This window comes from Streptomyces sp. HmicA12, from assembly GCF_000373565.1.
Taxonomy (GTDB): Bacteria; Actinomycetota; Actinomycetes; order Streptomycetales; family Streptomycetaceae; genus Streptomyces.
Genome location: NZ_KB891800.1, coordinates 57,672 through 114,518, shown reverse-complemented (window position 1 = coordinate 114,518; position 56,847 = coordinate 57,672). Strand labels below are relative to the sequence as shown.

The window sequence follows — 56,847 nt, the reverse complement described above, 5'->3', positions numbered from 1 at the left end:
GGGTGGTCCAGTCGAGCAGTGCCCACAGCTCGGAGAGGTTGTTCTCCACGGGGGTGCCGGTGAGAGCGACGCGGGCGCGGGCGGGCAGGGCACGCAGTTCGCGGGCGGTGACGGCGTAGGGGTTCTTGATGTGCTGGGCCTCGTCGGCGGCCACCAGCGACCAGGCTGTCTCTGCAAGCACTTCGCGGTCGCGGCGCAGCACCCCGTAGGTGACCAGGACGATCTCGTCGTCGGCCAGGTCCCCCAGGTGTCGGTCGCCGCCGTGGTAACGGCGTACGGGGGTGAGCGGTGCGAATCTGGCTGCCTCGCGCTGCCAGTTGCCGAGCAGGGAGGCCGGGCAGACGACAAGGGAGGGGCCCGCGGTGGTGGGGTCGTTCTGGCGGTGCAGGTGCAGAGCGAGCAAGGTGATGGTCTTGCCCAGGCCCATGTCGTCGGCGAGACAGCCGCCCAGGCCGAGTGCGCACATCTCGGCCAGCCAGGCCAGGCCCCGCTTCTGGTACTCGCGCAACGTGGCCTTGAGGGCGGCGGGCTGGGGCACGAGGGTGCGGGACTCGGGGTCGCGGATACGAGCGACCAAGTCGCCGAGCGCACCGACCGCCGCACAGGGGACCCGGTCACCGTCCGGCTCGGCCTCGCCGGTCAGCGCGGCGCTCAACGCCTCCATGGGGGTGAGCGGTTCCATCCGGCGGCGCTTGGCGCGGGCCACCAGCTTCGGGTCGGCGGCCACCCACTGGTCGCGAAGCCGGACGAGGGGACGGCGTGACTCTGCGAGAGCGTCCATCTCGGCCTCGGTGAGCGGCTCGCCGCCAAGGGAGACCTGCCAGCGGAAGTCGAGGAGGGCCTCGGTGTCCAGCAGGCCGCCCGCGGCGGAACCGGGGGCGGTGCGCTGCCCGATCTCCGCGGTCGCGGTGAGCGCCTTGACGAGGTCGCGCGGCCAGTGCACGTCGACACCGGCCGCGCGCAGCGCGTTCGTGGCGTCCCCGAGGAGATCGAAGGCTTCGTCGTCGGTCAACCGGAGCTGATCGGGAGCGGCATCGTCGAGCAGCCTCCGCAGCGGGGGCCAGGCGCGGGCGCCGCGGCGCAGGGCGAGAAGGGTCTCGGACTCGGCGCGTGGGCCGAGCAGACGCTCCACTTCGGTCGGCTCGCTCCAGAGGCGTGTGGCCTCGATGACGAGCGCCGGATCCGCCGCGGTGTGCAGTTGCAGGACGGCCCGGAACTGCCGTCGGCGACCTTCGGGTACGTCGACGCGCAGGGAGACACTGACCTCGGCGGTGAGCGCCGCCTGGGTTTCCTCGGCCCATTCACGCAAGGTGGGCACGGCGCGGGCCTCGCGCCAGGCGTACGGCAGCGCTCCCATGGCGAGCGGCGCGGCCGGCGTACGGACCAGCTCATCGGCGACCGCGTCGCAGAACTGGCGTACCAGCGCAGCCGGTTCGGCGATCCGTACCGGAGCAGGGCCAGGCTCGGGCAGGCAGTGGGCGTGTGGCGGGAAGGCGGCGGCCAGGGCGTCCAGCGTCTGGCGCTGGGCGGCGGTGCAAGGACCCACCTGCCAGGTGTCGTAACCGGCAGGGGTGAGGGCCGGGTGGAGGCGGCCGTCGGCGAGCAGCCGCAGCGCGAAGCGAGTGGCGGCCTGCCAGGCGGCGCCGGAGGGATGCGTCGGCTCCGCATCGGCCAGGGCGGAAACAGCGACGGCGACAGGCAGCGCGTAACCCTCGACCCTGCGCCGCCTGACCGAGCGGCCGTGCGGCAGGACCAGCTCCACCGCCTCGGTCTCAAGGCCGGTGGGCACCGTACTGTCTCCGGCTGCCGCCCCGGTCGGCCTCCACAGCAGGAGCCGCCCAAGGCGGGCGGGCTCACCGGGCAGGAACACCGCCGCCCAGCCGGCGCCGAGCAGCTCCCTCAAGAAGGCGGATGTTTCCTGCCGGGACAGCGGCGGTGCGCTCCTCGCGCCCGTACTCGACCTCGGCTCTCGTACGACGACTCGTGCCACTCTCTTCCGCCCTGTCGCTCGCCGGACCCTCCCCAGGGCCGCTCACTACCGAACCCCACCAGGCAACGTCACACGCTGGCAACCGCGAGCCTCGGTTTGACTGCCGGCGACGGTGCCACGACGGATACGGCGCTGCTGAACACACCGGTCCTCAGCCGTACGGTGCAGCGCTACGGTGAGGTCGTGAGCACCTGGGACCCAGCCGCGCCGGAGGCGTTGATCGAAGAGGCCACCGTCGACGCCTACGGCGAGGACGAGCAGCTCACCGGCTTCTTCACGATGATCGAGGAAGGCCTTGCTGTGCCCTTCACCACGACGGTTCTCGGCGTCGAGGTGAGCGTGGTCGGTGTCGATCTGGTCGAGGACGGACGCGTGGTCGCACGCTGCGCCCGGGGGTCGGTCCGACAGGACATCGGAATTCTGGACCTGCCGCTGCCGGAACCCGTCCCCGAGGGCTGGCAATGGATCGAGGCATACCGCCACTGCCCGCTGAACCGGCGCGTCGCGCAACTGCCCGGCTGAGCCCCTGCTCGAACGGACAGTCGCCCCGACTGCCGCTGACCGGACCGACTGCGGGAACAGACAGCACGCACCGCGCATACCGCAGTATGCTTGCGGCTATGGCTGACACCACACGCATCACGGTGACACTCCCCACCGAGCAGGTGGCGGAGCTGAGGAAGATCACGGACAACATCTCCGGCTACGTCGCCGAAGCGGTCGCCAGGCAGATCCGGCACCAGCTCCTGGGGGCCGACCTGCGCAGCCACACGGACGAGCACGGGGCCTTCAGTGAGGAAGAGCTGGCCGAGGCGCGGGCGCGTATCTTCGGTACGACGTCGGCCGCCGGCGGCGCGAGCGCCGCGTGAGCGGGCACATCGAGACCGTCGTCCTGGACAGCGAGGGGCTGTCGGCCTGGGTGGTGCAGGACCGGAAGGTTCTGGCGATGTTCCAGGTGTTCCACGACATGGGAGCGGACCTTGTCGTCAGCGCCAACACCATCGTGGAGGTGAGCCACGCCAGGGTGAACCTGCCCCGACTGCAATGGGCGCTCTCCCGGGTCAAGGTGGAGCCGATCACGGATGCGGCGGCCAAGGAGGCGGCCCAACTGCTCAAGGGCGCCGGTCTGCACGGACACAAGCACGCGATCGACGCCACCGTCGCGGAAGCGGCCTTGCGTCAGCCTGGCCCGGTCGCCATCCTCACGTCGGATGTCGATGACATGACCCGGCTGTGCGGCAGCAAGGTCCGGATGATCGGGCTATGACCGCGGCATCGTCCCGGGACCATGGACAGCTTCGCGTGGATCCGCCGAGACCAGAGTCGCCGCTGGCCAACCCGTGATGGGTGAATAAGGCAGCGCCGGACGCGGGGCATGACTGCGTTCGGTGTCAAAGCTCCTCAGGGCGCAACGCCTTGGCGACGCTCTCTGGGAGCCGTCCACGGACGGCCCAGGACCCAACTGGGGCGAGAACTGAAACTGGGACGGACAACGTCGAAGGGCCCCACCTCGCGGTGGGGCCCTTCGACGTTAGTGCCCGGTGAGGCACTTGGCGGAGGATACGAGATTCGAACTCGTGAGGGGTTGCCCCCAACACGCTTTCCAAGCGTGCGCCCTAGGCCTCTAGGCGAATCCTCCGCGGCAAACAATACAAGACGTTGAGGAGTGCTCGCGAACTCGTTCCCACCCGGCCGGAGCATGTACTCTTGGCGCAGCCCCTCACGTGGCGCTATCTGACTGAACTCCCCCAGGGCCGGAAGGCAGCAAGGGTAGGTCGGCTCTGGCGGGTGCGTGGGGGGCGTTTGCGTTCCCGGGGCCCGGCCCCGGACTGGTAGCGGGTCTGGTTGTCAGTGCGCGCCTATACGCTCGTAGACGTGTCGTCTCTCGCGCTGTACCGCCGTTATCGCCCGGAGTCGTTCGCCGAGGTCATCGGGCAGGAGCATGTCACCGACCCGTTGCAGCAGGCGCTGCGGAACAACCGGGTCAATCACGCGTACCTGTTCTCGGGTCCGCGCGGCTGCGGCAAGACGACGAGCGCCCGCATCCTGGCCCGCTGTCTGAACTGTGAGCAGGGTCCCACTCCGACGCCGTGCGGTGAGTGCCAGTCCTGTCAGGACCTCGCGCGCAACGGACCGGGGTCGATCGACGTCATCGAGATCGACGCCGCCTCGCACGGTGGTGTGGACGACGCCCGTGACCTGCGCGAGAAGGCATTCTTCGGGCCCGCCTCCAGCCGCTACAAGATCTACATCATCGACGAGGCCCACATGGTCACGTCGGCGGGTTTCAACGCGCTGCTGAAGGTCGTCGAGGAGCCGCCGGAGCACCTCAAGTTCATCTTCGCGACCACCGAGCCCGAGAAGGTCATCGGGACGATCCGGTCGCGGACCCACCACTACCCGTTCCGGCTCGTGCCGCCGGGGACCCTGCGGGACTACCTCGGTGAGGTGTGCGGCAAGGAGGACATCCCCGTCGCGGACGGCGTGCTTCCGCTCGTCGTGCGGGCCGGCGCCGGTTCCGTGCGTGACTCGATGTCCGTGATGGACCAGCTCCTCGCCGGCGCCGCCGAGGACGGTGTGACGTACGCCATGGCGACGGGCCTGCTCGGATACACGGAGAGCTCGCTGCTCGACTCCGTGGTCGAGGCCTTCGCGACCGGTGACGGCGCCGCCGCCTTCGAGGTCGTGGACCGCGTCATCGAGGGGGGCAACGACCCGCGCCGCTTCGTGGCGGACCTGCTGGAGCGGCTGCGCGACCTCGTCATCCTCGCCGCCGTCCCCGACGCCGGGGAGAAGGGGCTCATCGACGCCCCGGCCGATGTCGTGGAGCGGATGATGGCGCAGGCGAGCACGTTCGGCGCGGCCGAGCTCAGCCGCGCCGCCGACCTGGTCAACGAGGGCCTGACGGAGATGCGCGGCGCCAACGCACCGCGGCTCCAGCTCGAGCTGATCTGCGCGCGCGTGCTGCTGCCCGCCGCGTACGGCGACGAGCGCTCCGTCATGGCCCGCCTCGAGCGCATCGAGCGCGGCGGCGTCTTCACCCCGGGCGGCCAGGGACCCGGTCCCGCCATGGCCTACGTTCCCGGGCCCGACGCCCACGCGGCGCCTCCCGCACCTTTCGCCCCCTCCGCTCCTCCTGTGGCGCCCGGCAGCGGCCCGGCGGCGGCCCGCGCGGCCGTACGGGGCGGCGGCGCCCCGGCTCCTCAGGCAGAGGCGCAGGCCCAGGCCCCCGCTCCGGCACCTGCCCCGGCGGCACCTGCGCCCACACCCGCACCCGCTCCGCAGGCCCAGCCCCAGCCCCAGGCCCAGCCTCCGGCGCCGGCCGCACCGCCCGCGCCGGCCGCACCCCCCGCTGCTCCCGCGCAGGCCCCGGGCTCCTGGCCCACCGCGGCCCCGGCGGGCGGTGGCCGCAAGCCCGGCGGGTGGCCCACGGCCGCGGCCGCCGGTTCCGGGCAGCCGCCCGCGCCGCAGCAGTCCGCCCCCGCGCCCACAGCCGCCGCACCGGCGGCCCCGGCTCCGGCCGCGCCCATGGCGGCGGCACCGGTCGGCGGCCCGGACCCGCGCACCCTCTGGCCGAACATCCTGGAGGCGGTCAAGAACAAGCGCCGCTTCACCTGGATCCTGCTCAGCCAGAACGCCCAGGTGACAGGCTTCGACGGCACCACGCTCCAGCTCGGTTTCGTGAACGCGGGCGCCCGCGACAACTTCGCGAGCAGCGGCAGCGAGGACGTCCTGAAGGCGGCTCTGGCCGAGCAGTTCAACGTGCAGTGGAAGATCGACGCGACGGTCGACGCGGGCGGCGGGGCGCCCTCCGGCGGCTACGGCGGTGGCGGTGGTGCCGGTTACGCGGCGCCCCCCGTTTACACCCCGCCACCGGCGCCCGCGCCTCAGCCGACGTCTCCGTCCCCCGCTCCCGCCCCGTCCCCGACACCAGCTCCGGCACCCGCCCCGGCCCCCGTCCGCCAGCCGGTCTCGGCGGAGGACGACACCCCGGAGGACGACGACCCGGACCTGGACGAGAAATCCCTCTCGGGCCACGACCTGATCGTCCGCGAACTGGGCGCGACAGTGGTCGAGGAATTCACCAACGAGTAGTTCTGAGAGAGACGGACCCCTCCCGCCGCATGGCGAGCTGGGCCCGTCTCTCAGGGGCGCGCGGTTCCCCGCGCCCCCACCCCACGGCCCCTCCCCTGGAGAAACCCACAAACCCCGGCCCACCCCACCTTGGGAAGCCCCTACAAGCGCACCCGCCCCCGCCGGATAGGCTGACCGCGTGAAGGTCCTCGTCATCGGCAGCGGCGCCCGCGAACACGCCCTGTGCCGCTCAATGTCCCTCGACCCCGACGTCTCCGCCCTGCACTGCGCCCCCGGCAACGCAGGCATCGCCGAGGTCGCCGAGCTGCACGCGGTCGACGCCCTCGACGGCGCGGCAGTAGCCGCCCTCGCCAAGAAACTGGAGGCCGACCTCGTCGTCGTAGGCCCCGAGGCCCCCCTGGTGGCGGGCGTCGCGGACGCCGTGCGCGACGCCGGAATCCCCGTCTTCGGCCCGTCCGGCGAGGCCGCTCAGTTGGAGGGCTCCAAGGCGTTCGCCAAGGACGTCATGGCCGGCGCGGGCGTGCCCACGGCCCGCTCCTACGTCTGCACGACCCCGGAAGAGGTCGACGAGGCGCTGGACGCGTTCGGCGCCCCGTACGTCGTGAAGGACGACGGGCTCGCGGCCGGCAAGGGCGTCGTCGTGACCGACGACATCGAGCTGGCCCGCGCCCACGGACGCGCCTGCGAGCGCGTCGTCATCGAGGAGTTCCTCGACGGCCCCGAGGTCTCGCTCTTCGCGATCACCGACGGCGAGACGGTCCTCCCGCTCCAGCCCGCCCAGGACTTCAAGCGCGCGCTCGACGGCGACGAGGGCCCGAACACCGGCGGCATGGGCGCGTACTCGCCCCTCCCGTGGGCCGACCCGAAGCTGGTCCAGGAGGTCCTGGACACGGTCCTGCAGCCGACCGTGGACGAGATGAAGCGGCGCGGGACGCCCTTCTCCGGCCTGCTCTACGCCGGTCTCGCCATCACGAGCCGCGGCGTCCGCGTCATCGAGTTCAACGCCCGCTTCGGCGACCCCGAGACCCAGGTCGTGCTGGCCCGGCTCCAGACCCCGCTGGCCGGAGTCCTGCTCGCCTCCGCGACCGGCACGCTCGCCGACCTGGAGCCGCTGCGCTGGAGCGACGACGCGGCCGTCACGGTCGTCGTCGCCTCGCACAACTACCCGGACACCCCGCGCACCGGCGACCCGATCACCGGGCTCGACGAGGTGGCCGCACAGGATGCCCCGTACGCGTACGTCCTGCACGCCGGGACCAAGCGCGACGGCGAGAACGGGCCGGTCGTGAGCGCGGGCGGTCGCGTGCTGTCCGTCACGGCGACGGGCGGCGACCTGACGCAGGCCCGTGAGCGCGCGTACGCCGCGGTGGCCTGCATCGGGCTCGACGGCTCCCAGCACCGCACGGACATCGCCGCGAAGGCGGCGGCCGAGAGCTGACCGGAAACTCGGCCGGAACTCGGAGAGAACTCCGCCGGAGCACGGCCGGAGCACGGACAGCACACGGACTGCGCACGATCGGAACGTGCCGCCGGGCGGGAGTCACCCTCTCCCGCCCGGCGCCGCCATGTCAGCCACCTTTGCCCAAAGCCATTCCATCGGGTGACCGCTGCCCCCATCCGGCTGACGAGGCCCCGGAGCCCAACTAGGGTGCGGCGCACGGAGGTCAGGCACCCGTGAAGCCGAACCTCCGCCCGTCGGGAACCGTCTCGTACCGAGAACAGCCGGAGAACAGACCGAGACAGAACCAGACGGACCACCGGCATTGCGATGTCAGTGGCGGGTGCCACAGTGGGGGAGTGAGCAACGCCACCAGTGTTCCGTCGTGGGCCCCGGCCCTCGGTCGGACAGAAGGCACAGGCAGCAGGGGGTGACATCGGTCGTGTCCGGTATGGGTGCGGAAGTGGGCGCGCAGGCAGCGCGCTCCCGAGCCCTGGCCGTGCTGCGCATCCGCGGCAGGGCGACAGGGCTGGCTCTGCTGCCCGCGGCCGCGTCCGTGGTGCTGCTCGCCGGTGGCGCCACCGGCCATATGACGGGCGGGAGTTGGGACGTCGCGCGGATCGTCGTGTCCGTGGTCGCGGCGGTCGTGCTGCTCGCCGCGGCGGGCGTCGCGCTCGTCGTCGCGCGGGCCCGCCCCGCGGTCAGCCCGACCGTCCCGATCGCCGAGGACACCGCCCCCGACCTGTACCGCCTGGTGCGCGACCTGGCCGACCGGCTCGACGTCCCGGCGCCGTCGGCCATAGCGCTCACCCCGGACTGCGACAGCTGGCTCGAGGACCGGACGCACCCGGCCCACGGCCCGCCCCGGCGCGCCCGGGAGACGGCGTCGGACAGCGGGGAAGCGGCGTCCACCGCCCCGGTCCTGGTCATCGGCTCCCCGTTCCTGTGGTGGATGCGGGTGGGCGAGCTGCGCGCGGTGCTCGCCCCGGTCGTCGCCGGTACGGGACCGAGCGCGCACCCCGACATAGCCGCCGCCCGGCGCTTCGTGCGCGGCCTCGACGCGGCCGTGGCGGTCGCCGCCGCCCCCGGGCGCGGGCCGATCGCCCGCACCGTCCTGGGCGGGGTCGGCTGGGTCGCCCGGCAGATGCTGAGCGGCTGCCGGATCCACGCCGCCGAGATGGAGCGCGGGGTCGCCGCGGCCGCCTCCGAGCGTGCACAGGCTGTGGACTACGGCCTCAGGATCGTCGCGCAGGAGCAGGTCGGGCTCGCGTACGCGGGCTGGGACCGCCTGCTGACCCGGGTGGCACTGCCCGCCTGGCGGATGGGCCGCTGGCCGTCCCGCCTGGACGCGGGCGTGGTCGCCGCCCTCACCGAGCTCTCCCGCCGCGACCGCCTCGCCGCGCAGAACGGGGTCTTCGCGTCCCGGCTCGGCGAGCGCCCCGCCTGCGACCTGCTGGAGGAGCCCGGCACCGTCGACGAGGCGGCCTCCCTGCTCGCCGCCCGCCTCTTCCACGGCGGCCCCGCCGAGTCCGGCCCCGACTGGGCGCCGGTGGACTGGCAGGAGTACCCGGACGAGGTCGTGGACCGCAAGTGGCGCATCGACGCGGCACGCCTGCACCGGGTCCTGGACACGCTCGGCGTGCACCGCCCCGACACCTCCGCCGCGTCCTCCGAGGGCCCCACCCTCGCCCGGGTCCTCGACCACCTCGCGGCGTCCGCCGAGACCCCCGAGACCCCCGAGACCCCCGAGACCCCCGAGACCCCCGAGACCCCTGACACCACCGCCGAGGATCCCCCCCGGCCGGAGGCCCAGCTCCGGACGACCGGGCCCGAGGCCGAGACAGAGGTCGACATCGAGGACCTCGACCACGACCTCGACCCCGCCCCCCGCCCCGAGGTCGACACCCTCTCCGCCGGGCTCAGCGCCGAGCTGGCCCGCGAGGAGCAGGAGCGTCCGGCGCCGCCGGTCGCCACCGCGGGCCAGGGCCCGGACGGGGCGCTGTGGGACGAGGGCGCGCTGCCGCTCTTCCCGCTCCAGCCCCCGCGCACCGGACGCGAGTTGCTGTCCGACCACGTCACCGCGATGGTGTGCTGCGCCGCCGTGGACACGGCCGGCGCGACCCCGGGCCTGGACTGGCTGGACGGCCCGTCGCTCCTCGTCGACGGCGAGCGGGCGGCCGACCTCGCGCCCCGCGTCCTGAGCCTGGTCGAGGACGGCGACCCCGAGCCCCTCAAGTGCTGGCTGGCCCGGCTCGGCATCCGCCCGGAGAAGCCCGTACGCCTGGTATGACCCCGTGCGTCCCGGAGCGTGCACCGGAGGGAAGCGTTCCAGTCTCGCCAATTCACGACGAACGGTGACGGACTGCGTGCGTTATGTGATGTGCTGGGACCGGTCGCGGACACAACATATGGACGCACCACCCAGACGTGCCGGACAGGCACACAAACCGCACCACACAGGCGCACCAGACGGACTCGGCGCACGGGATGCGACGGACGGACACAGCAGCCCGGACGCAGCAGCCAGGACGCACCGAACCGGACGCACCAGAGCCCGGACGCGGACATCCGCGTGGGCCGGCTCGGGGGAGCGAGGGAGGGAGCAGGCATGGCGCTGGGGCCTGACAGGGCAGGGCACCCGGAGGAGCAGGCGCGGCAGGGCGCCGCCCCGCCCCCGCGCCCCCGCACACCCCGCTGGGAGTCCGGCGCGATGGCGCACGCGGTGAGCGACCCCTTCGGCCAGGGCCCGCTGCCCTGGCTGCGCGGCAGCGAGCACTACTTCGACGACACGGGTCAGGTCGTTCCCTGGTACGTGGACCTGGAGCACGCCCCGCAGCCCGGCTCCACGAACAGCGCCGCCATTCCCAGCCCGCGCACCAGCGGCCCCCGTTCCGCCGACGACGTGCACCGCCAGATCAAGGGTTTCACCTCCACCGGCGCGGCCGCCCCCGGCGAGGCCATCGACTTCCACATCACGGTCGACCCGCCCCAGCAGTTCACCGTGGACATCTACCGGATCGGCCACTACGCGGGCGACGGCGCCCGCAAGATCACCACGAGCCCCCGGCTCTCCGGCATCGTCCAGCCGCCGCCCCTCTCGGTGGACCGCACGGTCTCCTGCCACCACTGGTGGCAGTCCTGGCGCCTGCAGATCCCCTCGCACTGGAACGTGGGGGCGTACGTGGCCGTCCTCACCACCCTCGACGGCTACCGGTCGCACGTCCCGTTCACGGTCCGCGACACGAATCCGGCCGATCTGCTCCTCCTCCTGCCGGACATCACGTGGCAGGCGTACAACCTGTACCCGGAGGACGGGCACACCGGCGCCAGCCTCTACCACGCGTGGGACGAGGAGGGCCGGCTGCTCGGCGAGAGCGAGGCCGCGATCACGGTCTCCTTCGACCGCCCGTACGCGGGCGCGGGCCTCCCCCTCCACGTCGGCCACGCCTACGACTTCATCCGCTGGGCGGAGCGGTACGGCTACGACCTGGCGTACGCCGACGCCCGCGACCTGCACGCGGGCCGCATCGACCCGACCCGGTACCGCGGACTGGTCTTCCCCGGCCACGACGAGTACTGGTCGGCGAACATGCGCCGTACCACCGAGCAGGCCCGCGAGCACGGCACCTCCCTCGTCTTCCTCTCCGCCAACACCATGTACTGGCAGGTGGAGTTGGGCCCGTCCCCGTCCGGTGTCCCCGACCGCCTCCTCACCTGCCGCAAGCGCAGAGGCCCGGGCAAGGCGACCCTGTGGCGGGAGATCGACCGGCCCGAGCAGCAACTCCTGGGGATCCAGTACGCGGGCCGCGTCCCCGAGCCGCACCCCTTGGTCGTACGGAACGCGGACCACTGGCTGTGGGAGGCGACCGGCGCCCACGACGGAGACGAGATCGAGGGACTGGTCGCCGGCGAGGCCGACCGCTACTTCCCGCGCACGGCCCTGCCCGAGCATCAGGACCGGATCCTGCTGGCCCACTCCCCGTACCGGGACGGCGACAAGGTCCGCCGCCACCAGGAGACCTCGCTGTACCGGGCGCCGTCCGGCGCGCTGGTCTTCGCGTCCGGGACGTTCGCCTGGTCCCCGGCCCTGGACCGGCCCGGGCACGTCGACCCCCGAGTCCAGCGCGCGACGGCCAACCTCCTCGACCGCATCTGCAAACGAGACTGAGCACACAGCCCCGCGCCCGACCCGTGGCCAGAACTCGTCTCCCCGTACGGGACAATCGAGAGCACTCGTACAGAACCACGGGGAGGAACCGTGTCCGGATTCGTCGAAAAGCCCGAGCCGCCGCAGGTGCCGGGCCTGGTGCATCTCCACACCGGCAAGGTGCGGGACCTGTACCGCAACGAGACGGGCGACCTCGTGATGGTCGCCACCGACCGCCTGTCCGCGTACGACTGGGTGCTGCCCAGCCTGATCCCGGACAAGGGCAGGGTCCTCACCCAGCTCTCCCTGTGGTGGTTCGACCAACTCCAGGACCTGATCCCGAACCACGTCCTGTCCGCTGCCGACGAGGACCTGCCCGAGAGCGCCCCGGCCGACTGGGCGGGCCGCACCCTCATCTGCAAGAGCCTCGACATGGTCCCGGTGGAGGCGGTCGCCCGCGGCTACCTCACCGGTTCCGGCCTGGTCGAGTACAACGAGTCCCGCACGGTCTGCGGTCTCGCGCTGCCCGAGGGCCTGGAGGACGGCTCGGAGCTGCCCGCCCCGATCTTCACGCCCGCCACCAAGGCCGCGGTCGGCGAGCACGACGAGAACGTCAGTTACGAGGAAGTGGCCCGCCAGGTCGGCGCGGACACCGCCGCGCAGCTGCGCCAGGCCACGCTCGCCGTGTACAGCCGGGCCCGGGACATCGCGCGCGAGCGCGGCATCATCCTGGCGGACACCAAGTTCGAGTTCGGGTTCGACAGGGCCCCGGACGGAACGAGCACGCTGATCCTCGCGGACGAGGTGCTCACCCCGGACTCGTCCCGCTTCTGGCCGGCCGACCAGTGGCAGCCGGGCCGCGCGCAGCCGAGCTACGACAAGCAGTTCGTACGGGACTGGCTGACCTCGCCGGCCTCCGGCTGGGACCGCAAGAGCGAGACCCCGCCGCCCGCCCTCCCCGAGGAGGTCGTCGCCGCGACGCGCGCCAAGTACATCGAGGCGTACGAGCTGCTCACCGGCCAGAGCTGGTCGTAGAAGCCGGAGAAACCGGAGAAGCGGAAGCCGTAGAACGAGAAGAGCCCCGGTCCGTAGGGACCGGGGCTCTTCTTCATGGAGCGAACGACGAGGTTCGAACTCGCGACCTCAACCTTGGCAAGGTTGCGCTCTACCAACTGAGCTACGTTCGCAGGCACCACCGGGGTGGTGTCCCGTGCGCCGAAGCGCGACGCCAACTATACCCAACCCCGCTCGCGTGCGAGACGCACCGCCGCGTGACGGTTCTCCACCCCCAGCTTGGACACGGCCGACGAGAGATAGTTGCGCACCGTCCCCGGGGACAGCGCGGCCCGCTCGGCGATCTCCGTGACGGGCGCCCCGTCCGCCGCCAGTTCCAGCACCTCGGCCTCGCGGGCGGTCAGCGGGGAGTCGCCGGAGGAGATCGCGTCGGCCGCCAACTCCGGGTCCACGTAACGGTTTCCGGCGTGCACGGTGCGGATGATCTCGGCGAGTTGCTGCGCGCTCACGGTCTTCGGCACGAACCCGCGCACCCCGGCCGCGAGGGCCCGCTTCAGATGTCCAGGGCGCCCGTGGCTGGTCACGATCATGGTGCGGCAGCCGGGCAGTTCGTCCCGGATCGATGTGGCCACGCTCACACCGTCGGCGCCCGGCATCTGCAGATCGAGCACGGCGACGTCCGGCTTGTGCGCCCGCGCCATGGCCAGCGCCTCGGGCCCGGTGGCGGCCTCGGCGACCACGACGAGGTCGTCCTCGAGGGCGAGAAGGGCGGCGAGGGCCCCGCGGATGAGGTGCTCGTCGTCGGCGAGCAGGACGCGCAGGGTCATCGGACCCCCTCCGGCTCGGGCTGCCGCGCCGGTACCGACGGCACGACGGCCATGACCCGGAACACCCCTTCGCGCACCACACCCGCCTCCAGCGTCCCGTTCACCTGGGCGAGCCGCTCCCGCAGCCCGGCGAGCCCGGACCCACGACCGCCCTGGGCGGCCGCCGCGGCCCCGTCGTTCTCCACGGTCAGCACGACCCCTTCCGCCTTGTTCTCCACCGTCACCCGACAGGACTTCGCGTCCCCGTGCCGCAGTACGTTCGTGGTGGCCTCCCGTACCACCCAGGCGAGCGCCGACTGCACCTCGCCCGGCAGCCCGGCGGCCGAGCCCGTCACCGTGCACGCGATCCCGGCCGCGTCCAACACGCCCCGCGCACCGACCAGTTCGACGGTCAGGTCGGCCTCGCGATATCCCCGTACGACATCACGTACCTCCTTCTGCGACTCCTGCGCGATGCGCTGCACCTCGACCATCTGCGCGACGGCCGCCTCGGTGCGTCCGCGCCGGGCCAGCTGCACGGCGAGTTCGCTCTTCAGGGCCACGACCGAGAGATTGCGGCCCATGACGTCGTGCAGGTCGCGCCCGAAGCGCAGCCGCTCCTCGGCGACGGCGAGCCGGGCCTCGACCTCGCGGGACCGCTCGGACTCCCACACGACGGAGAGGTTCCAGGCGCTGCACCGGTAGGAGGCGAGCGCGATCGCGGCGCTCAGGGCGAGCAGCCCGGCCTCGGCGACCAGGCTCACCGAGGCGTGCCCGAGGACCGCGCTGCACGCGAGGACGACCGCGATGACCACGGCCGCCTGCCGCACGAACCGGCGGACCGGCACCATCAGCGAGTAGGCCCCGGCGAAGGGCATCGGCGCGAACAGCAGCGGCATCGCGATCAGTCCGTCGCGGTTGCTGTCGGTGGCCACGATGGCCGCGATCAGCGCGAACGCGGCAAGGGTGAGGGCCCCGGCGGTGACCGTCAGGGCCCGGGGCACCGGCCCGCGCCCGAGGTACTGATCGAGGGCGAGGCTCGTGTGCCGGCCGGCGACCAGGCACTGGGCGGCGTTCACCACGACCAGTGCGACCCCGAGGGCGAACGCGGTGCGCTCGCCCCGCAGGCTCCCGGCGAGACCGGTGCCCGACCAGGCGAGCAGGAACAACCAGTTGACCGCGCCCAGCGTGAACCGGCTCTGCCACTCCACGCGCTCGACCTTGCTGCGGTCCCGCCACCGAACCCGCGCCACCGAAGATCCTCCTGCCGTCAGCGCCGAGGTTCCCACCGGAACCGCTTCCGCACAGCAAACACGGCCACGACGATCCAGGCCACCGCCACGACGATCGCCTTCAAGGACTCCCCGCCGGTCAGGATGCCGCTCCAGCCGCCCCGCACCAGCGTGAGCGCCGACGTCAGGGGGAGCAGCTCGCAGACGGCCGCCAGCTTGTCGGGGAACACCTCCAGCGGGACGATCCCGCCGGAGCCGATCATCGAGACGAGCAGCATCGGCATCGCGGCGACCTGCGCGCTCTCCACGCTGCGGCTGAAGACCGTCGTGAAGGCGGCGAGGGCGACACACAGCGGGATGCCCAACAGCACGCCGAGCACGACCAGTTGCGGCGCGTCCGGCGCCCCGGCGTCCAGCGCCACCGCGCACACGCCGGCCACCGCCACGCACTGCACGAGCCCGATCACGACGGACGGCACGGCGGCCCCGGCGAGGATCTCCAGGTCGCGCAGTTCCCCCGTGCGCAGCCGCTTGAGGACGAGTTCCTCGCGCCGGGAGGCGTACACGCTCACCAGCGAGCTGTACACGGCGAACAGCAGCGAGAAGGCGATCGCCGAGGAGATCATGACGGTGCCGAGGTCGAGCCCGGCGTCCTTCAGAGTGCTCTTGTCCACGGACCGGGAGACGCTGAAGGGCAGCACGAGCGGCACGAACACCGCCGTGAACAGCACGCCCTTGCTCCGCCCGATGAGCGTGAACTCGGCCCGCGCGAGCGCCTTGAGCCGACCCGCGGAGGTGGTCATCGCTACCGTGCTCATCCCGCCATCTCCTTCTCCGGAACCGACGCACCGGCCGCATCGCCCGCGCCGGCCGAGGTCTTCGCGTCCCGCGCGATCCGCAGGAACGCCTCCTCCAACGAGGCCCCGCGCACATCGAGCCGCCGCAGTTCCACGTCCGCGTCCCGGGCCCACACGAGCAGCCCGGTGGCGGTCCGCTGCAGTTCGTCCGTACGCAGTCGTACGGTGCGTCCCTCGACCTCGTGGCCGCTCACCCCGAGCGGGGCCAGCGGGGGCAGGTCCCCGACGAAGTACCCGTCGGGCAGCTCGAACGAGATCCGGGACGGCTGGGCCGCGACGACCTCGTCGACGGTTCCCTCGGCGGCGATCCGCCCCTCGTGCAGGATCGCGAGCCGGTCCGCGAGCTCCTCGGCCTCTTCGAGGTAGTGCGTGGTCAGCAGCACGGTGGTGCCGTCGGCGCGCAGCCGGCGCACCAACTCCCAGGTCTCCTGGCGCCCTTCGGCGTCGAGCCCGGTGGTCGGTTCGTCGAGGAAGAGCACCTCGGGGCGTCCGAGCAGCGCGAGCGCGAGGTCGAGCCGCCGCTTCTCCCCGCCGGACAGCTGCTTGACGCGCACCGTGCGGCGGCCGCCGAGGCCGACCATCTCCAGCGCCTCGTCGACGGGCCGTGCCCCGCTCGTGCACCCGGCCCACATGCGGGTGGTCTCGGCGACGGTCAGCTCGCCGGGGAACCCGCCCTCCTGGAGCATCACACCGATCCGGGGCCGCACCAGGTCCCGTTCGGTGTACGGGTCGTGGCCGAGCACCCGCACCTGCCCGTCGGCCGGCGCCGCGAGTCCTTCGAGGAGTTCGAGGGTGGAGGTCTTGCCGGCGCCGTTGGTGCCGAGGAGTGCGAAGAGCTCGCCGCGGCCCACGGAGAAACTCACTCCGCGCACCGCTTCGAAGGGCCCCTGTTTCGTGTCCCCGTACACGCGGCGCAGATCAGTGACGTCGATCACGCGCTCGTTGTTGGTCATGACTCGAGCCTTCCAGGGGCGGAGGCCGGGTGGCAGTGCGCGCTGTCATCGACGTACATGACAAATGTCAGGTCGGGCGCGGGAAACGCGGAAGGCCCGGATCCTGATGGATCCGGGCCTTCCGAACTGGAGCGAACGACGAGGTTCGAACTCGCGACCTCAACCTTGGCAAGGTTGCGCTCTACCAACTGAGCTACGTTCGCATTGCCTCCGACCAGCTCTCACTGATCGGCGCGAGCACCAGCCTACCGCACCCAGAAGGGTGATCGGTACGCGATGCGGAGCGGGTGACAGGAATTGCACACTGCGCCTTCCCCCTGGAAGGGGGATGTTCTACTACTGAACTACACCCGCACGGTCGTGAGGTTCGGCCTGTCGGCCTTGCCCCTCGGCGTGCTCCAGACTCTAACCGACCGTCGGGGGTGCAGCGCAAGTCGGTTGCCGCGAGGGGCTCCTGACGTGGAGGCCGGGTGAAGGCGCGAGGACTCAGTTGGCCTTGGCGAACTCCTCGTAGATCCGCTTCGGGATGCGGCCGCGCGGCGGCACGTCGAGCTGGTTCGAGCGGGCCCAGGCGCGGACGGCGGCCGGGTCCGGGCTCACTGCCGTGTGCTTGAACACCTTCTCCGCCCGGCCGGCCGTCTTGCCCGACCGCTTGCGCCCGGCCTGCAGGAACGGGGCGAGCGCCGTGCGGAGCTGTTTCGCGTTGTCTCGATTCAGGTCGATCTCGTACGACTTGCCGTCGAGACCGAAGGCGACCGTTTCCGCCGCTTCTGAGCCGTCGATGTCGTCAAAGAGAGTGACCACGACACGCTGCGCCACGAATATCGGTCCCTTCGTCCGGCATCCCCGCTTTGACGTGCGGTGATGTCGACTGTTCCGCCGTTGTCCAGCAGTTGTCAGGCAAAGCTCGGGCAATGTTGCGGCCCGAGTTCAGGCCTGTTGCCGGTATCTGCCATTTCCTTTTTACCCTGTCCGACATTGCACTGGGAAGACCATTTAAAAACCTCCGCGTGTCTGTGTCTCCGGATATCCGGAGTCTTTCCCTTAATTTTCCGTGCGGATCTGATGTCGTTGCCGTAACGTGATCCGGCTCTCGTAGCTTCCTACTGTCTACGCGAGTAGAAGATTTGGGCGGGTACTCTGAACGGACCTGCTCAGCACCACACACCGGGAGTGCCAGTGGCACGCGTCGTAGTCGACGTCATGCTCAAGCCGGAGATCCTCGACCCCCAGGGCCAGGCGGTGCAGCGTGCGCTGCCGCGCCTCGGTTTCGACGGCATCTCCGACGTCCGTCAGGGAAAGCGTTTCGAGCTCGAAGTGGACGGACCGGTGGATGACGCCGCGCTCGCCCGTATCCACGAGCTGGCGGAAACCTTCCTCGCCAACACCGTGATCGAGAACTTCACCGTCAAGGTCGAGGAGCTTGTCGCGGGAGCCGAAAAGTGACCGCTCGTATTGGCGTCGTCACCTTTCCGGGTTCCCTCGACGACCGGGACACCCAGCGCGCGATCCGCCTCGCCGGCGCGGAGCCGGTCGCTCTCTGGCACAAGGACAAGGACCTGAAGCAGGTCGACGCGGTGGTCCTGCCCGGCGGATTCTCCTACGGCGATTACCTGCGCGCGGGCGCCATTTCGCGCTTCTCGCCCGTCATGGAGACCTTGATCGACCAGGCGAAGGCCGGCCTCCCGGTGCTGGGTATCTGCAACGGATTCCAGGTCCTCACCGAGGCCCACCTGCTCCCCGGCGCGATGCTCGGCAACGACCACCTGCACTTCATCTGCCGCGACCAGAAGCTGCGGGTGGAGAACGCGGGCACGGCGTGGACCGCCGACTACGAGGCGGGCCAGGAGATCCACATCCCGCTGAAGAACATGGACGGGCGCTACGTCGCCGACGAGCACACGCTCGACGAGCTGGAGGCCGAGGGCCGGGTCGTCTTCCGCTACCTGGACGTCAACCCGAACGGCTCGCTCCGTGACATCGCCGGCATCACGAACGCGGCGGGCAACGTCGTCGGTCTGATGCCGCACCCGGAGCACGCCGTGGAGCCCCTCGTCGGGTCCGGCCGCACCGACGGCCTGCCCTTCTTCACCTCGATCCTCAAGAAGCTGGTCGCCGCCTCATGAGCCTCGACACCGTAGAGAACGCCGCACAGACCCCCGACGTCGATCTCCCCTGGGCCGAACTCGGCCTGAAGAAGGACGAGTACGAGCGGGTCGTCGAGATCCTCGGCCGCCGCCCGACCGGCGCCGAGCTCGCCATGTACTCGGTCATGTGGTCCGAGCACTGCTCGTACAAGTCGTCCAAGGTGCACCTGCGCCAGTTCGGCGAGAAGGCCCCGCAGTCCGACGCGATGCTCGTCGGCATCGGTGAGAACGCCGGCGTCGTCGACGTCGGCCAGGGCTACGCCGTCACCTTCAAGGTCGAGTCGCACAACCACCCGTCGTACGTCGAGCCCTACCAGGGCGCGGCCACCGGCGTCGGCGGCATCGTGCGCGACATCATCGCGATGGGCGCGCGCCCGGTCGCCGTCGTCGACCCGCTGCGGATGGGCGCGGCCGACCACCCCGACACCAAGCGCGTGCTGCCCGGCGTCGTCGCCGGCATCGGCGGCTACGGCAACTGCCTGGGCCTGCCGAACATCGGCGGCGAGGTCGTCTTCGACGCCTGCTACCAGGGCAACCCGCTGGTCAACGCCGGTGCCATCGGCGTCATGCGGCACGAGGACATCCACCTCGCGAAGGCGTCCGGCGCGGGCAACAAGGTCATCATGTACGGCGCCCGCACGGGCGGCGACGGCATCGGTGGCGCCTCGATCCTGGCCTCCGAGACCTTCGACGACGCCAAGCCGTCGAAGCGTCCGGCCGTGCAGGTCGGCGACCCGTTCCAGGAGAAGCTCCTCATCGAGTGCACCCTGGAGGCGTTCGCCGAGAAGCTCGTCGTCGGCATCCAGGACCTCGGCGCGGCCGGCATCTCCTGTGCCACCTCCGAGCTGGCGTCCAACGGCTCGGGCGGTATGCGCGTCGAGCTGGACGACGTACCGCTGCGCGACTCCACGCTCTCGCCCGAGGAGATCCTCATGAGCGAGTCGCAGGAGCGCATGTGCGCCGTCGTGGAGCCTTCGAAGGTCGACCGCTTCCTGGAGATCTGCGAGAAGTGGGACGTCATCGCCACCGTCATCGGTGAGGTGACCGACGGCGACCGCCTGGAGATCTTCTGGCACGGCGAGAAGATCGTCGACGTCGACCCGCGCACGGTCGCGCACGACGGCCCGGTCTACGAGCGCCCCTACGCCCGCCCCGAGTGGCAGGACGCGCTGCAGGCCGACGACGCGGGCAAGCTGCCGCGGCCCGGTTCGGGCGACGAGCTGAAGGCCCAGGTCCTCGCGCTCGTCTCCTCGCCGAACCAGGCGTCGAAGAAGTGGATCACCTCGCAGTACGACCACTTCGTGCAGGGCAACACGGTCCTCGCGCAGCCCGAGGACTCGGGCATGATCCGCATCGACGAGGAGACCGGCCTCGGCGTCGCCATCGCGACGGACGGCAACGGCCGGTTCGCGAAGCTCGACCCGTACACGGGCGCGCAGCTCGCGCTGGCGGAGGCGTACCGCAACGTCGCCACCACCGGCGCCAAGCCCCTCGCGGTCTCCGACTGCCTGAACTTCGGTTCGCCCGAGGACCCGGCCGTCATGTGGCAGTTCGCCGAGGCCATCCGCGGTCTCGCCGACGGCTGCCTCCAGCTCGGCACCCCGGTCACCGGCGGCAACGTCTCGCTGTACAACCAGACGGGCGAGGCGGCGATCCACCCGACCCCGGTCGTGGCCGTGCTCGGTGTCATCGACGATGTCGCCCGGCGCACCCCGGTCGCCTTCCGGGAAGAGGGCCAGCTCCTCTACCTGCTCGGTGACACCCGCGAGGAGTTCGGCGGTTCGGCCTGGTCGCAGGTCGTGCACGACCACCTCGGCGGTCTGCCCCCGCAGGTCGACCTGGAGCGCGAGCGCCTGCTCGGCGAGATCCTCATCTCGGCCTCCCGCGACGGCATGATCGACGCCGCGCACGACCTGTCCGACGGCGGCCTCATCCAGGCCGTGGTCGAGTCGGCGCTGCTCGGCGGGAAGGGCGCGCGCCTGATCGTCCCGGACGGTCTCGACGCGTTCACCTTCCTGTTCTCGGAGTCGGCCGGCCGCGCGGTCGTGGCGATCCCGCGCAGCGAGGAGCTCCGCTTCAACGACATGTGCGGGGCACGCGGCCTGCCCGTCACCCGCATCGGTGTCGTCGACGGCGACTCGGTCGACGTCCAGGGCGAGTTCGCGCTCTCCCTCGACGAACTGCGCGAGGCGCACGAGAACACGATCCCGGCGCTGCTGGCGTAGGGCCTGCCTAGCCGGCGCTTTCACGGACCTCTTGCGGTACGTGACCGAGGGCCCCGTCCGGACGTGTTCCGGCCGGGGCCCTCGTGCGCCCGCGCGGCAACCGCGTGGCCAGCACCGTCCCGAGCAGCATCACGCCCGCCCCGCACCAGAACACGACGTCGGTGGCGTGGACGAACTCCGTGACGGCAGAGGTGTGTTGAGCGCCGGGCAGGGACGGGATCGCGCCCACGTCCCCGTCGAAGAGGCGGAAGAGGAGGGTGCCGAAGAGGGCGGCGCCCAGGGCGTTGCCGAGGGTCTGGAAGAAGCGGATGCTCGTCGTGGCCACGCCGAGCAGCGGGCGCGGGGCCGCGCTCTGCACCAACTGGACCAGGGTGCCGATGAGTTGGCCGAACCCGGCGCCGGCCAGCAGGAGTTCGGCGCGGATCAGCCAGAGCGAGGTGCCGGGGGTCACGGTCGTCGCGAGGAGGACGAAGACCGTCGCCATGGTCAGGGTGCCGGCGAGGGTGAGCGTCCGCGCCGACAGGCCGAGCCGGCCGGTGACCATGCCGACCGTCGTCATGCCGACGGCCATCGGCAGCAGGTACAGGCCCGCGGCGGAGCTGGACAGGCCCCGGGCGACCTGGAGGTAGACCAGGACGTAGTAGATCGCGCACATCATCGCGGCGCCGGTGATGCCCTGGACGACGAAACCCCAGCGCAGTTCGGGGACGCGGAACAGGGACAGCGGCAGGACCGGATCGGCCGCCCGGGTCTGCCGCCACAGGAACAGGCCGAGCGTCGCCGCCGCCGCGCACAGCAGGCCGACGATCTCCGGTGACGACCAGGCGTACTTCTTGCCGCCCCAGTCCGTGACCAGCAGCAGCGCCGTGGAGAACGCGGCGGCCAGGCCCGCGCCCGCCCAGTCGAGGGGGCGGCGAACGGGGTGTTCCGGGAGCCTGAGGACCAGCGCGCCCGCGACGAGGACGGCGAGGCCGATCGGCAGGTTCACGTAGAAGATCCAGCGCCAGCTCGCGTGATCGGAGAGGAAGCCGCCGAGCCAGGGGCCGAGCGCCATGCCGCCGCCCGCGACGATGCCGCCGATCCCGCCGCCCCCTTTGCCGTCCTCCTCGTCGCCGTCCTCCTCGGGGCGCAGGTGCGCGATCACCACCATCGTCACGCTCATCAGACCGCCGCCGCCCAGGCCCTGCACGGCGCGGGCGGCGATCAACTGCCCCATGGACCGGGCGAGTCCGCACAGCGCGGAGCCGAGCAGGAACGTGGCGACCGCGCCGAGGAACACGCGCTTGGCGCCGAAGGTGTCGCAGAGCTTCCCGTACAGCGGCAGCATCGCGGCCGAGGCGAGCGCGAACGCGCTGACCAGCCAGGGGAACTGATCGATGCCGTGGGCCGGGTCGAGGTCGCGGACGATCGGCACGGCCGCCGCCGAGACGATCTGCATGTCCAGCACGGCGAGGACGATCGCGAAGAGGCAGACGAACAGGGCGATCGCGCGATGGGCCGCGCTCATGGGAGCCGTGGGAGGAGGCATGCGGCTCATCCTGCCGCAGAAAATGTACTCGGTCAATATTTAATCTCGGCTCAAATTTCATCTTGGTACAGTGTTGGCATGGCGGACGACGGGCTCGGGCTGCGCGAGCGCAAGAAGAGACAGACCACGGTCCGGGTGTGGAGCGTCGCCGTGGACCTGTTCCTGGAGCACGGGTACGAGAAGGTCTCCGTCGCGCAGATCGCCGAGGCCGCCGAGGTCTCGAAGATGACGGTCTTCAACTACTTCAAGACCAAGGAAGACCTCCTCATGGGCCCCATGGAGGAGCACATCGAGGACCTCGTCGAGGCCGTGCGCGGGCGCGCCGAGGGGGAGTCGGCGGTCGACGCGGCGCGCCGGCAGTTCCTGGAGATGGTCGCGGCGCGCGACGCGTCGGTCGGGCTGAGCGGCCAGTCCCGCCAGCTGGACCTGGTCCAACTCATCAGGACCACACCGACGTTGATGAAGCGCGCCTTCCTCTGGTCGGCGCACAGTGAACGCCTTGTGGCCGAGGCCCTCACCGAGGAGACCGGCGACGAGCTGCTCTCCGCCGTCGCCGCGGCGCAGCTGGTCGGGGTGCGCAGCGCCCTGATCTCCGAGCACCACCGCCGGCTGATGGCGGGGGAGTCCGCGGAGCAGGTCGCCGCGAGCGCCGCCGAGCGCGCCGAGCGGGCCTTCGCGCTGGTCGAAAAGGGCCTGAGCGGCTTCGCGGTGCGGGCGTAGGGTCGCGGTCATGGCCCCGCCGAAGACACCCAAGAAGCGCGCGCGTTCCTACGACCACGAGAAGCTCAGGGTCGCCGTCCTCGCCCAGTTCGCCGCGGTCCGCGCGGCCGTCGAGGCCCTCACGCCCGAGCAGCTCGCCGCCCCGACCCGGCTCGGCGACTGGACGGTCAAGGACCTCGCCGCGCACTTCACCATGGCCGTCGGCATGCTGCCCCGGTGCCTGGCCGAACCCGCCCCGGCCCGCACCGACCTGAGCCTCATGGACTACCCGGCCCTGTCCGCGCCGCACGCTCCCGCGGTCGCCGTCGGCGTCAAGGAGCTGGCGGCCGGCGCCCCGCTGAGCGAGCTGTACGAGAGGACCACCGCGGGGCTCGACACGTACCTGCCCGCGGGGCTCGACGGCGGCCGGCCCGTCGCCCACCGGTTCGGCGTGCTGAGCCTCACCGACGTCCTGGTCACCCGCGCCGTCGAACTCGCCGTGCACACCGACGACCTGAACGACGCGGTGCCCGGCCTCGACCTGCCCGTCGAGCGGCAGCTGACGGCCGCGGCGACCCGGTTCCTCGCCGACGCCCTCGCCGCGAAGGCGCCCGGCGGCTCCACCGAGGTACGGATCCCGCCGTTCGCGGTCGTCCAGTGCGTCGAGGGCCCGCGGCACACCCGCGGCACTCCGCCGAACGTCGTGGAGACCGACCCGCTCACCTGGCTCCGCCTGGCCACGGGACGTACGACGTGGAAGGCGGCGCTCGACGACGCGCTCATCAGCGCCAGCGGCGAACGGGCCGATCTGGAGGCCCTGTTGCCGATCATGGCGTGAATCGCACGGCGGGACGGAACCGATCGGCGGGTCCGTCCCGTCGCATCGGCATGTTCACGCAACGCAGCACCCGCGGCGCCCGTTTGCTGGTCACCGCAGTCCTGCCCGTGGCGGCCCTCGCCACGGTCGCGGCCTGCGGAAACGAGAAGGCCCCCGGGCCGGGGAAGGACCCCGGCTCGGTGCGGGCCCCCGACCCGGTGCAGGTCGGCGGGACACCGGTCGCCGGCGTCCACTGGACCGTACGGAGCATGACCGTCGACGGGACGACGACGAAGGCGCCGAGCGGCGCGTACGTGGAGTTCGTGTCCGCCGCGCGCGTCCGCGGCAGCTACGGCTGCAACCACTTCGACGCCCGGGCCCACGTCGCCGACGACACCGTCGACCTGGGGAAGTCCGCCGTCACGGACATGTACTGCGCCGACAGGAAGCAGCGCGCCTTCGAGAAGAGCCTCGCCCGCGCCCTCGCCGCCGAGAACACCGTCAAGGCCCGGGGGAACGACCGGCTGACCCTGACCGGCCCGGACGGCGACACGGTCACCCTGGTCAAGCAGCGCGACGCGAAGCTGCTCGGCACCAAGTGGAACGTCACGGGCCTGAGCGCGGACGAGACCACGCGGTCCCTCCCGAAGCCCGCCCAGGGCCGGGCCCGGCTCGTCTTCCGCGAGGACGGCCGGGTCGACGTCCGCCTCGGCTGCAACAGCGGCGGCGCCAAGGCCACCGTCAAGAACGGCCACATCACCTTCGGCCCGCTGACCAGCACCAAGATGGGCTGCGTCGGCGCGGCGGCCGAGGTGGAGAAGGCGATGCGGAACGTCCTCGACGGCAGGGCGAGTTACGACATCCAGGGCGACGGCATGACCCTGGAGGCACCCGACGGCACCGGCCTCAGCATGGCCGCGGACCGGTGACGTCGGGCATCACGACGGGTACGGGAGGAGCGACGTGTTCGTCTTCTCCCAGACCGCCTTCAGCTCGGCCAGCAGCTCCGGCTCGTCGGCGGCCCGGTCGGCCTGCTCGCGCCGGTCGGCGGCCAGGTGGAACAGCTGGTCCGCGCCGCCCTTGCCCCGGTAGTACTTCCAGTCGCCCCGGCGCACGGCCCGCTCCCCGCGCACCCGCCAGAACAGATCGCGCTCCTTCAACTCCGTCCCGCGCAGCAGATATCCGGCGAGGCTGGTCCCGTCGAGCGGGTACGCGGGGTCGGGCCGGGCGCCGCCGACCTCCAGCAGCGTCGCCGTCCAGTCCGGCGTGAAGACCGGCTCGTGACTGACCTGCCCGCCGTCGAGCCTGGCCGGCCAGCGCACGATCGTCGGCACCCGGATGCCGCCCTCCTGCAGGGACGACTTGTTGCCGGACAGCGGCCAGTTGTACGAGAAGCGCTCACCGCCGTTGTCGGAGGCGAAGAAGACGAGGGTGTCCTTCTCCTGCCCCGACTCCTTCAGAGCGGCGAGCACCTTCCCGATCGAGCGGTCCAGGTCCTCGACCATCTCCGCGTACTTCTCCACGGACCCGCCGTCGGTGTGGAAGAGCGCCCGCGCGTCCCCCGCCCTGATCCTCCGTACGACCTCGGCGCTCTCCTGCTCGTCCCCGTCGGCGATCCACGGCCAGTGCGGGGTGGTGAAGTTCAGGTTGAGCAGCCACGGCTGGTCCCCGTGGTCGCGGCCCACGTACTCGCTCGCCCGCTCGGTGAGGATCCGCGTGTAGTACCGCAGGTCCTTGTACTCGGCGTCGCCCTCGTACAGGTCGTACTCGCCGCCGAGCCCCAGCTTCGAGTAGTACTCCAGGGCCCCGCCGAAGTTCCCGAAGAACTCGTCCCAGCCGGACTTGGTGGGCGAGTGGTCCGGCAGGTAGCCGCAGTGCCACTTGCCGATCAGCGCGGTCGCGTACCCCGCGCCGCGCAGCAGCGAGGCGAGCGTGGGGTGGTTCGGGTCGAGTCCGGCCGACCTGTCGGCGATCGGCTCGGCGAGCCCGCCCTTCGTACGCCCCGGATAGCGGCCCGTGTAGAGGCTGAAGCGGGTCGGTGAGCAGGTCGCGGAGCCGCTGTAGGCGTCGGTGAAGCGGACGCCCTGCCGGGCCAGCCGGTCCAGGTTCGGGGTCTTGATGTGGGGCGCGCCGTACGAGGACAGATCCGCCCAGCCCAGGTCGTCACCCAGGATGAACAGGATGTTGGGCCGCTTGGAGCGCCGTCCTGCGGCGGCACGGAACGGGGTTTCGCGAGGCGCGGCGTCGGCGGCGGTGGCCGGCGCGGCGGCTGCGGCCGTGCCGCCGAGAGCGGCGACGGCGACACCGCCGAGGGCGGTCCGACGGGACAGGTTCGGGACGTGCGGGGTCATGGGAGGACTCCGGGGAAGTGGCGCCCCGTCAGGGACGCGGGGAACGGCGCGAGCGACCGGGGACGGCCGACAGCCCGCACACAAGGAGGAGGGGGGGCGGACGGGGCCGGCCCCGGGCAGACCTCAGCCGCCGATCACGGCCGAGGGAAGATCAGGCGACGAGCGGAGCTCAGGCGCAGCGACAGATGGCGCTCGCGACACGGACCAGGTCGACGTGGCGGCGCTCCACAAGGGTGACCGTGCGATCACTGAGGGGCTGCATGGGTCAGGACCATGCCGAGCCTGACGTACACCTGTCAACGGGGCGTCCGTACTCCGGACCGCGCGGCCCGCCGGAGCAGCGACATCGGTCACACTCGCCGCGGGCGCCCCGCGGGCCACGGCCGTGAGGCAGTCTCCCCAGGTCAGAGGCTCAGGGCGGGGGTGGGGCAGGGGCGGTACGGCACGGGCGGAGCCATCGGGCGGGTCCCCGGCGACGGTCTGCCACCGCGTGTCAACGTCCAAACCTCATATCCCCAATTCGGACCAGTGGTCGATCACGTCTACACTCGGTGCCGTGCCACGTGGTGACGGTCGACTCAGTCATGATCTGCTCCCCGGCGAGAAAGGCCCCCAGGACGCTTGCGGCGTCTTCGGTGTCTGGGCTCCGGGCGAAGAGGTCGCAAAGCTCACGTACTTCGGGCTCTACGCCCTCCAGCATCGGGGTCAGGAATCCGCGGGAATCGCGGTCAGCAACGGCTCCCAGATCCTCGTCTTCAAGGACATGGGACTTGTCTCCCAGGTCTTCGACGAGACTTCCCTAGGTTCGCTCCAAGGACATATCGCGGTCGGTCACGCCCGCTACTCGACCACCGGTGCCTCCGTGTGGGAGAACGCCCAGCCGACGTTCCGCGCCACCGCGCACGGTTCCATCGCGCTCGGTCACAACGGCAACCTGGTCAACACGGCGCAGCTCGCCGAGATGGTCGCCGAACTGCCCAAGGAGAACGGCCGCGCCACCCAGGTGGCGGCCACCAACGACACCGACCTGGTCACCGCGCTCCTCGCGGGCCAGGTCGACGACGACGGCAAGCCGCTGACCATAGAGGAGGCGGCCACCCAGCTGCTCCCCAAGGTCCAGGGCGCCTTCTCCCTCGTCTTCATGGACGAGCACACGCTGTACGCCGCCCGCGACCCGCAGGGCATCCGCCCGCTGGTCCTCGGCCGCCTGGAGCGCGGCTGGGTGGTCGCCTCCGAGTCCGCCGCCCTCGACATCTGCGGCGCCAGCTTCGTCCGTGAGATCGAGCCGGGCGAGTTCGTCGCGATCGACGAGAACGGCCTGCGAACGTCCCGCTTCGCCGAAGCGAAGCCCAAGGGCTGCGTCTTCGAGTACGTGTACCTGGCCCGCCCCGACACGGACATCGCGGGCCGGAACGTGTACCTCTCCCGCGTGGAGATGGGCCGCAAGCTCGCCAAGGAAGCTCCGGTCGAGGCCGATCTGGTCATAGCGACTCCGGAATCCGGCACTCCGGCCGCCGTCGGTTACGCGGAGGCCTCCGGAATCCCGTTCGGCAACGGCCTGGTGAAGAACGCCTATGTGGGCCGTACCTTCATCCAGCCTTCACAGACCATCCGCCAGCTCGGCATCCGTCTGAAGCTGAACCCCCTCAAGGAAGTCATCAAGGGCAAGCGGCTGGTCGTCGTCGACGACTCGATCGTGCGCGGCAACACCCAGCGCGCCCTGGTCCGCATGCTCCGCGAGGCGGGCGCCGCCGAGGTCCACATCCGGATCTCGTCCCCGCCGGTCAAGTGGCCCTGCTTCTTCGGCATCGACTTCGCGACCCGCGCCGAGCTCATCGCCAACGGCATGTCGGTCGAGGAGATCGGCACGTCGCTCGGAGCGGACTCCCTCTCGTACATCTCCATCGACGGCATGATCGAAGCCACCACCATCGACAAGCCGAACCTGTGCCGCGCCTGCTTCGACGGCGAGTACCCGATGGACCTCCCCGACCCGGAACTGCTCGGCAAGCAGCTCCTGGAGACGGAACTGGCCGCGGGACCCGCTGCCACGGCTGCGTCCGACGCGATCCGTCGCCCGTAGACCCCGCATTTCACCAACCCGAAAGATCCCAGGCAATGTCTGAGACCACAGGTGCCAGCTACGCGTCCGCAGGCGTCGACATCGAGGCCGGCGACCGCGCCGTAGAACTGATGAAGGAGTGGGTGAAGAAGACGCAGCGCCCCGAGGTCCTCGGCGGCCTCGGCGGCTTCGCCGGCCTCTTCGACGCCTCCGCCCTCAAGAAGTACGAGCGTCCGCTCCTGGCCTCCGCGACCGACGGCGTCGGCACGAAGGTCGACATCGCGCGGCAGATGGGCGTCTACGACACCATCGGTCACGACCTCGTCGCGATGGTCATGGACGACATCGTCGTCTGCGGCGCCGAGCCCCTCTTCATGACCGACTACATCTGCGTCGGCAAGGTCCACCCGGAGCGCGTCGCCGCCATCGTGAAGGGCATCGCCGAGGGCTGCGTCCTCGCGGGCTGCGCGCTGGTCGGCGGCGAGACGGCGGAGCACCCGGGCCTGCTCGGCCCGGACGACTTCGACGTCGCAGGCGCCGGTACGGGCGTCGTGGAGTACGACAACCTGCTGGGCCCCGATCGCATCCGCACGGGTGACGCGGTGATCGCCATGGCGTCCTCCGGGCTTCACTCGAACGGGTACTCGCTGGTCCGCCACGTCCTCTTCGACCGTGCCGGAATGGCCCTCGACAGCCACGTCGAGGAGCTGGGCCGCACGCTCGGCGAGGAGCTCCTGGAGCCGACCAAGATCTACTCGCTGGACTGCCTGTCGCTCACCAGCACCACCCAGGTCCACGCCTACAGCCACATCACGGGCGGCGGCCTCGCGGCCAACCTGGCCCGGGTGATCCCGGACGGCCTGCACGCCACGGTCGACCGCTCCACCTGGACCCCGGACGCGATCTTCGACCTCGTCGGCACGGCGGGTCAGGTCGAGCGCCTGGAGCTGGAGAAGACGCTGAACATGGGCGTCGGCATGATGGCGATCGTCCCGCAGGAGTCCGTGGACGTCGCCCTCGCGACCCTCGCCGACCGCGGCGTGGACTCGTGGGTGGCCGGTGAGATCACCGACCGCGGCGACCACGCCACGGGCGCCGAGCTCACGGGCGACTACGCCCGGTAGGCCGTCAGGAGCAGCACAAAACCCGGTCCGGCGTGGTGACCACCCCGGACCGGGTGAATGCAGCAGTAAGCAGAAATCAATCAGCAGAGATCAGTTACGTGCTGGAAGTGCTACGAGGTCAAGCGCCGCGGCGCTGTGACGAAGGACCGGACTCGTCGTCCTCACCCTCGTCCTCGTCGTCGTACATATCCGCGTAGCGGGCGTACGGGTCGTCTTCCTCGTCGTCGTCCTCGAAAGGCTCGCCGTTCGGCGGCTGATTCGATACTGGATCCGACGTGGATGCGCCTAGCTCGTTGGCCAGACGCGACAGGTCAGTCCCGCCGCTGTTGTACTTCAGCTGGCGGGCGACCTTCGTCTGCTTGGCCTTGGCCCGGCCGCGCCCCATGGCTCGACCCCCTCGGTGATGGGGCTTGACGGCCCCAGAGTCTTGACACGCGTTCATGATCTGGAACGGACTCCCCATGGGGAGACCGGTCCGTAGGGCTTCCACGGTACCTGAGCCCACGCCCATACGGTACGTCGCCCGCAGGACGCGCCTGTGCACAGGACCAGCAAGGAGCCCTGTCCTCGCTGGTCAGCTGCGATTTTAACCTCTTCTCGGCGGGCGACCCGCCGAGGGGAGTGACTCTCGTTACCCCAGGCCCGCGATCATGCCCGCCCGCATGCCCCAGCGCCCTTCGGCGATCCGCTGTTCGGCGATCCGGTCGGCCGCGGCGGCTGGCGGAATCCCATCGGTCTTTGCGCGAGCGAAGATTCCGAGCGTGGTGTCGAAGATCTTCGCGGCCTTGGCCCTGCACCGGTCGAAGTCGAAGCCGTGCAGCTCGTCGGCGACCTGGATGACCCCGCCCGCGTTGACCACGTAGTCCGGTGCGTAGAGGATCCCGCGGTCCGCGAGGTCCTTCTCCACGCCCGGGTGCGCGAGCTGGTTGTTGGCCGCGCCGCACACCACCTTCGCGGTCAGAACGGGCACGGTGTCGTCGTTCAGCGCCCCGCCGAGCGCGCACGGCGCGTAGATGTCGAGACCGCCGAAATGGGCCCCCCGGATCAGGGCGTCCGTGTCGGTGACGACACCGACCTCGGGGTGCCGCTCGGTGATCCCGCGCACGGACTCCTCGCGCACATCGGTGATCACGACCTCGGCGCCGTCCTCCAGCAGGTGCTCGACGAGATGGCGGCCGACCTTCCCCACACCCGCGATGCCGACCTTGCGGCCGCGCAGCGTCGGGTCGCCCCACAGGTGCTGGGCGCTGGCCCGCATCCCCTGGAAGACGCCGAAGGCGGTGAGCACGGACGAGTCGCCGGCTCCACCGTTCTCCGGCGAGCGCCCGGTCGTCCAGCGGCACTCCCGTGCCACGACGTCCATGTCGGCGACGTACGTACCGACGTCGCACGCCGTCACGTAGCGCCCGCCGAGCGAGGCCACGAACCGGCCGTAGGCGAGCAGCAGTTGCTCGCTCTTGACGATGTCGGGGTCCCCGATGATCACGGCTTTGCCGTCGCCGTGATCGAGTCCGGCCATGGCGTTCTTGTACGACATGCCGCGCGCGAGGTTCAGCGCGTCGGCGACGGCCTCCGCCTCGGAGGCGTACGGATAGAAGCGCGTGCCGCCGAGGGCCGGGCCCAGGGCGGTGGAATGGAGGGCGATGGCGGCCTTGAGGCCGCTGGCGCGGTCCTGGCAGAGCACGACCTGCTCGTGCCCGCCCTGGTCCGAGTGGAACAGGGTGTGCAGGACATCAGCATGCGCGGAGGCGTCGCCGGTCACATCGGTCACTGTGGTGACTCCCAAGTACATAGCGGCGGTTGAACGGATTCCCGTGCGGGTGGCGGGTGTCCGTCGTGATGCGTGAGCAAGAGACTAGAACCTGGACGTGCCCGCCATGGCCGCAGTGCCGAGGATCACTCTCTCGCGTCGGAGGCCCGGGAACGCGCAGCCGTACGGTCGAATCCCGCCGTGGGACGATTTGCAGTGTTTTCCAGCCTTCGGGCGGGGGAGGGAGCAGCCGTGCCCAAGGTGTCGTCGGTGATCGTCCCGTACGCGGCGTATCTGCGCGTCTATGAACCTCTCGCGGCCTTTCCGCAGCCGGAGCGCGGCCACTGGGAGCGCTATGCGCGCCGTGAGGACCGCCCGTCGTACCAGGACGAACTCCGCCGCTCTTTGGCCGACTTGGTACCCACCCCGCCCGTAGCCGTGCCGGTGCACGAGAGCGACGACGCGTTCGTGATCGAGGTGGACGGCGTGCTGTGCGTGTGCCCGTGGCGCACCCGGCTGCGCGGCTGGCAGGCCCTCGGTGAGCTCCCGGAGCAGCTGCCGAGCCCGGTCCTGGACGCGGTCCTGCCACCGGTGGTGCGCCGGCAGGCGGCCGCCGACTACGAGCGCTGGCTGGAGCGCAACCCCGACGCCCGCCCGTGGATCCGTACGTCGATCTGGCAGGTGCCGCTGAACTGGTTCGTGCTCGTCGCGGACGAGGAGCGGGAGCACGAGCGGGGCGGCGCGGACGCGGAACCGTATCTGCGCTACCGGACCCCGATGGTGCAGGCCCGGCGGCGGGTGGCCCGGGGCCTGAAGGCGCTCAGGGACGCGATCGACGAGGGGCCGATGATCGACGGCCTGGTGGATGTGGGGCGCTGGCTCGAGGAGTTCCATCCCCGTTCGTACGTCGAGCTCGACTACGGCGGCCTCGTGCACGCCCTGCCGGCCGACTTCCTCGACGAGGACCACTCGGCGGCGGACGTCGCCGAGGGCATCGCCGCGCTGCGCTCCGGCGACGGGGACGGCGCGGGCGAGGCGTACGCGCGGCTCGTGGAGCGTTGGCGGGCGGTGCGGGACCGGCAGTACGCCAACTGACGTTCCACATCCGGCTCTTAGGGACCTACGTCCTGATCCGGGCTTTTGCCTCAAGCGTGACGGACTACACTTACTGGGCCCTTGCGTCCATCACCCCTCCTCATGCCAAAATAGGACAAGGAGTCCGGGGAGGGCTCCATCCGTCCAACTAAGTCCAACCATGGACGGATTACTCAGCATTGCACTGTCGCTGGGGGGTCTGACGACTCCTGATCGCTCTGTGACTGATCGTCACTGTGGCGTGACTGTCCGCTATGGCATGGTCCATCGGCTTCCGTCGCTGATGAACACCTGGGAGGGCAATTCCATCGGTTTGGCCGACGCGGCTGGACGGATGGTGTAGTTGTAGTGCCGAGGACAAGCCGTTCGTCCTATAACCGACTCGACCCGTGTCCGCCATATCGGGCAACGCGGGTCAAGGTGCAGAATTTAAAGGAAAGAACCGAGAAGGTTCGGTTCTCCCGAGGAGGCCGCTCATGACCGCTCGCACCCCTGATGCCGAGCCGCTGCTGACCCCGGCTGAGGTCGCCACGATGTTCCGCGTCGACCCCAAGACGGTCACGCGCTGGGCGAAGGCTGGCAAGCTCACGTCGATCCGCACGCTCGGCGGACACCGCCGCTACCGCGAGGCCGAGGTCCGCGCACTGCTGGCGGGTATCCCCCAGCAGCGCAGCGAGGCCTGAGGTCCCGCAATAAGCAGCAATAACACCGCAATACCGGGTGTTTCGGGTCCCCCAACCCGTACCGCGCCCACCCCATAGCTCCACACGACGCGGGTCCCGCCCCAACGGGTCCCACACCTGCTGAAGCGTCATCTCAACTGCATCATGGGTACGTCGTAGATCGCGCTGGACTCCGCCGGGTCCAGCGCGATCTTTTTTGTGCGCGCTGCCGGCTCTTCGGCGGGGGTCTGTGCGTGCTCTTGTCGGACCTTGATCGGTCTCTGGCGGCCACCTGTGAAGGTGGTGCAATTGCACATATTAAATTGAGCAGTTGTAGGAGGGGTGTAAGAAACGGTGTTTCCAAAACTAGTTCGGTGACACCCGTCACACAGCGCGAAGCTTGTTACAGGTGACGGCCGTGCGCTAGAGGAGGTCGGCGCGTCCGAGTCTCCCCGACTCTCCTCAGGCTCCCATCAGTTGGGGGGCTCGTGGGTCGGCTTTGGTCACGCCTTCGAGGGACTTTCGTCCCCGTCCCCCTCCGAGGCGCTCTCGCGGCCCTCCAGGGGCCCTTCCGGGCTCTCCTCCGGGATCTCCTCCAGGTACTCCTCCGGCTCGGCGGCCGGATCCATCGCGAGCCGCAGGAGGCGGTGGCAGATCGGACAGTGCCGGGTGAGGTGGCGGTAGCCGGAGGCGGCGGCGAGATGGGCGCGCAGCAGGGCGCGCGTCTCGTGTCGGGTTGCCGCCATGCGCCGCCTCCTGGTCCGGGTCCGGCCGAGGGAGGGGTCCGACCGGATCCTGGTTCTGGCGTACCGAGGGGATGTGCCGGAGTCAAGGTCCGGGAAACGCAAGAACCCCCGCACCATCGGTGCGGGGGTTCTTCACTGCGGTCCTGACGGGATTTGAACCCGCGGCCTCCACCTTGACAGGGTGGCGAGCACTCCAAACTGCTCCACAGGACCAGGTTTCGCGGCGCTTCGTTTTCTTTCCTGCGCTGCGAGAAGGACTGTACAGCAGTGCAGGCCCGCCGGTCGAACTCACCCAGCGTGCCTGCCCGCTCACGGCACTTGGGCGTCGATCGCCTTCACGATCCGCTTGTCGGAGACGGGGTACGCGGTGCCCAGCGCGTGCGCGAAATAGCTCACCCGGAGCTCCTCGATCATCCAGCGGATGTCCAGGACCTCCTGCGGCACGGGACGCCCCTGCGGCATCTGCTCCAGCAGCCACGCGTACTCGTCCTGCATCTCGTGGACCTTCTCCATGCGGGTGGTGTCCCGCTGGAAGGCCGTCGGCATCTGCTGGAGCCGCCGGTCGGCCGCGACGAGGTAACGCATCAGGTCGCCGAGGCGCCGCAGCCCCGTGGCCGTGACGAAGCCGGGCTTCACGAGGGCGTCCAGCTGGGTGCGGACGTCCTGGAGGTTGGCGAGCAGCGTCGGGCTCTTCGTGGACTTCAGACGGCGCTCACAGGCCTGCCAGGCGGCCAGCACCTGCTGCACCTGCCCGACCGTCCTCACCGTCGTGTCGACGATCTCCGCGCGGACCTTCTCGTAGAGCTTGCGGTACGACTCCTCGTCCCAGGCGGGGCCGCCGAACTCCGCGATGAGCCGGTCCGCGGCCGCCGTCGCGCAGTCGTCGAAGAGGGCCTGGACCGAGCCGTGCGGGTTCGCGGACAGGGCGAGCTTCGCCGCGTTGTTCAGCTTGTCCGAGGCGAACTTGGCCGGGTTGACCGGGATGTTGCGCAGGATCAGCCGGCGCGTGCCCTTCCACATGGCCTGCGCCTGCTCGGCCTCGCTGTCGAAGAGCCGTACGGACACGGTGTCGCCGTCGTCCACGAGCGCCGGGTACGCCTTGACCGGCTGGCCGGCCCGACGGGTCTCGAAGACCTTCGACAGCGTGCCGATCGTCCAGTCCGTCAGGCCCTTCTGCTCGACGGAGGGGCCGCCCGCACGCTCGGCGGTGGCCGCCGCGGCCTTGGAGATGGCCTGGCGCGCCTTCGGCTTCAGCCGGAGCTTGAGCGCCTCCAGGTCCTTGCCCTCGGCGAGGTTGCGCCGCCGCTCGTCGACGATCCGGAACGTGATCTTCAAGTGGTCCGGTACGCGGGTGAGGTCGAAGTCGTCGGCCTTCACCGGGACGCCGACCATCCGCTGCAACTCGCGGGCCAGCGTGAGCGGCAGCGGCTCCTGCAGTGGAACCGCCCGGTCCAGGAACGCCTTCGCGAAGTTCGGGGCCGGCACGTAGTTGCGGCGGATCGGCTTGGGCAGGGAGCGGATCAGCTCGACCACCACGTCCTCGCGCAGGCCCGGGATCTGCCAGTCGAAGCCCTCGTCCGTGACCTGGTTGAGGACCTGGAGCGGGATGTGGACGGTGACACCGTCGGCGTCCGCGCCCGGCTCGAACTGGTACGTCACCCGGAACTTCAGCCCGCCCTGGCGCCACGCGTCCGGGTAGTCGTCCTTGGTGACCGCCTCCGCCGACTCGCGGATGAGCATGGAGCGCTCGAAGTCGAGCAGCTCGGGCTCTTCCTTCTGCTTGTGCTTCCACCAGGAGTCGAAGTGGGCGCCGGAGACGACGTGTTCGGGGACCCGCTGCTCGTAGAAGTCGTAGAGGGTGTCGTCGTCGACCACGATGTCGCGGCGCCGGGCCCGGTGCTCCAGCTCCTCGACCTCGGTGAGCAGCCTGCGGTTGTCGGCGAAGAACTTGTGGTGGGTACGCCAGTCGCCCTCCACCAGCGCGTTGCGGATGAACAGCTCGCGGGAGACCTCCGGGTCGACGCGGCCGTAGTTGATCTTCCGCTGGGCGACGAGCGGGACGCCGTACAGCGTCACCTTCTCGTACGCCATCACGGCCGCCTGGTCCTTCTCCCAGTGCGGCTCGCTGTACGTGCGCTTGAGGAGGTGCTCGGCGAGCGGCTCGACCCATTCGGGCTCGATCTTCGCGTTCACCCGCGCCCAGAGCCGCGAGGTCTCCACCAGCTCCGCCGACATCACGAAGCGCGGCGGCTTCTTGAAGAGGGCCGAGCCGGGGAAGATCGCGAACTTCGCGTTGCGGGCACCGACGTACTCGTTGCGCCCGCGGTCGCGGCCCGCCTGCTTCGGGTCCTTCTGCGTGGACTCCTTGGACTCCTTCACGTCCTTCATCCCGATGTGGGACAGGAGGCCGGCGAGGAGGGAGACGTGGATGGAGTCGCCGGGGGCGCCCGGCGGCGGAGCCGCCTGATCAGGTGCAGTCTCGTTGAGGTGGATGCCCATCTGCTTGGCCACCGTGCGCAGCTGGGTGTAGATGTCCTGCCACTCGCGGATGCGCAGGAAATTCAGGAACTCGCGCTTGCACATCCGTCGGAAGGCCGACGACCCCAGTTCCTTCTGCTGTTCGCGTACGTAGTTCCACAGGTTCAGGATGGCCAGGAAGTCGCTCGTCTCGTCCCTGAAGCGGGCGTGCTGCTGGTCGGCCTGCTGCTGCTTCTCGGAGGGGCGCTCGCGCGGGTCCTGGATGGAGAGCGCGGCCGCGATCACCATGACCTCGCGCACGCAGCCGTTCTTGTCGGCCTCCAGGACCATGCGGGCCAGACGCGGGTCGACGGGGAGCTGGGAGAGCTTGCGGCCCTGCTGGGTGAGCCGCTTCCGGGCGTCCTTCTCGCTCGGGTCCAACGCGCCCAGTTCCTGCAGGAGTTGGACGCCGTCGCGGATGTTGCGGTGGTCCGGCGGGTCGATGAAGGGGAACTTCTCGATGTCGCCGAGGCCGGCCGCGGTCATCTGCAGGATGACGCTCGCGAGGTTCGTACGGAGGATCTCCGCGTCCGTGAACTCCGGGCGGGCGAGGAAGTCGTCCTCGGAGTACAGGCGGATGCAGATGCCGTCGGAGGTACGGCCGCAGCGGCCCTTGCGCTGGTTGGCGCTGGCCTGGCTGACGGGCTCGATGGGCAGCCGCTGCACCTTCGTACGGTGCGAGTAGCGCGAGATGCGGGCGGTGCCCGGGTCGATGACGTACTTGATGCCCGGGACGGTCAGCGAGGTCTCGGCGACGTTCGTCGCGAGCACGATGCGTCTTCCGGTGTGCTGCTGGAAGACGCGGTGCTGCTCGGCGTGCGAGAGGCGCGCGTACAGGGGGAGGACCTCGGTGAACCGGTACTTCTTCTTCTCCAGCGCGTCCGCGGTGTCGCGGATCTCGCGCTCCCCGGAGAGGAAGACGAGGATGTCGCCGTCCCCCTCGCGCTGCAGCTCCTCGCACGCGTCCGTGATCGCGGTGATCTGGTCGCGGTCGGAGTCGTCCGACTCCTCTTCGAGCAGCGGGCGGTAGCGCACCTCCACCGGGTACGTACGGCCGCTGACCTCGACGATCGGGGCGTCCCCGAAGTGCCGGGAGAAGCGCTCGGGGTCGATGGTCGCCGAGGTGATGACGACCTTCAGGTCCGGGCGCTTCGGCAGCAGCTGGGCCAGATAGCCCAGCAGGAAGTCGATGTTGAGGGACCGCTCGTGGGCCTCGTCGATGATGATCGTGTCGTACGCGCGAAGCTCGCGGTCCGTCTGGATCTCGGCCAGCAGGATGCCGTCCGTCATCAGCTTGACGAACGTGCCGTCCTGGTCGACCTGGTCGGTGAAGCGGACCTTCCAGCCGACCGCCTCGCCGAGCGGCGTGTGCAGCTCGTCGGCGACGCGCTGGGCGACCGTGCGGGCGGCGATCCGGCGCGGCTGGGTGTGCCCGATCATTCCGCGCACACCGCGGCCGAGGTCCAGACAGATCTTCGGGATCTGCGTGGTCTTGCCGGAACCGGTCTCACCGGCCACGATCACGACCTGGTGGTCGCGGATCGCGTCGGCGATCTCGTCCTTCTTCTGGCTGACCGGGAGCTGGTCGGGGTACGTGACGTCGAGGGCCTCGCGGCGCTCGCGGCGCACGGCCGTACGGACGCCCGCCTTCTCGGCCTCGGCGTCGAGCTCCGCCAGGACGGCGGCACGGGCCTCGGGCTTACGGATCTTGCGGGCACCCTCGAGCCTGCGCCCGAGCCGGTGCGCGTCGCGGAGGGACAGCTCGGACAGGCGCCGCGCTACGGCGGCGAACTGATCGGCGGCGGGAGCAGGCTGCGTAGACATACGTCCTCCAGGATCTCACCTCGGCGAAATCCGTGGCGAACGGTTTTGGCGTGGCACCCGACTCTCGGGATGTATGCCGCTTATGCCTGATTTAGCGTTCTGGTATGTCGCCATTGCCCGATGAGGAACAGCCGCGCCCCCATCCGCCCCACGGGGAGCACGGGCGGCCGCCGACGCGGGCCGACCGCTGGACGAACTTCAAGGCGTCGCCGTTCCTGCCGGCGACGGTCCTGCTGTTCATCCTGGCCGCGGCCGCGGCGCTGTTCGCGGCCTCGTACACGTACTCCATGGCGAACCCGACCCCGCACCACATCCCGACCGGTGTCACCGGGAGCTACGACCAGGCACGCGGCAAGGAGTTCATCGGCGCGATGGAGAAGGCGCTCGACGCGCAGCTCGACATCGAGCCGTACGACTCGCGCGAGGAGGCCCGCAAGGCCATCGACCAGCAGCGGGTCTACGCGGTCCTCGACGTGCGGGACGGCGGGGCGCGGGTCGACCTGGACGTCTCCGGGGCCTCCGGCGTGACCGTCGCCCAGGTCTTCACGGAGGCCGCGCCCCCGGTCAGCAGGGCGACCGGCGTCCCGGTCACCGTGAAGGACCTGAACCCGCTGCAGAGCGGTGACCCGCGTGGCCTGACGATCTTCTACATCACGCTCGCCGCGGTGATCATCGGCTTCGTCGGGGCGATCCAGCTGAGCGTCCACGCGCGCGGGCTCAACCCGGCCGAGCGGATCGCCTTCACCGTCGCCTACGCCCTGCTCGGCGGGTTCGCCGTGGCGGCGGTCGCGGACTGGGGCCTGGGTGCGGTCTCCCTGCCCTTCGTCCAGTCCTGGCTGATCCTCGCGCTGACGATGTTCACGTGCGGGATGGTCTTCACGATGTTCAACACGTTCTTCCACCGCTGGGCGATGATCCCGACGTGGGGCCTGCTGGTGCTGCTCGGCAACCCGGCCTCGGGCGGCGCGGTCGCCCCGCCGCTGCTGCCCACGGTCATCGGCCGCGTCGGCCAGTGGCTGCCCCCGGGCGCCTCGTACAACGCGCAGCACACGGCGGTCTACTTCCAGGGCAACCAGCACGTGTTCCCGTATCTGGTGCTCGCCGTCTGGGCGTTGGTGTCGAGCGCCCTCTTCTGGTTCTGGCGGCACCGGCACCCGGGCGGGCGCGGGACCCGGCCGCTGCACGCGGCCGCCGTGTAGCCCCCGGTGAACGCAGTAGGCCCCGTCCGAGGACGGGGCCTACTTTCTGTGGCTGGGGCCGGGATCGAACCGGCGACCTATCGCTTTTCAGGCGATCGCTCGTACCAACTGAGCTACCCAGCCACGCAGTTCACGAGAAACTGCAGCGGTCCTGACGGGATTTGAACCCGCGGCCTCCACCTTGACAGGGTGGCGAGCACTCCAAACTGCTCCACAGGACCAAGCTGTGCGTGCAACAGTGTCGCACACGGTTTTACGTGCCCCCAACGGGATTCGAACCCGTGCTACCGCCTTGAAAGGGCGGCGTCCTAGGCCGCTAGACGATGAGGGCTATCGGCCCGCCTGCGCGCTTCGCAGCGCGTCGGGGACGTGAGAAGCATATGGGATGCGGGGAGCTATCGCCAAAACGGTTTACGGGGACCCGCTCGGGGCGCTCGGCGAGGGGGTCGCCCCGGGCTGGTTCTCCTTCGGCAGATGGCGGCTGACCTCGGCGGTCGTCAGGCCGAGACCGCCGAGCCTGATCTCGTCCCAGGCCTGCAGACGCTTGGTGGAGCGGTCCAGATAGAGGACCGACGCCTCGACCGGGTCCGGGTCGCCGTCGTCGTTGTCGACGGCACGCAGTCCGCTGCCGCCGGTCGAGCCCTCGACGCGCAGCCGGGTGCCGAGCGGGAGGACCTGCGTCTCCTGGTGGTGGATGTGGCCGGCGAGCACCAGCGGGACCGTGCCGTCCACCTCCTTCGCCGCGACCGGCTCGTGCGCGAGGGCGATGTCGACCGGGGTGCCGGCCGCCTCCTGGTCCCGGACGGCCGAGGCGAGGCGCAGGCCCGCCATGCGTTCGGCCGGGTCGCCCTGGGCCACGGTGGAGCGGTCCGGGGTGTACTGCGGGTCGCCGGTGCCGGCGAAGCGCAGGCCCGCGACCGTGGCCGCCTTCCCCTCGTCGAGGACGTGGACGTTCTTGAAGCGCTTCTTGTCGGAGAGGTACTTCTGCGTCGCCGTCTTCGAGTCGTGGTTGCCGCGGATCCAGACGTAGGGCGCGCCCAGGTCCTTGATCGGGTCGAGGAAGGCGTTCTCGGCGGCCGAGCCGTGGTCCATCGTGTCGCCGGTGTCGACGATCACCGAGATCCGGTACTGGTCCACGAGCGACGCGATGATCTTCCAGGACGCCGGGTTGAGGTGGATGTCCGAGACGTGCAGGACGCGGATCGTCGAGGGGTCCGGCTGGTACGTGGGCAGCGTGGACGTCACGTCGTAGAGCTTGGTGACGTTGGTGACCAGCCGGGCCAACTCCTTCTGGTAGACGTCGAACTCGGTGACGATCGAGCGTGCGTTGCCGACCACGGAGGGGGCGGAGCTGAGCAGTCCCGAGAACTTCGGCTCCAGGACGGACTTGGGGTTCCAGGTCGCGTACGCGGTCGCTCCCGACGCCGCGAGGAGGGTGAGCGCCAGCCCGCCCGCCGCCAGTGCGCGGCCCGGGCGGCGGTAGACCGCGAGGCCGAGCGCCGTCGCCCCGGAGACCACCGCCACGCAGGAGCGGATCGCCAGGTCGGCGGTGCCGTGCTCGACGTCCCGGGCCACCTCGTCCTGGAGCCCGGAGAGGCGCTCGGGGTGGTCGACCAGGGCCTGGGCGCGGGCCGGGTCGAGCTGGTCGACATCGACGTCGAGGCGGATGGGGGCCGTGTGGGAGTCGAGCTCCAGGGCGCCGAGCGGGGACACGTTGATCTTGGTGCCGCCGGTGAGGGACGGGCGCAGGGTCATCTTGGTGTCCATGGGGCCCACGGGGGCGCGCACGCTGCCGACGATGAGGAGGCCCAGCCAGGCGCCGAGCAGGACGACCGCGACGAGGCCGATCGCGCGGGCGACGGGGTGCGGCTGGTGGACCAGTTCGACGACGGGGCGCGGGTGGCGGGCGCGGTACCGCCGCAGGAGTGACCGGGGAGCGGCGGGGATCCCTCGTACACCCCGTACGGGACGGAGCCCCCGTATCCGATGGAGAGCTCGACGTGTCGCGGCGGCGGGCGAGCGGGCCATTGCTCCCGTATGCCCAAGTGGGCAGGTGGATATGCGGGTTGTACCGGACAATGGCCGTGTGCTGGAGATGACGCGCGAGGAGTTCGAGGAACTGGTCGCCGAGGCGCTCGACCGGATTCCGCCCGAGTTGACGCGGCTCATGGACAACGTGGCGGTGTTCGTGGAGGACGAGCCGCCCTCGGACGATCCCGAGCTGCTCGGGCTCTACGAAGGGACTCCGCTGACGGACCGCGGCGAGTGGTACGCGGGCGTGCTGCCCGACCGGATCACGATCTACCGGGGACCGACGCTGCGCATGTGCGCGTCGCGGGAGGACGTGGTCGCGGAGACCGAGATCACCGTGGTGCACGAGATCGCCCACCACTTCGGGATCGACGACGCGCGGCTGCACGCGCTGGGGTACGGCTGACGGTCCCCCGCCGGTGGTTCTTTGTGCGAGGTTTGTGCGGTGCGCGTGAGGTCTCCGTCACGCGCGTGTCCTCATCCCGGGCGCGGCAGTTGGGGACGGTGATCCCGTCTCGTGCCCGGATGCCCGGAGGTGCTCGCCCGTGCGGCAGCTGCCCGTTTCCCTTCGCTCGGTCGGCCGGCTCGCCGTGACCGCCGCCACCGGGGCGGCCGTCGTCGCGGCCGCCGGATGCATGAGCGTCGCCGACGACAGCCGTCCCTCGGCCTCGTCGTCGCCCGCCTCGCACCGCGGCGGCGGGGCCGCGCCCGACGGCGGGACGGTGGTCTCGGACCGTGCGGGCGGGGTGGGGGCGCGGGCCGGGTCGGCGTCCCCGTCGGAGAGCGAGTCGGCCGCCGGGTCCGCGTCGCCGTCCGCGTCGGCTTCCGGCTCGGCGTCCGCCTCGCCCGGCCGCGGGGGCTCGAAGCCGCCGCGGGAGACGCCGTCGGCGACGCCGTCGGCGCCGCGCAGTACGCCGTCCTCGCCCTCCCCGACGAAGGCGTCGCCGACCCCCACGCCCACGCCGTCCCCCTCGACCGCGGAGCCGTCGTCGTCCGCGCACGAGCAGTCCACGCCGGAAGGCGGCGCGGAGCCCGCGCCCAGGGCCGGGGAACCGGTCTAGCGACAGCGCCGTCGTTTGCGAGTGCGGGGCGCTCGCGCGCCGCCTCCCGTGCCCCCCGCGGCACATGCTGTGACCCGGGTCTCAGGGGTGCGGTTTGCCTTGGGGGGTGGGGAGTGCGTATGGTGGTAGATCGTTTGATCCCATTTGCCCGGCGCCGTACAGGAGCGCCGCGTGGCGCGTACTCTCCCTTGCCGTGGCTGGACCGCATTGAGGCGGTCGATTTGCGAAAGTGCAATTACACGGAGTTGACGGGCGCGTGCCGAGACTCCGGAAGGTTTCGCATTTCGCATGTCCATTTCCAGTTCTGACCAGGCCGTCCTGCCCGCGAACGACGAGGCCGGCGACGCCGTCCAGGCCATCGCCGTCGACGAGACGACCGACACCGTCGCCGTGGGCGCGGCCACCGAGCCCGCCCAGTCCGACGACACCGACGACACCGCCGAGGCCGACGAGCCCGGCATCACCTTCGCCGACCTCGGGCTGCCCGAGGGCGTCGTGCGCAAGCTCGCGCAGAACGGCGTGACCACGCCGTTCCCGATCCAGGCCGCGACCATCCCGGACGCCCTGGCCGGCAAGGACATCCTCGGCCGTGGCCGCACCGGCTCCGGCAAGACCCTCTCCTTCGGCCTCCCGACGCTGGCCCGCCTCGCCGGCGGCCGCACCGAGAAGCACAAGCCGCGCGCCGTCATCCTCACCCCGACCCGTGAGCTCGCGATGCAGGTCGCGGACGCGTTGCAGCCCTACGGCGACCAGGTCGGCCTCAAGATGAAGGTCGTCTGCGGCGGTACGTCCATGGGCAACCAGATCTACGCCCTGGAGCGCGGCGTCGACATCCTCGTCGCCACCCCGGGCCGTCTGCGCGACATCATCAACCGTGGCGCCTGCTCCCTGGAGAACGTCGAGGTCGCCGTTCTCGACGAGGCCGACCAGATGTCCGACCTGGGCTTCCTGCCCGAGGTCACCGAGCTGCTCGACCAGGTCCCGGCCGGCGGCCAGCGGATGCTGTTCTCGGCCACGATGGAGAACGAGATCTCCACGCTGGTCAAGCGCTACCTGACGAACCCCGTCACGCACGAGGTCGACAGCGCGCAGGGCAACGTCACGACGATGTCCCACCACATCCTCATCGTGAAGCCCAAGGACAAGGCGCCGGTCACCGCCGCGATCGCCTCCCGCAAGGGCCGCACGATCATCTTCGTCCGCACCCAGCTGGGCGCCGACCGCATCGCCGAGCAGCTCTGCGACTCGGGCGTGAAGGCCGACGCGCTGCACGGCGGCATGACGCAGGGTGCGCGCACCCGCGTCCTGGAGGACTTCAAGAAGGGCTACGTCAACGCCCTTGTCGCCACCGACGTCGCCGCCCGCGGCATCCACGTCGACGGCATCGACCTGGTCCTGAACGTGGACCCGGCCGGCGACCACAAGGACTACCTGCACCGCGCGGGCCGCACCGCGCGTGCCGGCCGCACGGGCACGGTCGTCTCCCTGTCGCTGCCGCACCAGCGCCGCCAGATCTTCCGCCTCATGGAGGACGCGGGCGTCGACGCCGGGCGTCACATCATCCAGGGCGGCGCCGCCTTCGACCCGGAGGTCGCCGAGATCACCGGCGCCCGCTCCATGACCGAGGTCCAGGCCGAGTCCGCGGGCAACGCGGCGCAGCAGGCCGAGCGTGAGGTCACCGAGCTGACCAAGCAGCTGGAGCGTGCGAACCGTCGCGCGGCCGAGCTGCGCGAGGAGGCCGACCGCCTCACCGCCCGCGCCGCCCGTGAGCGTGGCGAGGACGAGGAGGGCGTGGCCGCGGCCGTCGCCGCCGCGACCGAGGCTGCCGCCGAGGCCGTCGCCGTCGCCGCCGCCGAGGTGCCGCGTCAGGAGGAGCGCCCGGAGCGTTCGTCCTCGTACGAGCCGCGTCAGCGTCGTGACGAGCGGGGCAACTACGAGCGCCGTGACCGCCGCGACGACCGTCGTGACGGCGACCGTGGTGGCCGTTCCTTCGAGCGTCGTGACGACAACCGTGGCGGTGGCTTCCGCCGCGACGACAACCGTGGTGGCGGCTTCCGTCGCGACAACGACCGTCGTGACGACCGTGGTGGCCGTTCTTTCGAGCGTCGTGACGACAACCGTGGTGGCGGCTTCCGCCGCGACAACGACCGTCGTGACGACCGTGGTGGCCGTTCTTTCGAGCGTCGTGACGACAACCGTGGCGGTGGCTTCCGCCGCGACGAGAACCGCGGTGGCGGCTTCAACCGCGACGAGAACCGTGGTGGCGGCTTCCGTCGCGACAACGACCGTCGTGACGACCGTGGTGGCCGTTCTTTCGAGCGTCGTGACGACAACCGTGGCGGTGGCTTTCGCCGCGACGACCGTCCCGCCGGTGGCCACCGGGGCAGCGACCGCCCGTTCAACCGCGACCGTCGCGACGACCGCCCCTCGGCCGGCGGCCACCGTCCCTACGGCCGTCGTGACGACCACCGCGGCGCCGGTTCCGGTTCGTCCTCGTCCTCGTCCTTCGGACGCCGCGACGACAAGCCGCGCTGGAAGCGCAACGGCTGACACTGATCGCCACTGATCGCTGAAGCGGGCCCATCCCTTGCCGGGGTGGGCCCGCTTTGTCGTGCCCACGCTGCTAGGCTCCGGGAGCCCATGTAACGGGCAATCACTTCTGTGTCGAGGGGCCCCACACCCTCCATGGCTCACGCATGGTTCAAGGAGGGGCATTGCCTCGTCGGGGTCGTCTTCTGTCGGTGTCGCTGGCCGCGCTCATGGCGCTCGGCACCGTGTCTCTCACCTTCGCGGAGCCGGCGGGTGCCGCCGACGCCGAGACCGTCGTCGCGACGGACGGCGTCTGGGGCATCGACATCGCCGGCGGTTCCCTCAGCACTGTCGAGAAGGCCCCCAACGGGGAGCAGTTCGTCACCAACCGCACGGTCTCGGCGGACGGTGCCACGGTCGGTGCCGTGTCCCGGCGTGGGTTCGCCGGTACGTACGCGGTCGGGGACCACGCCGAGCGCGTCGCGTGCGACGCTCCGGGCGGCTGCGTGCCGCTGCGGGCGACCGGCGACGGCAGCGTCGGCTACTTCACCGTCGAGAGCGACGGCACCCAGCGGGCGCAGATCTGGCTGAGCCCGAACTCGTACCACTCCACCGACGAACCCGCCGTCACCGGCGGCCGGTTCACCGACGCGAGCGGCCGCTTCTTCGCCTACTCCGCGGACTCCACCGGCAAGCAGTACGTCGACTCGGTGCAGAGGTACCGCACGGAGGACGTACGCCTGACGCGCACCGCGACCGCCGCTTCCGTGTGGGGTACGCGGCTGTGGACGCCGGGGTCCGGGGCGGGCGTCGTCACCTCGTACGACCTGAAGACGAAGAAGACCGTCACGACGGTGTCCACCGGGGCGCCGTGCACGGTCAAGGAGCTTCAGGTGACCGGGCGCTGGCTGTACTGGAACTGCGGGCCCACCGGCGCCGCGGGTGTCTACGACCTCACCGCGAAGAAGAACATCACCGTGCCGTCCGGGCCCGCGCTCGTCGGTGACGGCTATCTCGTCCAGCACGACCGGACCGCGGGGAAGCTGGAACTCACCGACTTCCACACCGGCGCGGCACAGGCCCCGCGCGCGGTCGCCGACCTGCCGGCGGGCGGCACCGCGGACCAGCGCCGGCTGACCTGGGCCGTGGACCGGTTCGGTGGCGACATCGCGTACGTGGGCGAGGACAAGGCCGTCCACATCGTGCAGAGCGGCGTGCCGGCGCAGGGTCTCACGAAGATCGAGTCGGACCTCGACGACGAGACCCTGGACGCCAAGGGCCGCAACGGTGCCTCCACCACCTGGGACAGCACCTGGCAGTTCAACAAGCCCGCCACCTGGACGTTCGCCGTCAAGGACAGCCTCGGCAAGACCGTGCGCACCCTGCGTGGCGGGGACGGCGCCTCGGCGCAGGTGGAGTGGGACGGCAGGACCGACGCGGGCACGTACGCCTACAACGGCAGCTACACGTGGGCCTTGACCGCGACCGCCGCCGATGGCACCGGCACCTCCGTCACCACGGGCACCGTCGACCTCACCGGCGGGCTGCAGGGCCACCACGACCTGGGCGGCTTCCGCTTCGGAGAGATGGTCACCCTCAACTCCTCCGGCGGCCTGACGCTGCACTACACCGAGGGCAAGGGCACGCTCGACTGGAAGCAGTCCGGCTCCGGCTGGCCCGCCGGGACGCTGGCCGTGCCGTTCGGCGACATGGGCAGCGACCGGTGCGCCGAACTGCTGGTGCGCACGCCGTCCGGCGAACTGCGCCGGTACGCGGGCAAGTGCGGCAGCGGCGCCTACGTCCCGGGCAGCAGCCACACCTCGCTGGGCACCGGATGGAACGCGTACAACGTGCTGACGGCCCCCGGCGACCTGACCGGCGACGGCCGCACGGACCTGCTCGCCCGCAAGGCGTCCACCGGCGACATCTACGTCTTCGCGAACGACGGCCACGGCAAGCTGCTCGCCGGCAAGAAGATCCGCTCCGCCTGGACGACGTACAACCACATCGTCGGCGTCGGTGACCTGAACGGCGACGGGATCGGTGATGTGCTCGCGCGGCGCAAGGACGGGACGCTGTTCCGTTACGACGGGGCGGGCGACGGGACGCTGAAGGACCGGGTCACCGTGTTCACCGACTGGGGGTCGACGTACAACACGGTCGTCGGCGTCGGTGACATCACCGGCGACGGGAAGAACGACCTCGTCGTGCGGGACACGTCGGGGAACCTCTACCGCAACGACGGCAAGGGGAACGGGTCGTTCACGTCGCGGACGAAGATCGCGACGGGCTGGAACGTGTACAAGGGCGTCTTCTAGCGGGACGGTCGGGCCCTTTGGGCCTTGATCGACCGCATGTCATGCCCCCGGCGAGGGAATCGCTGGGGGCATGACAAGCGACCTGAACAAGACAGCCGACCAGGATCCGCCGCCCGGCCCCGCGACGCCCGGCACCGGCACCGGCACCGGCACGGCCCCCGGCTCCGACGAGGAACGTCTCGCGCAGCTCGGCTACACGCAGGTCCTGGCCCGCCGGATGTCGGCGTTCTCCAACTACGCCGTCTCCTTCACGATCATCTCGGTGCTCTCCGGCTGCCTGACGATGTACCTGTTCGGCATGAACACGGGCGGCCCGGTGCTGATCACCTGGGGCTGGGTCGTGGTGGGCCTCATGACCCTCTTCGTGGGGCTCGCGATGGCCGAGATCTGTTCCGCGTATCCGACCTCGGCCGGGCTGTACTTCTGGGCGCACCGGCTCGCGCCGGAGCGGTCCGCGGCTGCGTGGGCCTGGTTCACGGGGTGGTTCAACGTGCTCGGGCAGGTCGCCGTGACGGCGGGGATCGACTTCGGCGCGGCGTCCTTCCTCGGCGCGTACCTGAACCTGCAGTTCGACTTCGAGGTGACGCCCGGCCGCACCATCCTGCTGTTCGCGGGGATCCTGGTGCTGCACGGCCTCCTCAACACCTTCGGCGTGCGCATCGTCGCCTTCCTCAACTCCGTCAGCGTCTGGTGGCACGTGCTGGGTGTCGCGGTCATCGTGGGCGCCCTGGCCTTCGCGCCCGACCACCACCAGTCCGCCTCCTTCGTCTTCGGCGAGTTCGTGAACAACACGGGCTGGGGCAGCGGCGCGTACGTCGTCCTCATCGGGCTGCTGATGGCGCAGTACACCTTCACCGGCTACGACGCCTCCGCCCACATGACGGAGGAGACGCACGACGCGTCCACCGCCGGGCCGAAGGGCATCGTGCGGTCGATCTGGACCTCGTGGATCGCGGGCTTCGTGCTGCTGCTCGGCTTCACCTTCGCCATCCAGTCGTACCAGGGCGCGCTCGACTCCCCGACCGGGGCGCCGCCCGCGCAGATCCTCCTGGACGCGCTGGGCGCGACCACGGGCAAGCTGCTCCTGCTCGTGGTCATCGGCGCGCAGCTGTTCTGCGGCATGGCGTCCGTGACCGCCAACTCCCGCATGATCTACGCCTTCTCGCGCGACGGTGCCCTCCCCTTCTCCCGGGTCTGGCACACGGTGAGCCCGCGCACCCGGACGCCGGTCGCGGCGGTGTGGCTGGCGGCGGCGGGGGCCCTGGTGCTCGGCCTGCCGTACCTGATCAACGTCACCGCGTACACGGCCGTGACGTCCATCGCCGTCATCGGGCTCTACATCGCCTACGTCATCCCGACCCTGCTGCGACTGCGCAAGGGCGCGTCCTTCGAGCGCGGGCCGTGGCATCTGGGCCGGTGGTCGGGTGTGATCGGCGTGATCGCGGTGACGTGGGTGGCCGTCATCACCGTGCTGTTCATGCTGCCGCAGGTGTCGCCGGTGACCTGGGAGACCTTCAATTACGCGCCGATCGCGGTGCTCGTGGTGCTCGGTTTCGCGGGGGTTTGGTGGCTGGTGTCGGCCCGCCGCTGGTTCCTCGCCCGCTCCTGACCGGCCCCGGAACACCGATACCCGATCGGTGTTCCGGGCCCGTCGGGCTATGCTCGGGGGTGCGTCGGCGCGGTCGGCGTGTGGACCCTTAGCTCAATTGGCAGAGCAGTGGACTTTTAATCCATTGGTTGTGGGTTCGAGTCCCACAGGGTCTACGGGAAGCAGGCGAGGGAGATCTCCCCCTCTGACCTGCTACGCAGCGTCCGGGTCGGCTTCGGCGGGCTCGGGCGCCGCGTCGTTTTCGGGGCACGCGTGAGCGCGCGCGGGGTCGCTGCCGGCGCGTGGCACCGGCAGCGACCCCGTCGACGAACTAGCCGTTCGCGCAGGAGTTGCCGAACGCCGGGTTGAGCAGGCCGATCAGGTTGGCCGAGTTGCCGCAGGCGTTGATCGGAACGTCGACCGGGATCTGGACGACGTTCCCGGAGAGCACCCCGGGGCTGTGCGCGGCGACGCCGGAGGCGCTGGCCCCGTCGGGCCCGTCCAGCGCCGAGGCGACGGCCGCGGAACCCAGAACAGAAGTCGCGGCCAGCACCGTGGCGGCTGCGAATGCGCGAAGACGCATTGAATCTCCCTGATAGGTGAGCGAATATGACGCGCCTATCAGATCGTCATCCGGAACTTGAGGCGCGGAATTGCGCTGACGGCGGGCGTGTCCCCAGGGGTGTATCGCGGCACGGGACCAGTGAGTCAATACCGTCGTTCCACTGCCTGATCCACGCGAACCCATTTGCTCGGGCGACGAGTTGACCGAGGCGGTTCAGGGATCTCCCGTCCGTGCGCGCGCCAAAGGCGAACCACAGCCTCGTAGATCGGAGTCTCTGATGCGGAATCCGACGGGCCCGTCGGATCGCTTCTCTTCATCTCCATGCCGTGCTCAACGAAGTTCACCGGCCGAAGGAAGCGAGGGCGCCCCGCCCGGGGCGGCGGTCACTTCTTCTGCAGAAGCCGCGCGACGCGGGGACCGAGCCAGCCCTTCAGGGACCGTAGCGCCTGCGTCCGGTCGACCGCCCGGTCCACCCGGTAGTACAGCTGCGGCGGAATGTGGGGGAGCAGCGGGGAGTGGCGCTGCCCCAGCAGGGCGAACATCTCGTGCGGTTCCAGGTGGATGTACCGCGTCAGGTTCTCGTACCAGTTCGCACTGTGGCGTGCCGCGCTCTGGAGCGGGAGCAACTCACGTCTGCGGACCCGCTCGTAGCGCCCCAGCGCGGACGGGAGCGTGCCGGGTTCGCTCAGCGCCCGGGCCAGCGCCATGGCGTCCTGCATCGCCAGGGTGGTGCCGGCGCCGATCGAGTAGTGCGTGGTGTGGGCGGCGTCGCCGAGCAGGACCAGGTTGCCGTGCGACCAGACGCGATTGGTGACGGTCCGGAACCGCTGCCACGGCGACGGCCCGTCGGCATCGGTGCGGTCGATGAGCGGGTGCCCCCGCAGCGGTTCCGCGAGCAGGTCCTCCAGCAGCTTCAGGGCGTCGGCCCGCTCCATGGCGTCGAGACCCAGCCCCGCCCAGGTGCGGGGTGAGCACTCGACGATGCAGGTGCTGTGGGTTCCGTCGAAGCCGTACGCGTAGCACCAGAGCCACCCGTGGTCGGTCTCCACGAAGGCGAAGGTGAAGGAGCGGAACACCCGGGTCGTCCCGAGCCAGACGAACCGATTGTTTCCCAACGAGACCTGGGTGCCGAAGTGTTCCGCGTGCTGGTCGCGCAGCCTGCTCCGGGAGCCGTCGCCCGCCACGATCAAGTCGCCTTCCAGGGCGGGACTTTCAGGCGTGAGTACGTGGCCGTAGTGGACGTCGACGCCCAGCGACGTCGCCCGCTCGGCCAGGATCTCCAGCAGCCGGTGGCGGCCGATCGCGAAGCCCTCGTCGCCGTGGTGGGTCGTGGTCCGGTCGCGGATGTGCGCCACGCCGCCGTTCCATCGCACCGAGTGCTTCTCGATGGCGCGTGCGGACACGTCGTCGTGTGCCGCGAGCGTCTCGAGCATCTCGGGCCAGTAGGTGACGCCCCATCCGTAGGTCGCCCCCGCGGGGTTCCTCTCGTGCACGCTGACGTCCCAGCCGCGGTGCCGCGCCTTCAGCAGGATGGCCAGATACAGGGACGCGGGCCCTCCACCTGCGCAGACCACCTTCATGTGTGCTCTCCCTTGCCGCGGGCGGAGGTACCGGTCGGCACCACTGGGGGAAACGACCATGTGACCGTCCGGTTCTCCCGTTCGGCCCTCCCCGCCTGCGCGGGATCGCGGACGCGCCCAGTCTTGGACGTGCCCGTCCACCGGGCGCGGCCGGTGACGGAAGGCGAGTCCCAGAATGTTCTGCACGCGATACGCGGTCCTGCTCGGCGCGGTGACGCTCGCCTGGCTCCCCGCACCCCACGCGACGGCCGGCGCCCAGGACCCGCCGGCGCTGCTGACCGTGGCGCAGTGCCGGTCGGCGGGAGGCGCCCCCGCGTTCCGCGTCTACGGAGGCGGCGACGCCTATCGGTGCGTCAAAGCGGCGGCGGGAGCGGGTCCCGCGGCCGGCGGGACGGACCCGGGGTTCGCCTACGTACGGCGACCGCATTTCGATCTGGACTACCTGGCGCCCGCCGAGTGCCAGGCCGGCGGCGGTGTCCTGCGCTGGGAGGACGGGGCAGAGGCAGGGGGCGGCTCGCAGGTGTGCCGCGGCGGCGCGTACCACGGGAAGACGGTGGTGACCGACTTCGGCGAATCGAGTTGAACGAGAACGACTCGATTCGATACTGAGACTCCTTATTACCGCTATTCCTACCCTTTTCGTGGGGTATCCGCTTATGGGCCGTGACTGCCGGTCGCCCGAGCCGTTGAACAGGCCGACGGCTGCGACCACGCGGCCGCACTGCCAAGCAAAAGGAGAACGTGATGTCTCGCATCGCGAAGGCAGCCGCTGTCGCTTTCGGCACGGGTGCTGTGGTGCTCAGTGGCGCTGGTCTGGCCATGGCCGACGCCGGCGCCCAGGGCGAAGCCACCCACTCGCCGGGCGTCCTGTCGGGCAACCTGATCCAGGCCCCCATTCACGTCCCGGTCAACGCCTGCGGCAACACCGTGGACGTCATCGGCCTGCTGAACCCGGCCTTCGGCAACACCTGCGTGAACAGCGACGGCGGCGACGCCGGCTACGGCGGCTGATTCTCCGGGAAGCACGCCACCGCTGACCGGACCGGTGGTTCTCGGCGGTGAGTTCTGACGATGGCCCCCAGCACACCGTGCTGGGGGCCGTCGTCCGTGTGCGGGCGATCATTCGTACCGATACAGCTTCCGGTGATCGAGCATGTCGCGCAGCGGTGTGTTCCACGGCGGCATGGTGTCGCTCGCGATCAGTACGCGGCCGTGCTGGGCGTCACCGAGCCGGGGCTGCTCGACGGGAAGGTACGGGTCCGTGTCCGGATGCCGCTTCCGCCACCGTGACCAGCACAGATCCACGAAGGCGTGGTGCAGCCAGAAGATGGGGTCGTTCACCGAACCGGCGCCCAGCATGTGCCCGCTCACCCAGCGGTGCACCCGATTGTGGTTGAACCACGTGCGGTCACCGCGCCGCGCGGGCCAGCCCTCCAGCTTGTTGCGGAAGCCGCCCGGGGACAGCGAGTTCCACGGCTCCGCGTCGTACCGCGGCTCGCTCATGGCCCCGGCGAGCTCTTCCTCGGTCGGCAGCTCGACCGGGTCCTGCGGCCGGCCGAAGTCCCGCATGAGGAAGTCCCCGTCCGTCACGGCCTCCGTGATGTTCCAGTGGCCGTGACGGTGCGCGAAGGGCCCCGTGGTCACCTCGCGCCGGGCGCGGCTGCCGTTGCCGCCCAGGAAGTCGTCGGCCCACAGGGAGACGGCCGGCGTCCGGTCCACGGTCCAGTCCCAGTACGGAACGGTGACGCCCGAGTCCACCTTCCGCAGGGCCTTCTCGAACTCCAGCAGGAACTTGCGGTGCCAAGGGAAGAAGGACGGGGTCATATGGGCCACTCGTAAGCCGCCGTCACCGTCGCCCACGTAGAAATCGATGTGCATCCGTACGAACTCGTCGTACCGGCCTGAGCGCTTGAGCGCGAGCACCGCGTCCACGAAGCGTCGCTTCTGCGCCTTGCTCAGCGTGCTCTGGTTCTGACGCGTGTAAGCCACTGGGCCTCACATCTCTCAGTCGTGGGGTTGCAGTGACTGGGTGCCGAGCTCCGCCACCGCTCCTCTGGCCGCGGCGAGCGGAGACGGATACGACGTGTAGTGGTCGACCATGCTGAGGTAGGAGCCGTCGGCCCGGCGCATCAGGTGCAGCGGACGTCCGTCGACGGCGACCTGCCACGCACCCGCGCTTCCCGCCTCCGTGCCGGGCGTCCGGGTGCCGGTGATCCGCCGGCCCAGGTACGTCTCGTCGAACGTCGAGGCCTCGGGACCCGGCGCGGGCGCGGGTCGCTTGAGCGGGCGGAGCTGAAGGACGGCGGCCGCGGCGGAGACGACACCCAGCAGGATCAGGCCCGCGCTGCGTCTGGTCAGCAGCGGTCCCGTACTCGGCAGCCGCCCCGGGGCGGAAGGCGCCGCGCCGGTCAAGGGCACGTGGGGATTCACGACCATCTCCTCCTGCGAGTCGGGCAGCCCGCACACTGCGTGGGACATCGTGCGAGGAGTGGGCCGGGCGGCGGGCTGCGGTGCACCGACCCATCCGACGCGTCAGCCGAGCGCCAGCTCCGCACCCGGGCGAGCCTGCAGGTCGGGGCTGGCGAGGCCCGCTCGGGGAGCCGACACCTTCGGCAGTCCGAGCCTGTTGGGCTGCGGGCCGCTCAGCGGAGGGTTCACCTCGGCGCCCGGGGTGACCGCGCGCACGTCGGACGCCTCGGCCTCGAGCCCCAGCCGGTCGACGTCCTTTGACGCCAGCAGCTGAGGGACCGGCACATCGGCCTCGGTGGCGGGCAGTTCGCTGCCGACGGGGAGCCGCGGCACCATCCCCTGCGGAAGGACGTGGCCCCTCGTGTACCGAGGGCCCTCCGGGGTCCCGGGGATCGGGATGGGCGCCGCGGTGCTGAGGTGCGGAGCGTCCACGTGCAGAGCGCTCTCCACGCCACCGAGCGGTACGTCGATGGGGACTTGCCCCGATGCGGCCGCGGGAGTGACGCCCGCCGCCGCGGCGACGCACCCGGCCAGGACCGCGATCGTTCCTCTTGCTTTGATGCTCATGGTGGGGGTGTGGACCCTTCGCTCGGGACGTTGACGCCTCAGGGGTAACGACCCGCCCTGTGACTTCAGTGCAGAATTCCCTCGGCGGGACTAATTCCTGGCGAGTGGGCCACCCGCACAGCCGATTTTCAGGACAATCCCCCCGCCCTCCGGCCAACGGGCCTGGTTCCGCCAGGTGTTGCTCAGCTCGTCCAGAACTCCCACCAGCGGGTCAGGATCAGCATGCCGACGGCCCCGATGTGCAGCACGGGCAGCACCCAGCCGAACTCGGCGGAGAAGGTACGTGCCGCGGGGGCGGCCGGGATCATGCCGGTGCGCACGTTGAAGGCGGTCACGGCCCAGAACGCGGCGATCGTGGCGACCCAGGCCAAACAGCACCACAGGCAGAGCGAGTTGATGCGGTAGAGGGACTGGAACTGCAGCCAGGTCACGAAGCCGACGCCGAAGAGGCAGCCGGCGTTCAGGCCCAACCAGTACCAGCGGGGCGGCCGCAGGTGCGCCAGAAGGCTCGCTCCCACGCAGACCAGCACCCCGTAGGCGACGAGCCCGAGCATCGGATTGGGGAATCCGAACGCGGCGGCCTGCTCGCTCTTCATGATGTTTCCGCAGGAGACCACCGGGTTCAGGCTGCAGCCGGGCGTGAAGCCCGGATCCTCCAGCAGCTTGAACTTGTCGAGGGTGATGACCCAGGAGGCGAGCAGGCCGGCCGCCCCGGTGAGGACGAGAAGGATCGCGAGGCCCGTGCTCGGCCCGACCGGCGAAGCCGCGTCCTCAGCTTCGACACGCACGGCAGTTCTGTGGCGGTAGTCGGTACTCACAGGACTCTCCTAGGGCTGCGAACTGGCGTGATTACAGAGCGTGTTCGCTCCGTGACCTTCAGCGCGACAAGTCCGGGCGGTGGCGCTAGCGTCGCTTATGTCCCAAAAAGCAGAAAGATAGGATTTTCCGTGAAGCGCATCGCCCGACGGACCTCCGTGACGGCCCTGCTCGCCGTCGCCGCTTTCCTGCCTCTCGCCGGCGCGGCTCAGGCCGCCACCCCGCAGGCGCCTGCCGCGGCCGCGAGCTCCCACCCCTGTGGGGACGACTGGGAGTGCTGGCACCACTGGCACCACCACGACGGCCTGGGCCTGGGTCTCGGGCTGGGCCTCGGCGTGGGTGCCGTGGTCGGCTGACGACCGACACCCACAGAGAACATCCGCCGTGGTGCAGAGGCGGGCCGACCTGTCGGCCCCTTCCTCTGCGCCACGGACGCATGTGGACCCGGCGAGGGTGACGCTACGAGCGGATGCGCCGGATGGGCAGAAGGCAGTGCGCGGCGGCGGTCAGGGTCTCCTCGGCGCCCGCGAACTCCTCCAGCTCGCCTTCGCTCACGGGTCGGCCGGGGGTCGCCGTGGGCCAGGGGCGGGTGGTGAAGATGAAGTACGCGTTCCCGCGCTCCTCCGCGGCCTCGAGCCACTCCGGCGGCACCGGGCACTGGGCGTTCAGCAAGGGCATCGAGACCACGGCCTGCCCCGCTTCCACGAGCAGGGAGACGGGAAAGCTCGGGTGCCGCGCTCCGTCGTGAACGGTGGTGCCGATCGTCAGGCCGTTGTTGCGCAGGAGCCCCCGCACGGCAGCCTCTGAGCCGTCAGGGCCGGCCGGGGAATCTCCCATGGAGTAGGCCAGGAGGAAAGGCATGTCGCCTTCCTCGTCGACGTGTTCGCCACTCCATGCGATGACGGCGAGAGTTCCTAGATCCGCTGCCCGGAACGTGGTGTCAATGCTCGACGTTGAAGTCACCCACGAAGCCTAACCAGACCGCGTCCGCCCCCTTTCGCACCGTTCACTCGATCGGCCGAACGCGGCGCACTCGATCGAGGAATGTGCAAACAGTAGTCTGAGTTTCTCGCGGCGGACTTGACGGTGGAAATGCCGAAGGCTGGTTCCGGAACCCTGAGATTCCGAACCAGCCTTCGAATGCGTGGCTTGGCGCGTGTCGAACGCTGCGCCGTGTCAGTCGTTGACAGCGGTGTTGCCGAAGGCCGGGTTGAGGCCGGCGATGCCGTTGACCGTGTTGCCCGAGACGTTCACCGGAACGTGCACGGGGAGCTGACCGAGGTTGCCGGAGGCGACACCCGGGGAGCCCACCGCGGCACCCTCGGCGCTGGCACCGTCGCCGCCATCGGCGAAAGCGGCGCCCGACGCGGCGCCCGCCGCGAGGCCGGCAGCGGCAATGACAAGGGCAGCCTTCTTGGCAGTGTTCATTTTCACGAACCTTTCTTCGGGGGTCCTTGGATCGTATGAGGGATGCCTACGCGCTCAGCCGTAAAGACACACCCGGATAAACCCTTCGCCCATATGGATCAATGAGCGAGGGGGACTACTTGGCGAGCGGGAGGCCACCGAGCAGGTCGGTGGGGGCCTGAGCGGCGCCACCCGGGTTCAGGCCCTCGGCGGCACCGGTGACGGTGTCGACGACGCCGTCGCCCTTCGGGTCGAGCACGTTGCTGTCCAGCGGCTGAACATCAAGCGTCGGCTGGCTGGTGATGGTGTCCAGGGCGCCGTTCAGGCTGGTCGGAGTGAGGTCCGAGGCAAAAGCGGGCGCAGCGGCACCGGCGATGACCAGGGAACCGGCGACAACGGCAGCGGCCTTCAAAGACTTCATTGTTTATCCTTTCTTCGATGACTTTTGCCATCGGCGTGGAATATTCACTTCGAGGCATTTTGAATGCTCGATGTTTCGCTTCGCACTGCACAACGACCGTCTCCGCCCGCAGAAACTCCGGTGCGCCCGGGTTTGGTGATCCCCACTCGAAAGAACGGCGGGGTGGCGTAAATATGAAATTAAGTGGGCGCACCTGAAAGCCCGTCGAGGCCCCACT

Annotated in this window: 50 protein-coding genes, 9 tRNA genes and 1 other RNA gene (1 of these 60 cut by a window edge); 28 read left to right on the top strand and 32 right to left on the bottom strand. The window is 70.5% G+C overall.

Annotated features, from left to right (window positions below; translation table 11 throughout):
• Positions 1–1,903, bottom strand: the 5' portion of a protein-coding gene (locus B072_RS0108780) for a DEAD/DEAH box helicase (RefSeq protein ID WP_018529564.1). It extends 923 nt beyond the left edge of the window; 1,903 of the gene's 2,826 nt are visible here — the first part of the coding sequence; it begins with the start codon at positions 1,901–1,903; the stop codon falls past the left edge of the window.
• A gap of 270 nt (positions 1,904–2,173) precedes the next feature.
• Between B072_RS0108780 and B072_RS42860 the strand changes: the two genes are divergently transcribed.
• The 3 genes from B072_RS42860 to B072_RS0108765 all read left to right on the top strand — a co-directional run bounded on the left by B072_RS42860 (position 2,174) and on the right by B072_RS0108765 (position 3,257).
• On the top strand, positions 2,174–2,512 hold the full coding sequence (locus B072_RS42860; RefSeq protein ID WP_051127135.1) for a hypothetical protein: 339 nt from the start codon (positions 2,174–2,176) through the stop codon (positions 2,510–2,512).
• A gap of 98 nt (positions 2,513–2,610) precedes the next feature.
• On the top strand, positions 2,611–2,859 hold the full coding sequence (locus tag B072_RS0108770; RefSeq protein WP_026245595.1) for a hypothetical protein: 249 nt from the start codon (positions 2,611–2,613) through the stop codon (positions 2,857–2,859).
• Complete coding sequence (locus tag B072_RS0108765) at positions 2,856–3,257, top strand: hypothetical protein (protein WP_018529561.1); 402 nt, start codon at positions 2,856–2,858, stop codon at positions 3,255–3,257. Before B072_RS0108770 ends, B072_RS0108765 begins: the two co-directional genes overlap by 4 nt.
• Before the next feature lie 284 nt (positions 3,258–3,541).
• Here B072_RS0108765 and B072_RS0108760 read toward each other — a convergent pair.
• A tRNA-Ser gene (locus B072_RS0108760) sits at positions 3,542–3,629 on the bottom strand.
• A 72-nt stretch (positions 3,630–3,701) separates the two neighbouring features.
• Between B072_RS0108760 and ffs the strand changes: the two genes are divergently transcribed.
• The 6 genes from ffs to B072_RS0108735 all read left to right on the top strand — a co-directional run bounded on the left by ffs (position 3,702) and on the right by B072_RS0108735 (position 12,705).
• An RNA gene (gene ffs, locus B072_RS45950) (signal recognition particle sRNA small type) lies at positions 3,702–3,800 on the top strand.
• A 65-nt stretch (positions 3,801–3,865) separates the two neighbouring features.
• Positions 3,866–6,085: a DNA polymerase III subunit gamma and tau gene (locus B072_RS0108755; RefSeq protein ID WP_018529560.1), complete on the top strand. Its 2,220-nt coding sequence runs from the start codon at positions 3,866–3,868 to the stop codon at positions 6,083–6,085.
• Between the two features lie 178 nt (positions 6,086–6,263).
• Positions 6,264–7,523 carry a phosphoribosylamine--glycine ligase gene (purD, locus tag B072_RS0108750; RefSeq protein ID WP_018529559.1) on the top strand — a complete coding sequence of 420 codons (1,260 nt, stop codon included), beginning with the start codon at positions 6,264–6,266 and terminating at the stop codon, positions 7,521–7,523.
• Positions 7,524–7,974: 451 nt separating this feature from the next.
• A complete protein-coding gene (locus B072_RS0108745; protein ID WP_043243614.1) occupies positions 7,975–9,813 on the top strand; it encodes a hypothetical protein in 1,839 nt (612 codons plus the stop codon).
• A 420-nt stretch (positions 9,814–10,233) separates the two neighbouring features.
• Complete coding sequence (locus B072_RS0108740; RefSeq protein WP_018529557.1) at positions 10,234–11,691, top strand: N,N-dimethylformamidase beta subunit family domain-containing protein; 1,458 nt, start codon at positions 10,234–10,236, stop codon at positions 11,689–11,691.
• 90 nt (positions 11,692–11,781) lie between these two features.
• Positions 11,782–12,705: a phosphoribosylaminoimidazolesuccinocarboxamide synthase gene (locus B072_RS0108735; RefSeq protein ID WP_018529556.1), complete on the top strand. Its 924-nt coding sequence runs from the start codon at positions 11,782–11,784 to the stop codon at positions 12,703–12,705.
• Between the two features lie 76 nt (positions 12,706–12,781).
• Here the strand turns inward: B072_RS0108735 and B072_RS0108730 are convergent.
• The 8 genes from B072_RS0108730 to B072_RS0108695 form a co-directional block, all read right to left on the bottom strand.
• A tRNA-Gly gene (locus B072_RS0108730) sits at positions 12,782–12,857 on the bottom strand.
• Positions 12,858–12,902: 45 nt separating this feature from the next.
• Complete coding sequence (locus B072_RS0108725; protein WP_018529555.1) at positions 12,903–13,511, bottom strand: response regulator transcription factor; 609 nt, start codon at positions 13,509–13,511, stop codon at positions 12,903–12,905.
• The gene (locus tag B072_RS42855) at positions 13,508–14,743 is read right to left on the bottom strand and encodes a sensor histidine kinase (protein WP_018529554.1); all 1,236 of its coding nucleotides are present in this window, start codon (positions 14,741–14,743) and stop codon (positions 13,508–13,510) included. Before B072_RS42855 ends, B072_RS0108725 begins: the two co-directional genes overlap by 4 nt.
• A gap of 17 nt (positions 14,744–14,760) precedes the next feature.
• A complete protein-coding gene (locus B072_RS0108715) occupies positions 14,761–15,540 on the bottom strand; it encodes an ABC transporter permease (RefSeq protein WP_018529553.1) in 780 nt (259 codons plus the stop codon).
• On the bottom strand, positions 15,537–16,532 hold the full coding sequence (locus B072_RS42850; protein ID WP_018529552.1) for an ABC transporter ATP-binding protein: 996 nt from the start codon (positions 16,530–16,532) through the stop codon (positions 15,537–15,539). Before B072_RS42850 ends, B072_RS0108715 begins: the two co-directional genes overlap by 4 nt.
• A gap of 127 nt (positions 16,533–16,659) precedes the next feature.
• Positions 16,660–16,735 (bottom strand) — tRNA-Gly (locus B072_RS0108705).
• Between the two features lie 79 nt (positions 16,736–16,814).
• A tRNA-Gly gene (locus B072_RS0108700) sits at positions 16,815–16,886 on the bottom strand.
• 132 nt (positions 16,887–17,018) lie between these two features.
• Complete coding sequence (locus B072_RS0108695; RefSeq protein ID WP_018529551.1) at positions 17,019–17,351, bottom strand: histone-like nucleoid-structuring protein Lsr2; 333 nt, start codon at positions 17,349–17,351, stop codon at positions 17,019–17,021.
• Positions 17,352–17,711: 360 nt separating this feature from the next.
• On the opposite strand from B072_RS0108695, the gene purS reads away from it, so the two are divergent.
• Genes purS through purL form a run of 3 tightly spaced genes read left to right on the top strand, consistent with a single transcriptional unit; the run spans position 17,712 to position 20,904 of the window.
• A complete protein-coding gene (gene purS / locus B072_RS0108690; protein ID WP_018529550.1) occupies positions 17,712–17,978 on the top strand; it encodes a phosphoribosylformylglycinamidine synthase subunit PurS in 267 nt (88 codons plus the stop codon).
• Positions 17,975–18,658 carry a phosphoribosylformylglycinamidine synthase subunit PurQ gene (gene purQ / locus B072_RS0108685; RefSeq protein ID WP_018529549.1) on the top strand — a complete coding sequence of 228 codons (684 nt, stop codon included), beginning with the start codon at positions 17,975–17,977 and terminating at the stop codon, positions 18,656–18,658. The genes purS and purQ overlap by 4 nt, the downstream gene beginning before the upstream one ends.
• On the top strand, positions 18,655–20,904 hold the full coding sequence (gene purL, locus B072_RS42845; protein WP_018529548.1) for a phosphoribosylformylglycinamidine synthase subunit PurL: 2,250 nt from the start codon (positions 18,655–18,657) through the stop codon (positions 20,902–20,904). The genes purQ and purL overlap by 4 nt, the downstream gene beginning before the upstream one ends.
• Before the next feature lie 7 nt (positions 20,905–20,911).
• Here the strand turns inward: purL and B072_RS42840 are convergent, their stop codons facing one another.
• Positions 20,912–22,411, bottom strand: a complete 1,500-nt coding sequence (locus tag B072_RS42840) for an MFS transporter (RefSeq protein ID WP_018529547.1) — start codon at positions 22,409–22,411, stop codon at positions 20,912–20,914.
• Between the two features lie 99 nt (positions 22,412–22,510).
• Here B072_RS42840 and B072_RS0108670 point away from each other — a divergent pair, with 99 nt between their 5' ends.
• Genes B072_RS0108670 through B072_RS0108660 form a run of 3 tightly spaced genes read left to right on the top strand, consistent with a single transcriptional unit; the run spans position 22,511 to position 24,877 of the window.
• A complete protein-coding gene (locus tag B072_RS0108670) occupies positions 22,511–23,152 on the top strand; it encodes a TetR/AcrR family transcriptional regulator (protein WP_018529546.1) in 642 nt (213 codons plus the stop codon).
• Positions 23,153–23,162: 10 nt separating this feature from the next.
• Positions 23,163–23,969, top strand: coding sequence for a maleylpyruvate isomerase family mycothiol-dependent enzyme (locus B072_RS0108665; RefSeq protein ID WP_018529545.1), 807 nt, complete (start codon positions 23,163–23,165; stop codon positions 23,967–23,969).
• Positions 23,970–24,019: 50 nt separating this feature from the next.
• On the top strand, positions 24,020–24,877 hold the full coding sequence (locus B072_RS0108660) for an META domain-containing protein (RefSeq protein WP_018529544.1): 858 nt from the start codon (positions 24,020–24,022) through the stop codon (positions 24,875–24,877).
• Between the two features lie 9 nt (positions 24,878–24,886).
• Here B072_RS0108660 and B072_RS0108655 read toward each other — a convergent pair whose 3' ends face one another.
• A complete protein-coding gene (locus tag B072_RS0108655) occupies positions 24,887–26,299 on the bottom strand; it encodes a sulfatase (RefSeq protein WP_018529543.1) in 1,413 nt (470 codons plus the stop codon).
• Positions 26,300–26,468: 169 nt separating this feature from the next.
• Positions 26,469–26,561: a putative leader peptide gene (locus B072_RS49945; protein ID WP_420707534.1), complete on the bottom strand. Its 93-nt coding sequence runs from the start codon at positions 26,559–26,561 to the stop codon at positions 26,469–26,471.
• A 294-nt stretch (positions 26,562–26,855) separates the two neighbouring features.
• Between B072_RS49945 and purF the strand changes: the two genes are divergently transcribed.
• Both purF and purM read left to right on the top strand, forming a co-directional pair.
• Positions 26,856–28,382: an amidophosphoribosyltransferase gene (gene purF / locus B072_RS0108650; RefSeq protein ID WP_018529542.1), complete on the top strand. Its 1,527-nt coding sequence runs from the start codon at positions 26,856–26,858 to the stop codon at positions 28,380–28,382.
• A gap of 35 nt (positions 28,383–28,417) precedes the next feature.
• Complete coding sequence (gene purM / locus B072_RS0108645; protein ID WP_018529541.1) at positions 28,418–29,485, top strand: phosphoribosylformylglycinamidine cyclo-ligase; 1,068 nt, start codon at positions 28,418–28,420, stop codon at positions 29,483–29,485.
• 118 nt (positions 29,486–29,603) lie between these two features.
• On the opposite strand, the gene B072_RS0108640 is transcribed toward purM, so the two are convergent.
• Together B072_RS0108640 and B072_RS42835 are read right to left on the bottom strand one after the other, a co-directional pair.
• A complete protein-coding gene (locus B072_RS0108640; RefSeq protein WP_018529540.1) occupies positions 29,604–29,870 on the bottom strand; it encodes a DUF3073 domain-containing protein in 267 nt (88 codons plus the stop codon).
• A 246-nt stretch (positions 29,871–30,116) separates the two neighbouring features.
• On the bottom strand, positions 30,117–31,256 hold the full coding sequence (locus B072_RS42835; RefSeq protein WP_018529539.1) for a Leu/Phe/Val dehydrogenase: 1,140 nt from the start codon (positions 31,254–31,256) through the stop codon (positions 30,117–30,119).
• 231 nt (positions 31,257–31,487) lie between these two features.
• Here B072_RS42835 and B072_RS0108630 point away from each other — a divergent pair, with 231 nt between their 5' ends.
• Positions 31,488–32,330, top strand: a complete 843-nt coding sequence (locus B072_RS0108630; RefSeq protein WP_018529538.1) for a hypothetical protein — start codon at positions 31,488–31,490, stop codon at positions 32,328–32,330.
• A gap of 476 nt (positions 32,331–32,806) precedes the next feature.
• Entirely contained in the window at positions 32,807–33,013 is a 207-nt protein-coding gene (bldC, locus tag B072_RS0108625) for a developmental transcriptional regulator BldC (protein ID WP_003949541.1), read from the top strand.
• A 482-nt stretch (positions 33,014–33,495) separates the two neighbouring features.
• Here the strand turns inward: bldC and B072_RS42830 are convergent, their stop codons facing one another.
• The 3 genes from B072_RS42830 to hrpA all read right to left on the bottom strand — a co-directional run bounded on the left by B072_RS42830 (position 33,496) and on the right by hrpA (position 38,079).
• Complete coding sequence (locus B072_RS42830) at positions 33,496–33,738, bottom strand: DUF6274 family protein (protein ID WP_018529537.1); 243 nt, start codon at positions 33,736–33,738, stop codon at positions 33,496–33,498.
• 138 nt (positions 33,739–33,876) lie between these two features.
• Positions 33,877–33,951 (bottom strand) — tRNA-Asp (locus tag B072_RS0108615).
• 96 nt (positions 33,952–34,047) lie between these two features.
• The gene (gene hrpA / locus B072_RS0108610; protein ID WP_018529536.1) at positions 34,048–38,079 is read right to left on the bottom strand and encodes an ATP-dependent RNA helicase HrpA; all 4,032 of its coding nucleotides are present in this window, start codon (positions 38,077–38,079) and stop codon (positions 34,048–34,050) included.
• A gap of 104 nt (positions 38,080–38,183) precedes the next feature.
• Here hrpA and B072_RS0108605 point away from each other — a divergent pair, with 104 nt between their 5' ends.
• Positions 38,184–39,278: a hypothetical protein gene (locus tag B072_RS0108605; protein WP_051127128.1), complete on the top strand. Its 1,095-nt coding sequence runs from the start codon at positions 38,184–38,186 to the stop codon at positions 39,276–39,278.
• A 49-nt stretch (positions 39,279–39,327) separates the two neighbouring features.
• Here the strand turns inward: B072_RS0108605 and B072_RS0108600 are convergent.
• The 4 genes from B072_RS0108600 to B072_RS0108585 all read right to left on the bottom strand — a co-directional run bounded on the left by B072_RS0108600 (position 39,328) and on the right by B072_RS0108585 (position 41,306).
• Positions 39,328–39,401: transfer RNA gene (locus B072_RS0108600), tRNA-Phe, on the bottom strand.
• Positions 39,402–39,424: 23 nt separating this feature from the next.
• Positions 39,425–39,499: transfer RNA gene (locus B072_RS0108595), tRNA-Asp, on the bottom strand.
• 37 nt (positions 39,500–39,536) lie between these two features.
• Positions 39,537–39,609: transfer RNA gene (locus B072_RS0108590), tRNA-Glu, on the bottom strand.
• 80 nt (positions 39,610–39,689) lie between these two features.
• A complete protein-coding gene (locus tag B072_RS0108585; protein ID WP_018529534.1) occupies positions 39,690–41,306 on the bottom strand; it encodes a metallophosphoesterase family protein in 1,617 nt (538 codons plus the stop codon).
• 58 nt (positions 41,307–41,364) lie between these two features.
• Between B072_RS0108585 and B072_RS0108580 the strand changes: the two genes are divergently transcribed.
• Entirely contained in the window at positions 41,365–41,715 is a 351-nt protein-coding gene (locus B072_RS0108580; protein ID WP_018529533.1) for a metallopeptidase family protein, read from the top strand.
• Between the two features lie 57 nt (positions 41,716–41,772).
• Here B072_RS0108580 and B072_RS48080 read toward each other — a convergent pair whose 3' ends face one another.
• On the bottom strand, positions 41,773–42,321 hold the full coding sequence (locus tag B072_RS48080) for a hypothetical protein (protein WP_018529532.1): 549 nt from the start codon (positions 42,319–42,321) through the stop codon (positions 41,773–41,775).
• Between the two features lie 337 nt (positions 42,322–42,658).
• Here B072_RS48080 and B072_RS0108570 point away from each other — a divergent pair, with 337 nt between their 5' ends.
• From B072_RS0108570 to B072_RS0108555, 4 genes are all read left to right on the top strand, one after another.
• The gene (locus B072_RS0108570; RefSeq protein ID WP_018529531.1) at positions 42,659–44,920 is read left to right on the top strand and encodes a DEAD/DEAH box helicase; all 2,262 of its coding nucleotides are present in this window, start codon (positions 42,659–42,661) and stop codon (positions 44,918–44,920) included.
• A gap of 164 nt (positions 44,921–45,084) precedes the next feature.
• The gene (locus B072_RS0108565) at positions 45,085–47,217 is read left to right on the top strand and encodes an FG-GAP-like repeat-containing protein (RefSeq protein ID WP_026245591.1); all 2,133 of its coding nucleotides are present in this window, start codon (positions 45,085–45,087) and stop codon (positions 47,215–47,217) included.
• Between the two features lie 70 nt (positions 47,218–47,287).
• The gene (locus B072_RS42825) at positions 47,288–48,826 is read left to right on the top strand and encodes an amino acid permease (RefSeq protein WP_018529530.1); all 1,539 of its coding nucleotides are present in this window, start codon (positions 47,288–47,290) and stop codon (positions 48,824–48,826) included.
• 82 nt (positions 48,827–48,908) lie between these two features.
• A tRNA-Lys gene (locus B072_RS0108555) sits at positions 48,909–48,981 on the top strand.
• A gap of 155 nt (positions 48,982–49,136) precedes the next feature.
• Here the strand turns inward: B072_RS0108555 and B072_RS0108550 are convergent.
• Both B072_RS0108550 and B072_RS0108545 read right to left on the bottom strand, forming a co-directional pair.
• Positions 49,137–49,388 carry a chaplin gene (locus tag B072_RS0108550; RefSeq protein WP_018529529.1) on the bottom strand — a complete coding sequence of 84 codons (252 nt, stop codon included), beginning with the start codon at positions 49,386–49,388 and terminating at the stop codon, positions 49,137–49,139.
• Positions 49,389–49,753: 365 nt separating this feature from the next.
• On the bottom strand, positions 49,754–50,950 hold the full coding sequence (locus tag B072_RS0108545; RefSeq protein WP_018529528.1) for an FAD-dependent monooxygenase: 1,197 nt from the start codon (positions 50,948–50,950) through the stop codon (positions 49,754–49,756).
• A 175-nt stretch (positions 50,951–51,125) separates the two neighbouring features.
• Between B072_RS0108545 and B072_RS0108540 the strand changes: the two genes are divergently transcribed.
• A complete protein-coding gene (locus B072_RS0108540; RefSeq protein WP_018529527.1) occupies positions 51,126–51,533 on the top strand; it encodes a hypothetical protein in 408 nt (135 codons plus the stop codon).
• Positions 51,534–51,694: 161 nt separating this feature from the next.
• Entirely contained in the window at positions 51,695–51,961 is a 267-nt protein-coding gene (locus tag B072_RS0108535) for a chaplin (protein ID WP_026245590.1), read from the top strand.
• Positions 51,962–52,069: 108 nt separating this feature from the next.
• Here the strand turns inward: B072_RS0108535 and B072_RS0108530 are convergent, their stop codons facing one another.
• The 4 genes from B072_RS0108530 to B072_RS0108515 all read right to left on the bottom strand — a co-directional run bounded on the left by B072_RS0108530 (position 52,070) and on the right by B072_RS0108515 (position 54,774).
• Positions 52,070–52,939 (bottom strand): tyrosinase family protein, encoded by an 870-nt coding sequence (locus tag B072_RS0108530; protein WP_018529525.1) that lies wholly within the window; start codon positions 52,937–52,939, stop codon positions 52,070–52,072.
• Positions 52,940–52,954: 15 nt separating this feature from the next.
• A complete protein-coding gene (locus B072_RS42820; RefSeq protein WP_078506350.1) occupies positions 52,955–53,428 on the bottom strand; it encodes a tyrosinase family oxidase copper chaperone in 474 nt (157 codons plus the stop codon).
• Between the two features lie 54 nt (positions 53,429–53,482).
• Positions 53,483–53,986, bottom strand: a complete 504-nt coding sequence (locus B072_RS45945; protein WP_026245589.1) for a hypothetical protein — start codon at positions 53,984–53,986, stop codon at positions 53,483–53,485.
• A gap of 182 nt (positions 53,987–54,168) precedes the next feature.
• Complete coding sequence (locus B072_RS0108515) at positions 54,169–54,774, bottom strand: vitamin K epoxide reductase family protein (protein ID WP_026245588.1); 606 nt, start codon at positions 54,772–54,774, stop codon at positions 54,169–54,171.
• 159 nt (positions 54,775–54,933) lie between these two features.
• On the opposite strand from B072_RS0108515, the gene B072_RS0108510 reads away from it, so the two are divergent.
• A complete protein-coding gene (locus B072_RS0108510; RefSeq protein WP_018529521.1) occupies positions 54,934–55,158 on the top strand; it encodes a hypothetical protein in 225 nt (74 codons plus the stop codon).
• A 103-nt stretch (positions 55,159–55,261) separates the two neighbouring features.
• Here B072_RS0108510 and B072_RS0108505 read toward each other — a convergent pair whose 3' ends face one another.
• From B072_RS0108505 to B072_RS0108495, 3 genes are all read right to left on the bottom strand, one after another.
• Positions 55,262–55,765, bottom strand: a complete 504-nt coding sequence (locus B072_RS0108505) for a DUF5949 family protein (protein WP_026245587.1) — start codon at positions 55,763–55,765, stop codon at positions 55,262–55,264.
• Positions 55,766–55,978: 213 nt separating this feature from the next.
• Positions 55,979–56,230: a chaplin gene (locus tag B072_RS0108500; protein ID WP_018529519.1), complete on the bottom strand. Its 252-nt coding sequence runs from the start codon at positions 56,228–56,230 to the stop codon at positions 55,979–55,981.
• Between the two features lie 115 nt (positions 56,231–56,345).
• Positions 56,346–56,630, bottom strand: coding sequence for a hypothetical protein (locus B072_RS0108495; protein ID WP_018529518.1), 285 nt, complete (start codon positions 56,628–56,630; stop codon positions 56,346–56,348).
• Positions 56,631–56,847: the final 217 nt, after the last annotated feature.

Bases quoted from the DNA above. Each gene is read 5' to 3' on its own strand.
- B072_RS0108725 (WP_018529555.1), bottom strand. From the start codon at position 13,511: ATGACCCTGCGCGTCCTGCTCGCCGACGACGAGCACCTCATCCGCGGG.
- B072_RS42840 (WP_018529547.1), bottom strand. From the start codon at position 22,411: ATGAGCGCGGCCCATCGCGCGATCGCCCTGTTCGTCTGCCTCTTCGCG.
- B072_RS0108570 (WP_018529531.1), top strand. From the start codon at position 42,659: ATGTCCATTTCCAGTTCTGACCAGGCCGTCCTGCCCGCGAACGACGAG.
- B072_RS0108665 (WP_018529545.1), top strand. From the start codon at position 23,163: ATGGCCCCGCCGAAGACACCCAAGAAGCGCGCGCGTTCCTACGACCAC.
- B072_RS0108500 (WP_018529519.1), bottom strand. From the start codon at position 56,230: ATGAACACTGCCAAGAAGGCTGCCCTTGTCATTGCCGCTGCCGGCCTC.
- B072_RS0108745 (WP_043243614.1), top strand. From the start codon at position 7,975: ATGGGTGCGGAAGTGGGCGCGCAGGCAGCGCGCTCCCGAGCCCTGGCC.
- B072_RS0108585 (WP_018529534.1), bottom strand. From the start codon at position 41,306: ATGGCCCGCTCGCCCGCCGCCGCGACACGTCGAGCTCTCCATCGGATA.
- B072_RS0108540 (WP_018529527.1), top strand. From the start codon at position 51,126: ATGTTCTGCACGCGATACGCGGTCCTGCTCGGCGCGGTGACGCTCGCC.
- purM (WP_018529541.1), top strand. From the start codon at position 28,418: ATGTCTGAGACCACAGGTGCCAGCTACGCGTCCGCAGGCGTCGACATC.
- B072_RS0108535 (WP_026245590.1), top strand. From the start codon at position 51,695: ATGTCTCGCATCGCGAAGGCAGCCGCTGTCGCTTTCGGCACGGGTGCT.
- B072_RS42820 (WP_078506350.1), bottom strand. From the start codon at position 53,428: ATGTCCCACGCAGTGTGCGGGCTGCCCGACTCGCAGGAGGAGATGGTC.
- hrpA (WP_018529536.1), bottom strand. From the start codon at position 38,079: ATGTCTACGCAGCCTGCTCCCGCCGCCGATCAGTTCGCCGCCGTAGCG.
- B072_RS0108660 (WP_018529544.1), top strand. From the start codon at position 24,020: ATGTTCACGCAACGCAGCACCCGCGGCGCCCGTTTGCTGGTCACCGCA.
- B072_RS0108605 (WP_051127128.1), top strand. From the start codon at position 38,184: ATGTCGCCATTGCCCGATGAGGAACAGCCGCGCCCCCATCCGCCCCAC.
- B072_RS0108545 (WP_018529528.1), bottom strand. From the start codon at position 50,950: ATGAAGGTGGTCTGCGCAGGTGGAGGGCCCGCGTCCCTGTATCTGGCC.
- B072_RS45945 (WP_026245589.1), bottom strand. From the start codon at position 53,986: ATGAGCATCAAAGCAAGAGGAACGATCGCGGTCCTGGCCGGGTGCGTC.
- B072_RS0108550 (WP_018529529.1), bottom strand. From the start codon at position 49,388: ATGCGTCTTCGCGCATTCGCAGCCGCCACGGTGCTGGCCGCGACTTCT.
- B072_RS42830 (WP_018529537.1), bottom strand. From the start codon at position 33,738: ATGGCGGCAACCCGACACGAGACGCGCGCCCTGCTGCGCGCCCATCTC.
- B072_RS0108495 (WP_018529518.1), bottom strand. From the start codon at position 56,630: ATGAAGTCTTTGAAGGCCGCTGCCGTTGTCGCCGGTTCCCTGGTCATC.
- B072_RS42825 (WP_018529530.1), top strand. From the start codon at position 47,288: ATGACAAGCGACCTGAACAAGACAGCCGACCAGGATCCGCCGCCCGGC.
- purL (WP_018529548.1), top strand. From the start codon at position 18,655: ATGAGCCTCGACACCGTAGAGAACGCCGCACAGACCCCCGACGTCGAT.
- B072_RS0108640 (WP_018529540.1), bottom strand. From the start codon at position 29,870: ATGGGGCGCGGCCGGGCCAAGGCCAAGCAGACGAAGGTCGCCCGCCAG.
- B072_RS42850 (WP_018529552.1), bottom strand. From the start codon at position 16,532: ATGACCAACAACGAGCGCGTGATCGACGTCACTGATCTGCGCCGCGTG.
- B072_RS0108655 (WP_018529543.1), bottom strand. From the start codon at position 26,299: ATGACCCCGCACGTCCCGAACCTGTCCCGTCGGACCGCCCTCGGCGGT.
- B072_RS0108715 (WP_018529553.1), bottom strand. From the start codon at position 15,540: ATGAGCACGGTAGCGATGACCACCTCCGCGGGTCGGCTCAAGGCGCTC.
- B072_RS0108670 (WP_018529546.1), top strand. From the start codon at position 22,511: ATGGCGGACGACGGGCTCGGGCTGCGCGAGCGCAAGAAGAGACAGACC.
- B072_RS49945 (WP_420707534.1), bottom strand. From the start codon at position 26,561: ATGCAGCCCCTCAGTGATCGCACGGTCACCCTTGTGGAGCGCCGCCAC.
- B072_RS0108770 (WP_026245595.1), top strand. From the start codon at position 2,611: ATGGCTGACACCACACGCATCACGGTGACACTCCCCACCGAGCAGGTG.
- B072_RS0108740 (WP_018529557.1), top strand. From the start codon at position 10,234: ATGGCGCACGCGGTGAGCGACCCCTTCGGCCAGGGCCCGCTGCCCTGG.
- bldC (WP_003949541.1), top strand. From the start codon at position 32,807: ATGACCGCTCGCACCCCTGATGCCGAGCCGCTGCTGACCCCGGCTGAG.